54 protein-coding genes (2 of these 54 running past the window's edge) are annotated in these 57,416 nt (G+C 62.2%); 22 read left to right on the top strand and 32 right to left on the bottom strand.

Annotated features, from left to right (window positions below; all coding sequences use genetic code 11):
- The 4 genes in view from galE to P3T20_RS05915 are tightly spaced (at most 37 nt apart) and all read right to left on the bottom strand, a layout consistent with a single transcriptional unit that may run on beyond the window.
- On the bottom strand, positions 1-801 hold the 5' portion of the coding sequence (galE, locus tag P3T20_RS05930; RefSeq protein WP_429286345.1) for a UDP-glucose 4-epimerase GalE. It extends 228 nt beyond the left edge of the window; the window shows 801 of its 1,029 coding nt (coding positions 1-801); it begins with the start codon at positions 799-801; the stop codon falls past the left edge of the window.
- 11 nt (positions 802-812) lie between these two features.
- Complete coding sequence (locus tag P3T20_RS05925) at positions 813-2,012, bottom strand: glycosyltransferase family 4 protein (RefSeq protein WP_429286344.1); 1,200 nt, start codon at positions 2,010-2,012, stop codon at positions 813-815.
- A gap of 37 nt (positions 2,013-2,049) precedes the next feature.
- Positions 2,050-2,952, bottom strand: a complete 903-nt coding sequence (locus P3T20_RS05920; protein WP_429286343.1) for a glycosyltransferase — start codon at positions 2,950-2,952, stop codon at positions 2,050-2,052.
- The gene (locus P3T20_RS05915) at positions 2,949-4,223 is read right to left on the bottom strand and encodes an oligosaccharide flippase family protein (protein ID WP_429286342.1); all 1,275 of its coding nucleotides are present in this window, start codon (positions 4,221-4,223) and stop codon (positions 2,949-2,951) included. Before P3T20_RS05915 ends, P3T20_RS05920 begins: the two co-directional genes overlap by 4 nt.
- 282 nt (positions 4,224-4,505) lie before the next feature.
- Here P3T20_RS05915 and P3T20_RS05910 point away from each other — a divergent pair, with 282 nt between their 5' ends.
- The 8 genes from P3T20_RS05910 (at position 4,506) to P3T20_RS05875 (ending at position 14,350) form a co-directional block, all read left to right on the top strand.
- The gene (locus tag P3T20_RS05910; RefSeq protein ID WP_429286341.1) at positions 4,506-5,900 is read left to right on the top strand and encodes a phosphomannomutase/phosphoglucomutase; all 1,395 of its coding nucleotides are present in this window, start codon (positions 4,506-4,508) and stop codon (positions 5,898-5,900) included.
- Between the two features lie 340 nt (positions 5,901-6,240).
- The gene (locus P3T20_RS05905) at positions 6,241-8,469 is read left to right on the top strand and encodes a TonB-dependent receptor (protein ID WP_429286340.1); all 2,229 of its coding nucleotides are present in this window, start codon (positions 6,241-6,243) and stop codon (positions 8,467-8,469) included.
- An 83-nt stretch (positions 8,470-8,552) separates the two neighbouring features.
- Complete coding sequence (locus P3T20_RS05900; protein ID WP_429286339.1) at positions 8,553-9,236, top strand: Fe2+-dependent dioxygenase; 684 nt, start codon at positions 8,553-8,555, stop codon at positions 9,234-9,236.
- Positions 9,233-9,958, top strand: coding sequence for a PepSY-associated TM helix domain-containing protein (locus tag P3T20_RS05895; protein ID WP_429286338.1), 726 nt, complete (start codon positions 9,233-9,235; stop codon positions 9,956-9,958). The genes P3T20_RS05900 and P3T20_RS05895 overlap by 4 nt, the downstream gene beginning before the upstream one ends.
- Positions 9,959-10,083: 125 nt before the next feature.
- Positions 10,084-11,085 (top strand): lipopolysaccharide heptosyltransferase I, encoded by a 1,002-nt coding sequence (waaC, locus tag P3T20_RS05890; protein ID WP_074265553.1) that lies wholly within the window; start codon positions 10,084-10,086, stop codon positions 11,083-11,085.
- 124 nt (positions 11,086-11,209) lie between these two features.
- Positions 11,210-12,094 (top strand): Kdo hydroxylase family protein, encoded by an 885-nt coding sequence (locus tag P3T20_RS05885; RefSeq protein WP_074265552.1) that lies wholly within the window; start codon positions 11,210-11,212, stop codon positions 12,092-12,094.
- A gap of 76 nt (positions 12,095-12,170) precedes the next feature.
- Positions 12,171-13,481 (top strand): lipid IV(A) 3-deoxy-D-manno-octulosonic acid transferase, encoded by a 1,311-nt coding sequence (gene waaA, locus P3T20_RS05880; protein WP_429286337.1) that lies wholly within the window; start codon positions 12,171-12,173, stop codon positions 13,479-13,481.
- Positions 13,482-13,600: 119 nt separating this feature from the next.
- Positions 13,601-14,350 carry a Fic family protein gene (locus P3T20_RS05875; RefSeq protein WP_074266174.1) on the top strand — a complete coding sequence of 250 codons (750 nt, stop codon included), beginning with the start codon at positions 13,601-13,603 and terminating at the stop codon, positions 14,348-14,350.
- Between the two features lie 33 nt (positions 14,351-14,383).
- Here the strand turns inward: P3T20_RS05875 and ureG are convergent, their stop codons facing one another.
- The 17 genes from ureG to P3T20_RS05790 all read right to left on the bottom strand — a co-directional run bounded on the left by ureG (position 14,384) and on the right by P3T20_RS05790 (position 30,475).
- Complete coding sequence (ureG, locus tag P3T20_RS05870) at positions 14,384-15,031, bottom strand: urease accessory protein UreG (protein ID WP_429286336.1); 648 nt, start codon at positions 15,029-15,031, stop codon at positions 14,384-14,386.
- Between the two features lie 12 nt (positions 15,032-15,043).
- On the bottom strand, positions 15,044-15,724 hold the full coding sequence (locus P3T20_RS05865; RefSeq protein ID WP_429286335.1) for an urease accessory protein UreF: 681 nt from the start codon (positions 15,722-15,724) through the stop codon (positions 15,044-15,046).
- A complete protein-coding gene (gene ureE / locus P3T20_RS05860; protein WP_429286334.1) occupies positions 15,711-16,442 on the bottom strand; it encodes an urease accessory protein UreE in 732 nt (243 codons plus the stop codon). Before ureE ends, P3T20_RS05865 begins: the two co-directional genes overlap by 14 nt.
- Positions 16,443-16,444: 2 nt before the next feature.
- Positions 16,445-18,151, bottom strand: coding sequence for an urease subunit alpha (ureC, locus tag P3T20_RS05855; RefSeq protein WP_074265547.1), 1,707 nt, complete (start codon positions 18,149-18,151; stop codon positions 16,445-16,447).
- Positions 18,152-18,218: 67 nt separating this feature from the next.
- Positions 18,219-18,524, bottom strand: a complete 306-nt coding sequence (locus P3T20_RS05850) for an urease subunit beta (RefSeq protein ID WP_429286333.1) — start codon at positions 18,522-18,524, stop codon at positions 18,219-18,221.
- An 18-nt stretch (positions 18,525-18,542) separates the two neighbouring features.
- A complete protein-coding gene (gene ureA / locus P3T20_RS05845; RefSeq protein ID WP_074266173.1) occupies positions 18,543-18,845 on the bottom strand; it encodes an urease subunit gamma in 303 nt (100 codons plus the stop codon).
- A 158-nt stretch (positions 18,846-19,003) separates the two neighbouring features.
- Complete coding sequence (locus tag P3T20_RS05840) at positions 19,004-19,807, bottom strand: transporter substrate-binding domain-containing protein (RefSeq protein ID WP_429286332.1); 804 nt, start codon at positions 19,805-19,807, stop codon at positions 19,004-19,006.
- Between the two features lie 317 nt (positions 19,808-20,124).
- Entirely contained in the window at positions 20,125-21,006 is an 882-nt protein-coding gene (locus P3T20_RS05835) for an urease accessory protein UreD (RefSeq protein ID WP_429286331.1), read from the bottom strand.
- A gap of 253 nt (positions 21,007-21,259) precedes the next feature.
- Positions 21,260-21,952, bottom strand: a complete 693-nt coding sequence (gene urtE, locus P3T20_RS05830) for an urea ABC transporter ATP-binding subunit UrtE (RefSeq protein ID WP_429286330.1) — start codon at positions 21,950-21,952, stop codon at positions 21,260-21,262.
- Between the two features lie 58 nt (positions 21,953-22,010).
- Positions 22,011-22,874, bottom strand: coding sequence for an urea ABC transporter ATP-binding protein UrtD (urtD, locus tag P3T20_RS05825; protein ID WP_074265542.1), 864 nt, complete (start codon positions 22,872-22,874; stop codon positions 22,011-22,013).
- Positions 22,871-24,055 carry an urea ABC transporter permease subunit UrtC gene (urtC, locus tag P3T20_RS05820; protein WP_074265541.1) on the bottom strand — a complete coding sequence of 395 codons (1,185 nt, stop codon included), beginning with the start codon at positions 24,053-24,055 and terminating at the stop codon, positions 22,871-22,873. Before urtC ends, urtD begins: the two co-directional genes overlap by 4 nt.
- Before the next feature lies 1 nt (position 24,056).
- Positions 24,057-25,682 (bottom strand): urea ABC transporter permease subunit UrtB, encoded by a 1,626-nt coding sequence (urtB, locus tag P3T20_RS05815; protein WP_074265540.1) that lies wholly within the window; start codon positions 25,680-25,682, stop codon positions 24,057-24,059.
- Positions 25,683-25,743: 61 nt separating this feature from the next.
- Entirely contained in the window at positions 25,744-27,042 is a 1,299-nt protein-coding gene (gene urtA, locus P3T20_RS05810) for an urea ABC transporter substrate-binding protein (protein WP_429286329.1), read from the bottom strand.
- Positions 27,043-27,447: 405 nt separating this feature from the next.
- Positions 27,448-28,776, bottom strand: a complete 1,329-nt coding sequence (locus P3T20_RS05805) for a DUF3443 family protein (RefSeq protein ID WP_429286328.1) — start codon at positions 28,774-28,776, stop codon at positions 27,448-27,450.
- Between the two features lie 31 nt (positions 28,777-28,807).
- Positions 28,808-29,308: a DUF2844 domain-containing protein gene (locus P3T20_RS05800; RefSeq protein WP_429286327.1), complete on the bottom strand. Its 501-nt coding sequence runs from the start codon at positions 29,306-29,308 to the stop codon at positions 28,808-28,810.
- Positions 29,309-29,484: 176 nt separating this feature from the next.
- A complete protein-coding gene (locus P3T20_RS05795) occupies positions 29,485-29,808 on the bottom strand; it encodes a rhodanese-like domain-containing protein (RefSeq protein WP_074265535.1) in 324 nt (107 codons plus the stop codon).
- Positions 29,809-29,821: 13 nt separating this feature from the next.
- A complete protein-coding gene (locus tag P3T20_RS05790) occupies positions 29,822-30,475 on the bottom strand; it encodes a protein-L-isoaspartate O-methyltransferase family protein (protein WP_074265534.1) in 654 nt (217 codons plus the stop codon).
- Positions 30,476-30,711: 236 nt separating this feature from the next.
- On the opposite strand from P3T20_RS05790, the gene P3T20_RS05785 reads away from it, so the two are divergent.
- The 7 genes from P3T20_RS05785 to P3T20_RS05755 all read left to right on the top strand — a co-directional run bounded on the left by P3T20_RS05785 (position 30,712) and on the right by P3T20_RS05755 (position 38,454).
- Positions 30,712-31,752 (top strand): LacI family DNA-binding transcriptional regulator, encoded by a 1,041-nt coding sequence (locus P3T20_RS05785; protein WP_143787617.1) that lies wholly within the window; start codon positions 30,712-30,714, stop codon positions 31,750-31,752.
- A 3-nt stretch (positions 31,753-31,755) separates the two neighbouring features.
- Positions 31,756-33,243, top strand: a complete 1,488-nt coding sequence (locus tag P3T20_RS05780; RefSeq protein WP_429286326.1) for a sugar ABC transporter ATP-binding protein — start codon at positions 31,756-31,758, stop codon at positions 33,241-33,243.
- Entirely contained in the window at positions 33,224-34,237 is a 1,014-nt protein-coding gene (locus P3T20_RS05775) for an ABC transporter permease (RefSeq protein WP_122153914.1), read from the top strand. The genes P3T20_RS05780 and P3T20_RS05775 overlap by 20 nt, the downstream gene beginning before the upstream one ends.
- Positions 34,238-34,427: 190 nt before the next feature.
- The gene (locus P3T20_RS05770; RefSeq protein ID WP_074265530.1) at positions 34,428-35,390 is read left to right on the top strand and encodes an ABC transporter substrate-binding protein; all 963 of its coding nucleotides are present in this window, start codon (positions 34,428-34,430) and stop codon (positions 35,388-35,390) included.
- A 58-nt stretch (positions 35,391-35,448) separates the two neighbouring features.
- Complete coding sequence (locus P3T20_RS05765) at positions 35,449-36,507, top strand: sugar phosphate isomerase/epimerase family protein (RefSeq protein ID WP_429286325.1); 1,059 nt, start codon at positions 35,449-35,451, stop codon at positions 36,505-36,507.
- Positions 36,508-36,533: 26 nt separating this feature from the next.
- Positions 36,534-37,685 carry a Gfo/Idh/MocA family protein gene (locus tag P3T20_RS05760; protein ID WP_429286324.1) on the top strand — a complete coding sequence of 384 codons (1,152 nt, stop codon included), beginning with the start codon at positions 36,534-36,536 and terminating at the stop codon, positions 37,683-37,685.
- Between the two features lie 61 nt (positions 37,686-37,746).
- Positions 37,747-38,454, top strand: a complete 708-nt coding sequence (locus P3T20_RS05755) for an NAD(P)H-binding protein (protein WP_429286323.1) — start codon at positions 37,747-37,749, stop codon at positions 38,452-38,454.
- Positions 38,455-38,485: 31 nt separating this feature from the next.
- Here the strand turns inward: P3T20_RS05755 and P3T20_RS05750 are convergent, their stop codons facing one another.
- The 8 genes from P3T20_RS05750 to P3T20_RS05715 form a co-directional block, all read right to left on the bottom strand.
- Positions 38,486-38,743 carry a hypothetical protein gene (locus P3T20_RS05750; RefSeq protein WP_074265526.1) on the bottom strand — a complete coding sequence of 86 codons (258 nt, stop codon included), beginning with the start codon at positions 38,741-38,743 and terminating at the stop codon, positions 38,486-38,488.
- A gap of 176 nt (positions 38,744-38,919) precedes the next feature.
- A complete protein-coding gene (locus P3T20_RS05745) occupies positions 38,920-40,281 on the bottom strand; it encodes an ABC transporter substrate-binding protein (protein ID WP_429286322.1) in 1,362 nt (453 codons plus the stop codon).
- A gap of 83 nt (positions 40,282-40,364) precedes the next feature.
- A complete protein-coding gene (locus P3T20_RS05740) occupies positions 40,365-41,123 on the bottom strand; it encodes a GolD/DthD family dehydrogenase (protein ID WP_074265525.1) in 759 nt (252 codons plus the stop codon).
- A 62-nt stretch (positions 41,124-41,185) separates the two neighbouring features.
- The gene (locus P3T20_RS05735; RefSeq protein ID WP_429286321.1) at positions 41,186-42,469 is read right to left on the bottom strand and encodes a D-tagatose-bisphosphate aldolase, class II, non-catalytic subunit; all 1,284 of its coding nucleotides are present in this window, start codon (positions 42,467-42,469) and stop codon (positions 41,186-41,188) included.
- Positions 42,462-43,445: a tagatose kinase gene (locus tag P3T20_RS05730; RefSeq protein WP_074265523.1), complete on the bottom strand. Its 984-nt coding sequence runs from the start codon at positions 43,443-43,445 to the stop codon at positions 42,462-42,464. Before P3T20_RS05730 ends, P3T20_RS05735 begins: the two co-directional genes overlap by 8 nt.
- Positions 43,446-43,510: 65 nt before the next feature.
- The gene (locus tag P3T20_RS05725) at positions 43,511-44,326 is read right to left on the bottom strand and encodes a DeoR/GlpR family DNA-binding transcription regulator (RefSeq protein WP_074265522.1); all 816 of its coding nucleotides are present in this window, start codon (positions 44,324-44,326) and stop codon (positions 43,511-43,513) included.
- Positions 44,327-44,643: 317 nt separating this feature from the next.
- Complete coding sequence (locus tag P3T20_RS05720; RefSeq protein ID WP_429286320.1) at positions 44,644-45,804, bottom strand: ABC transporter substrate-binding protein; 1,161 nt, start codon at positions 45,802-45,804, stop codon at positions 44,644-44,646.
- Between the two features lie 67 nt (positions 45,805-45,871).
- Positions 45,872-46,813, bottom strand: coding sequence for a CysB family HTH-type transcriptional regulator (locus P3T20_RS05715; RefSeq protein ID WP_074265520.1), 942 nt, complete (start codon positions 46,811-46,813; stop codon positions 45,872-45,874).
- Between the two features lie 215 nt (positions 46,814-47,028).
- On the opposite strand from P3T20_RS05715, the gene P3T20_RS05710 reads away from it, so the two are divergent.
- From P3T20_RS05710 to cobA, 6 genes are all read left to right on the top strand, one after another.
- On the top strand, positions 47,029-48,708 hold the full coding sequence (locus tag P3T20_RS05710) for a nitrite/sulfite reductase (protein WP_429286319.1): 1,680 nt from the start codon (positions 47,029-47,031) through the stop codon (positions 48,706-48,708).
- 23 nt (positions 48,709-48,731) lie between these two features.
- Positions 48,732-49,274, top strand: a complete 543-nt coding sequence (locus P3T20_RS05705; protein WP_429286318.1) for a DUF934 domain-containing protein — start codon at positions 48,732-48,734, stop codon at positions 49,272-49,274.
- Positions 49,271-50,023 (top strand): phosphoadenylyl-sulfate reductase, encoded by a 753-nt coding sequence (locus P3T20_RS05700; RefSeq protein ID WP_429286317.1) that lies wholly within the window; start codon positions 49,271-49,273, stop codon positions 50,021-50,023. The genes P3T20_RS05705 and P3T20_RS05700 overlap by 4 nt, the downstream gene beginning before the upstream one ends.
- An 89-nt stretch (positions 50,024-50,112) precedes the next feature.
- Positions 50,113-51,075, top strand: coding sequence for a sulfate adenylyltransferase subunit CysD (gene cysD, locus P3T20_RS05695; RefSeq protein WP_074265516.1), 963 nt, complete (start codon positions 50,113-50,115; stop codon positions 51,073-51,075).
- Between the two features lie 58 nt (positions 51,076-51,133).
- A complete protein-coding gene (locus P3T20_RS05690; RefSeq protein ID WP_074265515.1) occupies positions 51,134-52,447 on the top strand; it encodes a sulfate adenylyltransferase subunit 1 in 1,314 nt (437 codons plus the stop codon).
- Positions 52,448-52,532: 85 nt separating this feature from the next.
- Positions 52,533-53,285 (top strand): uroporphyrinogen-III C-methyltransferase, encoded by a 753-nt coding sequence (gene cobA / locus P3T20_RS05685; protein WP_074266171.1) that lies wholly within the window; start codon positions 52,533-52,535, stop codon positions 53,283-53,285.
- Between the two features lie 803 nt (positions 53,286-54,088).
- Here the strand turns inward: cobA and P3T20_RS05680 are convergent.
- From P3T20_RS05680 to lptF, 3 genes are read right to left on the bottom strand one after another with little or no spacing between them, the layout of a single operon-like run.
- Complete coding sequence (locus P3T20_RS05680) at positions 54,089-54,466, bottom strand: sirohydrochlorin chelatase (protein ID WP_074265514.1); 378 nt, start codon at positions 54,464-54,466, stop codon at positions 54,089-54,091.
- A gap of 10 nt (positions 54,467-54,476) precedes the next feature.
- Positions 54,477-55,625, bottom strand: a complete 1,149-nt coding sequence (gene lptG, locus P3T20_RS05675; protein WP_074265513.1) for an LPS export ABC transporter permease LptG — start codon at positions 55,623-55,625, stop codon at positions 54,477-54,479.
- Positions 55,626-55,628: 3 nt separating this feature from the next.
- Positions 55,629-56,729 carry an LPS export ABC transporter permease LptF gene (gene lptF, locus P3T20_RS05670; RefSeq protein ID WP_074265512.1) on the bottom strand — a complete coding sequence of 367 codons (1,101 nt, stop codon included), beginning with the start codon at positions 56,727-56,729 and terminating at the stop codon, positions 55,629-55,631.
- Positions 56,730-56,862: 133 nt separating this feature from the next.
- Here lptF and P3T20_RS05665 point away from each other — a divergent pair, with 133 nt between their 5' ends.
- Positions 56,863-57,416, top strand: the 5' portion of a protein-coding gene (locus P3T20_RS05665) for a leucyl aminopeptidase (protein WP_074265511.1). The gene runs 973 nt beyond the window's last position; 554 of the gene's 1,527 nt are visible here — the first part of the coding sequence; the start codon lies at positions 56,863-56,865; its stop codon lies beyond the right edge, outside the window.

Raw genomic sequence — 57,416 nt, 5'->3', positions numbered from 1 at the left:
GCCCGTCCCCAGGTTCACCACAAAACTCGCGTCGTGCTTTACCAGCGCATCGAGTGCGGCCAGGTGCCCACGCGCCAGATCGACTACATGGATGTAGTCGCGCACGCCGGTGCCATCCGGCGTGTCATAGTCGCCACCGAACACGCGCAGTTTCTCGAGCTTGCCCACCGCCACCTGCGCGACGTACGGCATCAGATTGTTCGGCACCCCTGCCGGGTCTTCGCCGATCAGCCCGCTCTCATGCGCGCCCACGGGATTGAAGTAGCGCAGCGTGGCAATGCGCCAGCTCGGGTCCGATAGTTCGAGATCGCGCAGCACCTGCTCGGCGATCAGCTTCGATTGACCGTAAGGGTTGGTCGCCGACAGCGGAAACGACTCGTCGATCGGCGAGCTTTTCGGCACGCCATACACGGTAGCGGACGAGCTGAACACAAACTGCTTCACATTGCGATCGCGCATCACACCGAGCAGCGTGAGCAGACTGCCGACGTTATTGCTGTAGTACTCGATCGGCTTCGTTACCGATTCGCCCACGGCCTTCAACGCTGCAAAGTGGATTGCACCCGTTACCGGATGCGCATCGAAAATGCGGTTCAGCGCGGTTTCGTCGCGTGCATCGGCTTCGTAGAACGTCACGGCACGCCCGGCGATCTGTTCGACGCGCCTGAGCGACTCGCGATTGCTGTTCACGAGATTGTCGATCACGACAACGTCATAGCCGCCGTTCAACAGTTCGACGCATGTATGCGAGCCGATGAAACCCGCGCCGCCCGTTACCAGAATCGTGCCCTTCGTGGTCATGCTGTGCTCCGTTAGAGTGAAACGCCCGTCAGGTTGCGAACCAGGTCTTTATATTTTGCTACCACTACACGCTCGTCGAATTCGGCGGCGACTTTTTGCCGGCCGCGTTCGCCCATGGCGCGGCGTGCCGCGCCGCTCATGTCGAGCATCTGTGCGAGCCGTGCAGCGAGACTCTCCGCGTTGCGCACTTCGCACAGCAAACCATTGACGCCATCCGCGACCACTTCCCGGCAGCCTGGCACATCGGTCGCCACAATCGGGCGGCCCATTGCTGAGGCTTCCATCAGCGTGCGCGGCACTCCCTCACGATACGAGGGTAATACGACACAATCGGCTGCGGCGATAAATGGCCGCACGTCGTGGGCCTCGCCCAGATATTCGATCACGCCTTCCTGCTCCCAGGCGGCCACTTCTTCGCGCGTGATCGCACTGGGATTATCCACGCCCACCGGTCCCAACAGACGAAAACGCGCCTGAGGATAGCGTGCGCGCAAGCTTCGCGCGGCCTCCACGTATTCGCCTACGCCCTTGTCCCACAGCAACCGGCCAATCAGCACGAAGTCGAAATTCGCCTTGTCCGGCAAAGGCGTGAAGGCAAACTGCTCGAGATCCACCCCTTCGCCGTGCAGCAGGCGCGCGCGTTCGGGATGCACGAGCAGCTTCTGATCGACGAAAGCGGCCTGATCGTCGCGGTTCAGAAACCACACTTCGCGCGGAAAGCGAAACGCGAAGCGGTACAGCTTTTTGGCGACCTGCGCTGCGCGGCTGTGCTGGATGAACACATAGCCGAGCCCTGTGGTCACCGCGACCGAATCGACGCCCGCCAGCTTAGCCGCAATCGAGCCGTAAATGTTCGGCTTGATCGTATAGTGAAACACGATATGCGGGTGGATCGTCCGGTAGTGGCGGTAGAGCGCCCACAGCGTGCGCAGGTCGTCGCGCGGGTTGGTGCCTTTCGACGCCACCGGCAATTCGATGCAGCGGCAGCCCATGGCGCCCAGCAGATCGAAGGTGCGGTCGTGCGGTGCCAGCACCGTCACCTCGACGCCGCGTGCGACCAGCTCGCGGATCAGCCCTTGCCGGTACGTGTAGATTGCCCAGGCGGTGTTGCAGACGAGTGTAATGCGCAACGAAACAGCGGGGACAGCGGCAACGCCGGCGATGTCGGGAACATTGGCAACACCAGGCACGGTTGAAACGTTGGGCTTCATGGCGGTTTGACAGGGGCTTCGAGGGTGCATCAAGGTTTCAGTGTCCGGCGCCGGGTGCGTACAACCTGCGCTTCACAGCCTGCAGGGTGCGATACGGCGTGACAAGGTGCAGCAGATTCTTCGCGAGCCCTAACCAGTCATACAGGTTGAGCGCGTTGAAGTAGCGCAGTTGCAGGCGCAGGGTCGATGCGACCTGACCACGCCGTTTGGTGGCGCTAATGCCGCCTTCGTTCAGCTCGTAATACAGGCCCAGTTCCGGCAGGTTGGCGCAGTCATGGCGTTCCATCAGACGCAGGAACAGATCGAGGTCTTCTGCGGAACGGTAATCGGCGCGGTAGTTGCCGACCGCGCGCACGGCGTCGATCCGCAACATCATCGAAGGGTGCGCGAGGCAACTGCGGTAAAAGCGCAGGCGGCGGATCGCATCCGGTGTGGCGGGCGGCGTCAGCATGAAGAGCGGCTTGCCGTCGCGCGTCACCACCTGGGTCCACATGCCGAGACCGGCTACTTGCGGGTTTGCGTCCATGTACGCGCGCTGTTTCGCGAGCCGGCGCGGCACGGTCAGATCGCCCGCGTCGATTCGCGCGGCATAGCGGAAACCGCGTTCGGCAAGCGCGTCGATGCCGGTCTGCAGCGCCTTCTCGATGCCGCCGTTTTGCGGCATGCGCAAGACTTCGATCTTCAGGTTCGGCAGGGCCGGGGCGACGATCGGCGGCGTGCTGCCGTCGTCGACGATCAGCACGTGAACCAGCGCGTCGTCCTCGCTGAACGATGCCAGCGTACGGTCGACGTCGGCCTGGCCGTTATATGCCGGCAGCAGCACGGCGACGTCGCCAAGGGCTTTGTCCGACGCGCGCAACTGCTGGCTCACTGAGCCTTGCGGCCCGCGCGGCCATTGCGGTGTTTGCGGGCTTTGCGCCGAGGCGGATGAATTCGTCATGAGCGCAACTTGAAGCGGATGTAATAGAGGTTGACCGACGCGGCGACCAGATAACCGGCCGCCAGTCCGACCAGCGCGCCATAAGGCCCGAGGCGTGGGATCGCCAGCAGATTGACGACGAACGCCACGGCCAGCGCCAGCAGCCACTTCGCCAGCAACACGAACTTGGCCTGATATTTCAGCACAACCAGGTTACCGATCGCCTCGATCCCGGCCGGCACGGAGAGCCACACGGCCCAGCGGAAAATCTCGATGGCGCCTTCGTAGGCAGGCCCGAACACGCGCCGGATGATGAAGCCCGCCAGCAGATCGAGCACGATCGCGCCACCGATCATCAACGCCGCCGTCATCGCCGTCAGCCGCCACATATTGCGGCGCAGGTGAGCGGGCTCCTGCACGCGGTAAACGAAAGCGGGCGCAATGGTTTGCGCCAGCATCAGCGCGAGCGTGATCCAGTTCTCGTTGAGTTGCTGGGCAGCCGAGTAGCGGCCGAGATCGGCAAACGAAATGGCCCGTTCCAGCATCAGCCGGTCGAGCTTCAGGAACAGGTACATGCAGATCAGTCCGAGCCAGAACACCGTGCCCGCGCTCGCGAAATGCCGGAACAGCGAGCGGTCGACATGCCAGCCGAGCTTGCCGCTATGGCGGCGGATGTAATAGGTGAGCAGCACCGCGCCGATCGCCGCCGATTCCAGCGCCCATAGCCAGCCGAAGCGGGCGGGCGTCGTGGCAGCCCGCACCAGCAGGTAGACGAGCCCGGCCTTGACGATGGCGGTGCTCATACTGGTGAGCAATTGCGGCTTGCTGTAGGTCATGCTCTGCAGCCACGAATTGATCACGCCGACAAACGGCTCGCGGAACAACATCGTCACTGCCAGGCCGGCCAGCATGGCGCCGACGAGCGGATCGGTGAGCCCTGCGGCAATGCCGATCCAGGTGATGAGCAAGGCCCCGGCCGAAACCGAGATACGCAGTGCGAAGGCGCTCCCCAGCACGGTGCCCAGTTGCGCCGGCGGCCGGTTGACGATGGTCGGCACGAGGATCTCGGCGCCGCACACCCAGGTGATCGGCGAGAGCACCAGCAGCAGCGTATTGGCGTATTGCCATTTGCCGAAGGTATCCGGTCCGAAGTAGCGCGCCAGCATGCCGCTAATGAGAATGGCGACGGCGATCTGCGTCACCCGTTCAAGCCCGAGCCAGACGATATTCGCAAACGCTCGCGTCACATCGGGATTGGCAAAGCGCCCGGAGAAGCGTTTGGGCGTCAGCATCCAGCGCCTGCCCGTTCAGTTCGCCCAGTCCGCCCAGTCCGCATATCCAGATCCGGTGAGCCTGTCCGTGCGATTGCCCACCCGGCCGGCAGAAGCGGCAACTTTATGATCGGAGGGCGTCTAAGCATTAGAATAGTCGGCTGTAAGGCGTGACAGAAAAGCGCAATTATAAGTTGGAACCGGAGCGCCTCCGGCAAGGGCGCAGCGCGATGACCACCCACGACCGCCGATAACCACACAAGGTGCCGGTCAACTTTTCCAATGCACGCAAGTGAGCCAACCATGATTTCCAAATCCATTTTCAAGGCGTATGACATTCGTGGCGTGATCGGCAAGACACTCGACGCCGACACCGCCCGTCTGATCGGCCGCGCGTTCGGCAGTGAAGTGCGTGCACAAGGCGGCGACGCCGTCGTGGTGGCCCGTGACGGCCGCCTGTCGGGCCCCGAACTGATCGGGGCGCTGTCCGATGGCCTGCGCTCGGCGGGTGTCGATGTCGTCAACGTCGGCATGGTGCCCACGCCGGTCGGCTACTTCGGCGCGAGCGTGCCGCTGCAACTGCCAGGTGGCGAGCGCCGTGTCGACTCGTGCATCGTCGTGACGGGCAGCCACAATCCGCCGGACTACAACGGCTTCAAGATGGTGCTGCGCGGCGCGGCTATCTATGGCGAGCAGATCCTCGCGCTGCATCAGCGCATCGTCGACGACAACTTCGCGAGCGGCAGCGGCAGCTATACGGATTACGACATTTCCGATGCTTACCTCGATCGCATCGTCAGCGACATCAAGCTGGCACGTCCGCTGAAGATCGTCGTGGATACCGGCAACGGCGTCGCCGGCGGCCTCGCTCCGAAGCTGTTCAAGAAGCTCGGTTGCGAATTGGTCGAACTGTTCACGGAGATCGACGGCAATTTCCCGAATCACCACCCGGACCCGGCTCACCCGGAAAACCTCCAGGACGTGATCAAGGCGTTGAAGGAAACCGACGCTGAAATCGGTTTCGCGTTCGACGGCGACGGCGACCGTCTGGGTGTCGTCACCAAGGACGGTCAGATCATCTATCCGGACCGCCAGTTGATGCTGTTCGCCGAAGAAGTGCTGTCGCGCAACAAGGGCGCGCAGATCATCTACGACGTGAAGTGCACGCGCAATCTGGCGAAGTGGGTGAAGGAGAAGGGCGGCGAACCGCTGATGTGGAAGACCGGCCATTCGCTGGTGAAAGCCAAGCTGCGCGAAACCGGTGCGCCGCTGGCTGGTGAAATGAGCGGCCACGTGTTCTTCAAGGACCGCTGGTATGGCTTCGACGACGGCCTGTACACAGGCGCGCGTCTGCTGGAAATCCTGGCTCGCGTCGACGATCCGAGCGCGTTGCTGAACTCGCTGCCGAATTCGCATTCCACGCCGGAGCTGCAACTGAAGCTCGAAGAAGGCGAAAACTTCGAGCTGATTGCGGGACTCCAGAAGAATGCGCAGTTCACCGGCGCGGACGACATCGTGAAGATCGACGGCCTGCGCGTCGAGTACCCGGACGGCTTCGGTCTGGCGCGCTCGTCGAACACTACGCCGGTCGTCGTAATGCGCTTCGAGGCGGATAACGACGCCGCGTTGACGCGCATCCAGGAAGACTTCCGCCGTGTGATTCTGGCCGAGAAGCCGGACGCCAAACTGCCGTTTTAACCGCTTGCTTCTGCAAGAGGCGCATCAGGCGCGCCTCGTCAGACCAAAAAACGCTGGCTCGATGCCGGCGTTTTTTTATAGAGCTCGTGCGCGGGGGCGAGCAATTCTTTCAAATAACTTTCTGTAATAATTCGAAACGATTTATTCGGCCCGCATGAATTCCTTACGATTGAAATGTTTTGAAACATATGAAATGATAGTAATTCTCATTAACAACTAACGCCAGCCCACCGCTTCCGTCCCGTCGACTGGAGAGCGGCCAGCCAGCCGCCGATTCCTTCGTCACACAAACCGTCATCGCATGCGGTTTCTGACAAGGACTTCCACCGACGAGATTCCTATGTTCAATAAAACGCCGCTGGCAACAGCGCTGGCGCTAGCTTTGTCCGTTCCATTTGCGGCGCCTGCGTTGGCGCAGACCACAGCGACGACTCCCGCGCAGGCTGCGCCTTCGGGCGCGTCGTCCAATGCATCGCCTGGCGTGTCTCCGGACGCGTCTTCCAGCGCAGCATCGACTAGCGGCACGCTGCCGACCATCGCCGTGTCGGGCCAGGGTGTTCAGCAGGATTTCCAGGCCGAGCGCTCGACGGTAGGCGCCAAAACGCCCACGGCCCTACGCGACATCCCTCAGACGGTCACGGTCATTAACAAGGCCGTGCTGCAGTCGCAAGGCGCGACCTCGTTTCAGGACGCGTTGCGCAATGCGCCCGGCGTGACGATCGGCGCGGCCGAAGGCGGCCAGATCGGCAATAACGTCAACCTGCGCGGCTTCACGGCGCAGAACGACATCTATCTCGACGGCTTCCGCGACCGCAACCAGTACTACCGCGATACCTTCGACCTCGAAGAGATCGAGGTGCTGTACGGCCCGTCGTCGATGCTGTTTGGACGCGGCTCGACGGGCGGTGTGATCAACCAGGTCAGCAAGAAGGCCAACCTTCAGGAGTCGGGCGACGTATCGGCAACCGTCGGCACCAACGACCGTTACCGCACCACCGTCGACCTGAATCATCCGTTGACGGATACGTCCGCGATCCGGATCAATGCGTTCGGCCAGAGCCTCGGTTCGACGCGCGACGTCGAGAAGAACAAGGACTACGGTATCGCCCCCGAAGCGCGTTTCGGCATCGGCACGCCGACCGAGGTCACGCTCTCCGCGCTGATCCAGCACAACTACGACATGCCGGACTATGGTGTCCAGGCGCTGAACGGCCATCCGTCGCCGGTGCCGAAGAATACGTTCTACGGCCTCACGACCGACCGCACCATCCAGGATGTGCAGACATTCAACGCGGGCATCAAGCACAAGTTCTCCGACGACCTCACGCTGCGCAACCAGACGCAAATCTCGCATTCGATGACGGACGCGCGCGAAACCGCGCCGCAATCGGTGCTGACGGGGCCGCTCGCGACGAGCCCGGCGCTGACGAACGGCAACTACACGTCGCTGTCGCCGTCGGACCTGTTCATCAAGCTGCAGAGCCACGACCGCGTGATCCAGAATCACTCGATCTACAACGACACGACGCTCGAGTACAAATTCAACACCGGGTTCATCAAGCATGACCTGATTGCCGGTGTCGAAGTGGGACACGACAGCTACACGAACCAGGCCTACACGCGTAACAACCTGCCGATCGTGTCGATGGTCAACCCGGCCTATCTGTCCAACCCTGCAGGGGTGACGACCACGACAGGCAACTACGCCGACTCCGGGTCCAACGAAATTGCCGGCTACTTCAACGACACGGCCTCGCTTGGCGATCACTGGAAGCTGATTGGCGGTCTGCGTTGGGATCGCTTCCAGGCGCAGATCCACAATACGATCAGCGCGCCGTCGTACGCCAGCCAGACCAACTTTTTCACCAGCGTGCGCGCCGGCGTGATCTACCAGCCGACCGACTGGCAATCGTATTACGTCTCCTACGGCACCTCGTTCGATCCTTCGCTCGAAGCGCTGACGGTGACCAACCTGACGCAGAATCTGGCGCCGGAATCGACCCGTTCGTATGAAGTGGGCGGCAAGTGGGATCTGCTCGGCGGCAACCTGTCGGTGACGTCCGCGTTCTTCCGCGAGGAAATGACCAACGCGCGAACCCAGGTCTCGCCGACCGAGTACGAGCTTGATGGCGACATTCGCGTCGACGGTTTCCAGGCGGGCGTAACCGGCCACATCACCGACAAGTGGCAGGTTTACGGCGGCTACACGTACATGGACGCCACCATCGTGCAGGCGGCCGACGGCACCCAGGGGAACGTCCCGGCCAACACGCCGCGCAACACGCTCACGTTCTGGACGACGTACTCGCTGACCCCGCACTGGGAAATCGGCGGCGGTCCGAGCTACATGTCGGCGCGCTACGCCTCGAACACGAACTTCGTCGAGGTCGGCGGCTATACCCGTTGGGACATGACGGCGGCCTATCACGCGAAGAAATACGATGTGCGCCTGAACCTGCTGAACCTGACCAACAAGTCGTACTACGATGCGCTGATTCCGTCCGACGGTGGCCGTTCGGTGCCAGGCATTGGCCGCACGCTGCTGGCTACGGTCGATTACCGGTTCTGATCAAGACTTGCGTGAACTTCCGGGGTCACCGTGTTGACGCAACCTGTTCGTACAATGCGGCGACTCCGCGAAAGGATTGACTGATGCTGTTGCAGATTCCGAATGTGCTCAACGAGGAGCAACTGCGCTTCGTGCGCGAACGGCTCGATGCGGCGGGCGATGCCTGGGTCGATGGCCGGGCTACCGCCGGCTATCAGGGCGCGCCGGTCAAACGCAACCAGCAGATCGAGCAGTTCTCGCCGCTCGCGCGCGAGCTGGGCGATGTGATTCTCGCCGAGCTCGAGCGGCACCCGCTCTTTATCAGCGCAGTGTTGCCCAACCAGGTCTATCCGCCGCTGTTCAACCGTTACGAAGGCGGCATGCAGTTCGGCAGCCACGTGGACGGTGCGGTGCGTCTGTTGCCGAACGGCAGCAAGGTGCGCACGGATGTGTCGATGACGCTCTTTCTCTCCGCCCCGGATGAATACGATGGCGGCGAGCTGGTCATCGAGGATACCTACGGCGTGCAGCAGGTGAAGCTGGCGGCCGGCGACATGATTGTCTATCCGGCCACCAGCCTGCATCAGGTCGCGCCCGTCACGCGCGGCGTGCGGCTCGCGAGCTTCTTCTGGGCGCAGAGCCTCGTGCGCAGCGATACGCAACGCGCGCTGCTGTTCGATATGGACACGGCGATCCAACGCCTCAACTCAACCCAGGCCGACGACGCGGCACGCCGCAGTCTCGTTGGTTGCTATCACAACCTGTTGCGTCTTTGGAGTGAAACATGAGTACACCGGTTATCGACGATGCCGGCGTTGGCTCGAGTCCCGTGCCCGACAAGGCCGTGCGGGCGACCGGCCCGCAGGGTGCCGAAACCTCCCGGCAACCGAAAAGCGCACGGCGTATCACCTTCATCAAGTGGCTGCGCAAGGTGCACGGCTGGATTGGCCTGTGGGGCGCGGCGCTCGGTTTGCTGTTCGGCACCACCGGGTTCCTGCTGAATCATCGTGGCGGCCCCTTGCGCGTCTCTACGGGGGAGCCCGTGGTTTCCACGGTGCAGGTGCCGCTGCCGCAACCCGCGCCCGAAACGCCGCGCGAGCTGGCGAAGTGGCTCAAGCAGGAACTGAAGCTGGCAGGCAAGCCAGGACGCATGCAGAACGAGCCGGCGCATCGGGTGGCATGGGGCGAGCGCAGCATGATGCAGCCGGAACACTGGGAAATCAGTTTCGCCTCGCCGCACGAGAACGCCGCGGCGGACTACTGGGTCGGCAACGACTTCGTGACCGTCAAGCGCACGGAAAACGCCTTTCTCGCCACGCTGACCAACCTGCACAAGGGCGTGGGCATGAGCGTCGGGTGGGTGCTGGTGGTCGATACGCTGGCGGGCAGCCTCATCCTGCTGTCGTTGACCGGCGTGCTTCTGTGGACCGAATTGAACCGTCGCAAGACGGTGGGCGCGGTGCTCGTGGTCGGGTGCATCGTGACCATGCTTTGCGCCGGGCTTCTCTGAGCCGTACCCTCGCGCGGCGTGGTATTCACTTACCCCGCCGCGTTTTTTCATGGTTTTTGCACGCGACGCGCTAAAATTGCCGTCCTTTCAACGCATCTTATCGCCGGATTGCCGGCGATCCCCACTTGAGCGTGCAAAAGATACTGATCGTGCGAGTGTCGTCGCTGGGCGACGTCGTTCACAACATGCCGGTGATCGCGGATATCCATCGCCGCCATCCCGAGGCGCAGATCGACTGGCTCGTCGAAGAGAGCTTCGTGGGGCTGGTGCAGCTCGTGAGCGGCGTGCGCCGGGCGATTCCTGTGTCCCTGCGGCGCTGGCGCAAGCGGCTCTTTTCGCTTGAGAACTGGCGCGAGATCGGCGCGTTCCGGCGCGCGCTCGCCGCCGAGAACTACGACCTGGTGATCGACTGCCAGGGGCTCATCAAGACCGCGTGGGTGGCCAGCATGGCGCGCGGCCCGGTGGTGGGCCTCGGCAACCGCACGGACGGCGCCGGCTACGAATGGCCAGTGCGCTTCTTCTACGACAAGCGTGTGCCGATCGAAGCTCGTACCCACGTGGTGGAGCGCACGCGTCAACTGGTCGCCGCCGCGCTGGACGACCCCAAGCCCGAACCCACCGACGAGATCGACTTCGGCCTCGATACCGGCCGCGCCGCGCTGGCCCTGTCCGAGGCGAATCTGAACCTGCCCGTGCCGTACGTGGTGTTCGTGCACGCCACCTCGCGGGCCGACAAGCAATGGCCGGACGCCGCGTGGATCGAACTGGGGCAGGCGCTGGTGCTGCGCGGCGCCTCGATCGTGCTGCCGTGGGGCAGTGACGCGGAGCGCGTGACCAGCGAGCGGCTCGCCAGGGAGTTCGGCGCGGCGGCCATCGTGCCGCCGCGTCTGTCGTTGCCTGCGGTGGTGGGACTGATCGACGGTGCTGCTGCGACCGTCGGAGTTGATACAGGTCTAGTCCACATCGCGGCGGCGCTGAAGCGGCCCACGGTCGAGTTGTACAATTTCGCCACCGCGTGGCGCACCGGCGGCTACTGGTCGCCGAATGTCATCAATCTCGGCACCGCTGGCCAACCGCCGACGCTGCAGCAAGTGAAGTCGGCGCTGACCGGTTTCGGGTTGTTATAGCCTTCATCGACCAGCCTGCCGGGCCACGCGCGCAGCAATGCTTGACCAGAGGGCAGGATGCTGCAGGACAGCAACCACGCTGCAAGCCACCAGAATTACGCTCCATCCGCTTTCAAGGGCGACCATGAACGAAACCCAGATCATCGAAGTTGCAAGCGCTGACTGGCACGGACACAACCTGTCTGTGCCGCGCGAGACGCTGCTGGCCGGCGTCGAACGCGGCAAGGTGCTGTATTTCCCCAATCTGCGCTTTGCGATCGAAGGGGGCGAGCAGGCGCTGCTCGATCCCGCCCTGGCCGATCCGAATCGCAAGAACATCAGTCTCGAGCCGAACGGCGGCGCGCTGCATGGCGTGGTGGGTGATGCGGTGACGCAATCGGCCGTGCGCGCTTTGATCGCACGTTATCAGACCAATGCACGCACGCTGGTGGACGGCCTCTTTCCCGAGTACGACGGCAAGCTGCGCGTCGCGCCGACGAGCCTGCGTCTGCATCAGGTGGAAACGCGTCAGACCTCGTGGCGCAAGGACGATAGCCGCCTGCACGTGGATGCGTTCCCGTCGCGCCCGAACTACGGCGAGCGCATCCTGCGCGTTTTCACCAACATCAATCCGGCCGGCGCGCCGCGCGTGTGGCGCGTGGGTGAACCGTTCGAGGACATGGCCAGGCGCTTTCTGCCGAGCATCAAGCCGCAGATGCCCGGTTCCGCGTGGCTGATGAACCTGCTGCACGTGACCAAATCGCTGCGCAGCGAATACGACCATCTGATGCTGAATCTGCACGACAGCATGAAGGCCGATCTCGAATATCAGAAGTCGAGTCCGCAGGAGACCATGCCGTTTCCACCGGGCTGCGTGTGGGTGTGCTTCTCCGATCAGACTTCGCACGCCGTGATGTCCGGTCAGTTCATGATGGAGCAGACCTTCTTCCTGCCGGTCAAAGCGATGGCGCAACCCGAGTGCGCGCCGCTCGGCATTCTCGAACGCCTCAAGGGCAGGGCGCTGGTTTGAGCGCCGCCGGCTTTGCGCAGGGCTGCGCCTATTTAGACTTCATCGACTTCCCTCTGGACGCGAGTGCGGAGTGCGGATGCTGAGGGCAATCTATAACGCCCTCTGGTGGTTCGTCGCGCCGCTCGCGGTGCTGCGCCTGTTGATCCGCTCACGCAAGGAGCGCGGTTATCGCGAGCATATCGGCGAGCGCTTCGGCTACACGCGTGGCCGCGTGCCCGAGGACGATGCGCCGCTGATCTGGGTGCATGCGGTATCGGTGGGCGAGACGCGCGCGGCGCAGCCGTTGATCGAGGCGCTGATGAAAGCCCGCCCCGATGCGCGCATTCTGCTTACGCATATGACGCCGAGCGGCCGTGCCACCAGCGAGCAACTCTTCGGTGATCGCGTGATGCGCAGCTACGTGCCATACGACATGCCGCATGTAGTGCGACGTTTCTTGCGCGCGTGGCGTCCGACGCTCGGACTCGTGATGGAGACCGAAGTGTGGCCGACGCTGATCGACCAATGCCGGCGGGCCGATGTGCCCCTGGTGCTGACCAATGCGCGGATGTCGGCGCGCTCGTTCAAGCGGGCCGCGCGGTTTGGTAAGGGGACGCGTGAGGTGTTCGGTGGCTTTGCGCGGGTGTTGGCGCAGAGCCCGTCGGATGCTGAGCGTTTGACCGCACTCGGCGCGCGTAACGTGACGGTGCTCGGCAATCTGAAGTTCGATATGAGCACGCCGCCGGAACTCGCGGCACGTGGGCATGCCTGGCGCACGGCGATCGGTTCGCGGCCGGTGTGGGTGGCGGCGAGCACGCGTGAGAATGAAGAGGAGCTTGTGCTGCAGGCGTTCGCGGCGTTAGGTGTCGAGGATGCGTTGCTGATTCTGGTGCCGCGTCATCCGCAGCGCTTTAACGAAGTGGCGGCGCTGGTCGAGAAGGCCGGGCTGCGCTATGAGCGTCGTTCGACCTGGGCGCCGGGTGCAGCAGGGGCGTCGGTGCAGGGCGTGGGCCGGGCGTTGCCGGCGAGCGTGACCGTGTTGCTCGGCGATTCGATGGGTGAGTTGGGTGCTTACTATGCGGCGTCCGATCTGGCGTTTATCGGCGGCAGTCTGTTGCCGCTGGGTGGGCAGAATCTGATTGAGGCGTGTGCGGTGGGCGTGCCGGTGCTGATCGGGCCGCACGTGTTCAACTTCACGCAAGCCACGGCCGATGCAGTGGCGGCGGGCGCAGCGGTGCAGGTGCAGGATCCGGCGGATCTGGCGAGAGCGTTGCGTGAACTCTTCAACGACAAGGCGCGGCGCACGGCAATGAGCGGCGCGGCGTCGGCGTTTGCCGCGCGCCATCGCGGCGCGACGGCGCGCACGGTGGATGTGTTGATGGCGTTGTTGCCGGAGGTGGCGGAGTGAAAGTGGCGGTACCTGGCCGGCGGTATCCTTTTGTTCGGCGATAAATCGTATATTCTGCGAAGAGCAGGAAGTGCCGCTTGTTTTCTCGCGAGACCCAACGTTTTTCCGATAATCCGCCTATGACGCTTTTCACTGACCTCGGCTTTCACTGGGACCGCACCGCGGTTCCACGAGATCTGCCGATCCATTCGATCAAACGCGTTTCCTTCCGCTTTCATCGGATGCTGCCCGAATTCGTCTGGGATGCGAGCGTGCTCGAAGGTAATCCCTTTACGTTTCCCGAGGTCAAGACGTTGCTTGATGGCGTGACTGTGGGTGGCCGGAAGATCTCGGATCAGGAGCAAATCCTGAACCTCGCGGACAGTTCGAAGTACCTGCTTGCGCTCGTTCAGCGTGAGCGGTTCACACTCGACAAGGCGACGTTCTGCGACTTGCATCGCATCGTTGCGCGGAACGAAGCGCTCGAGTGGGGCGTGTTTCGGGGCGAGGGAGAGGAAACCCATTACACGCCGGATGTAGCGTTGGGCGAGAAGGGACGCTATACGCCGTTGGCTACCATTGCTGGTGCTCCTGAACTGAATCGCGTCTTTGCTGCTGGCACAACCGCACTCGTCGATCAGGTCGACAACGTCTTCGAGCGAGGTTGCGCCTTTTTTCTCTTCGGAGCGTTGCAACAGTTCTTCTTTGACGGCAACAAGCGCACGTCGCGCTTCATGATGAACGGCGTGCTGATGTCGAACGGCATTGATGCTATCAGCGTACCGGCTCAGCGCGCCGGCGAATTCAACGAAAAGATGGTGGGTTTTTATACGTCGAAGAACGCGACGGAGATGATGGCATTCCTGGCGGAATGCCATCCGGAAACTTGATGAGGCGGGCCGCGTTGCGATGCGCGCGGCAGATCAAACCGTCAGCAACCCCTTCTTCTCGATAAACGCGATCACTTCATCGAGGCCATCGAGCTTCTTCAGATTGCACATCACGAACGGCCGCTCGCCGCGCATTTTCTTCGCATCGGACGCCATTACGTCGAGGTTTGCGCCGACCATCGGTGCAAGGTCCGTCTTGTTGATCACCAGAATGTCCGACTTTGTAATTCCTGGGCCGCCCTTGCGCGGAATCTTCTCGCCACCGGCGACGTCGATCACGTAGATCGTCAGGTCCGACAACTCGGGGCTAAACGTTGCTGCCAGATTGTCGCCGCCCGATTCGATGAACACGATGTCCGCATCGGGAAAGCGCGTCAGCATGCGATCGACCGCTTCCAGGTTGATCGAGGCGTCTTCGCGGATCGCGGTGTGCGGGCAGCCGCCCGTTTCCACGCCCATGATCCGTTCGGCCGGCAACGCGCCCGCTACCGTCAGCAGACGCTGGTCTTCCTTCGTATAGATATCGTTGGTAATGGCGACGAGGTCGTAGCGGTCGCGCATCGCCTTGCAGAGCATTTCGAGCAGCGTGGTCTTGCCGGAGCCGACCGGGCCGCCGACGCCCACGCGCAGCGGCGGCAGTTTCTTGGTGCGATGAGCGGTGTGGTGCTGAGGTGCGTTCATGATCGATTTTTTCTATGAGCGGAAGAGCCGCGAGTATTGCGACTCGTGACGCGCTGACAAAATGCCCAGTTGCGGCGCGAAGGTGTTGATGTCGTCGGGTGTTGTGGTGAGTGCGCGCTGGACGGCAGTGTCTATCGGCGCACGCAGCGCCACGATGATGCGTTGTCCTGCGAGTTGCCCAAGTGGGACGGCCTTCAGTGCGGCTGCGGCCTGGTTCTCGACCCAGCTGAACGCGTACGCGGCGAGCGCGGCGTCTGCGGAGACGTCATGGGCGAAGGCGGCGAACGCGAAGGCTGTCGGTTGTGCTAACGGTGTCATTGCCGCGAGCGTGGCGCGGCGTTCTGCGTCGCCCCATTCGAGCGACACGCACAGCTGCCGCAGCGACCAGCCCATCTGCTCGGTTTCGCGGCGCAGCTCGGCGGATTCGCGGCTTGCGAGGAATTCGCTGTTGGCGAGGGCGAGGCCCGCCGCGTCATGGGCATGCCAGCGTTCAATCTGATGCGCGAGAAACGGTAGCTCGCCGAGCCCCAGGACTTCAGTGAGGCCACTGGCGATCCAGTCGCGGGCGCTGTCGGCTTCGGTGATCAACTGTGCTTCGATGGCCGCTTCGAGGCCCTGCGAATAGCTGAACGCACCGATCGGCAACGCCGGCGATGCGAGATGCAGCAAGGCTGTGAGTTCAGCGATGCGCATGTTTGGGGTGGTCGTGGTCGTGGTCGCAGGACGCGTCGCAGTCGGTGTGGTCGTGGCTGTGACCGTGCTCGTGATCATGTTCGCGGCTGTGATTCTCGCCATGTGCGTGCGCGTGCCCGGTGCCGTGATCGTGCGCGTGACCATGGTCATGTCCACGGCTGTGATCGTGCCCGTGATCATGCTCGCCACCATGATCGTGCCCATGATGCTCACCATAAACCTGCTGCGCTAGCGCATAGTCCTCGGCAAACGTCTCATCATGTCCATGCTTATGTCCACCGCCATAAGCGCCGGACTCCGGCTGAAACGGCAACGTCACCTGCTCGACCATCGCGCCGATCCGCTTGAGCATATCCGCGAGCACCGGATCGTATTCGAGCTTCAGATAATCGGCCCCAACTTCAACCGGCGTATGCCTGTTGCCAAGGTGATAAGCCGCCCGCGTAAGCGTCAGCGCATCCCGCGCGGTGACCATCAATACAGCCTCAGGCGCCGCGACCACCCGCACCAGCGCACCATCCTGCGCGACCAGCACGTCACCATCGCGCAGCACGGTACCGCGCGGCAACACCAGCGCCACCTCTTCACCGTTGTCGAGCGTCGCCGCCAGACGGCTCTTGCGACGTGCGTCGAAATCGAGCGTCAGCGTCGGCGCACGTTTGACCAGCACTGCAGCGAGCTTGATCTTCGGATCGATCAGTTTGTCGATAGTGCGCATGATTAGAACAGGAAGTAACGTTGCGCCATCGGCAGCACGGTGGCCGGTTCGCAGGTCAGCAACTGGCCGTCCGCGATCACCTGATACGTTTCCGGATCGACGCTGATCGCCGGACGCCACGCGTTGTGAATCATGTCGGCCTTGCTGATGTTGCGGCAGTTCTTCACCGGCACGATACGCTTGGTCAAACCGTAGCGCTCGGCGATGCCCGCATCCGCACCCATCTGCGACACGAAGGTCAGCGAGGTACGCGCGAGCGCACCGCCACGTGTGGCAAACATATCGCGGTAGTGCACCGGCTGCGGCGTCGGGATCGACGCGTTCGGATCGCCCATCTGCGCCATCGCGATCATGCCGCCCTTGAGAATCAGCGACGGCTTGATGCCGAAAAACGCCGGTTCCCAGAACACCAGATCAGCCCACTTGCCCGGTTCTATCGAGCCGACTTCGTGCGCAATACCATGCGTGATAGCCGGATTGATCGTGTATTTCGCCACATAGCGTTTGGCGCGGAAGTTGTCGGCGCGAGCGTTGTCTTCCGGCAGCGCACCGCGTTGCACCTTCATCTTGTGCGCGGTCTGCCACGTGCGGATGATCACTTCGCCCACGCGGCCCATCGCTTGCGAATCGGAAGACAGCATCGACAGCGCGCCGAGGTCATGCAAGATGTCTTCGGCAGCAATCGTCTCGCGACGAATCCGCGATTCGGCAAACGCGATGTCCTCTGCAATCGACGGGTCCAGGTGGTGGCACACCATCAGCATGTCGAGGTGCTCGTCGAGCGTATTGACTGTGTACGGGCGGGTCGGATTGGTCGACGACGGCAGCACGTTCGCCTCGCCGCAGACCTTGATGATGTCCGGTGCGTGGCCGCCGCCCGCGCCTTCGGTGTGATACGTGTGGATCGTGCGGCCCTTGAAGGCGGCCACGGTCGCTTCGACGAAGCCTGCTTCGTTCAGTGTGTCGGTGTGGATCGCGACCTGGGTGTCGGTGTCGTCGGCAACGGACAGGCAGTTGTCGATGGCCGCGGGCGTCGAGCCCCAGTCCTCGTGCAGCTTAAGACCGATCGCGCCCGCGGCGATCTGCTCGGTGGCCGGCTCCGGCAGGCTCACGTTGCCCTTGCCGAGAAAGCCGAGATTCATCGGATAACCATCGGCGGCCTGCAGCATGCGTTCGAGGTGCCACGGTCCAGGCGTACAGGTAGTGGCATTGGTGCCGGTAGCCGGACCCGTGCCGCCGCCGATCATCGTCGTCACACCGCTCGCCAGCGCTTCATCGATCTGCTGCGGGCTGATGAAGTGGATGTGTGTATCGATGCCGCCCGCCGTCACGATCAATCCTTCGCCGGCGATCACTTCGGTGGCCGCACCAATCGGAATCGTCACGCCCGGCTGGATGTCGGGATTGCCCGCTTTGCCGATCGCTGCAATGCGGCCGTTCTTGATGCCGATATCGGCCTTCACGATGCCCCAGTGATCGAGGATCACCGCGTTGGTGACGACCGTATCGACGACATCGGCGGCGACGCGCTGCGATTGGCCCATACCGTCGCGGATCACCTTGCCGCCGCCGAATTTCACTTCTTCGCCGTAGGTGGTGTAGTCGCGTTCGATTTCGATCAGCAATTCGGTGTCGGCAAGTCGCACGCGATCGCCGGTTGTGGGGCCGAACATTTCCGCGTACGCGCGGCGGCCAATACGTAATGTCATGGTGTGAAGTCCGGAAAAGGGCAGGGCGGGTATTCGTGACGTTCGACGACGGGGCTTATGCCACGCGTCAGAGCGGTCCCATCACCTTGCCGTTGAAGCCGTAGACGACGCGGTTGCCCGCCAGTTCGACCAGCTCGACCGTGCGCTCCTGGCCGGGCTCGAAACGCACGGCGGTACCCGCCGCAATGTTCAGACGGAAGCCGCGTGCCGCCTCGCGGTCGAACGACAGCGCTGGATTCACTTCATAAAAATGGTAGTGCGAACCAATTTGCACGGGACGGTCACCGGTGTTCGACACCGTGACCGAGACCGTTGCGCGGCCCGCATTGAGTTCGTGCTCACCGTCGTCGGTGAGAAGTTCGCCGGGAATCATCAGGGGCTCCGGGGCGGGTCAGGGAATCGGATGGTGGACGGTCACGAGCTTCGTGCCGTCGGGGAAGGTGGCTTCGACCTGAATGTCCGGAATCATTTCCGGCACGCCTTCCATCACGTCGTCGCGCGTGAGCAGCGTAGTGCCGTAGTGCATGACTTCGGCGACGGTCTTGCCGTCGCGGGCCGCTTCCATCAGCGCTGCCGAGATGAATGCGATCGCCTCCGGGTAATTCAGTTTGAGGCCGCGTGCGCGGCGACGTTCGGCCAGTAGCGCGGCCGTGAAGATCAGCAGCTTGTCCTTCTCGCGGGGTGTCAGCTTCATCGGATGTCTGGTTGGGTTGCGCCCGTCCCAGCCGGGACAGGCGTCGGATGCCATCGGGGTCGCGCGTTGTCGCGAACGCTTGAGGGGTACGCTACAAACCGCGACAAGCTTAACGCCAGATCAGCTTACAAAGATATCAAGACCAACTAACAGATTTATTACAGTGTCTTCGGCAAGGGTGCGCCGAACCACTTCTTCGACATGGCGTTGAACGTGCCGTCGGCCTTGGCTTGGGCGATAGCGGCGTTGACCTTCTCCTGCAGCCGGCTTTCATTTTTATTCATGCCGACGAAGCATGGTGAATCCTTTATAACGAACTTAGGTTCTGGACGGCGCGGCGGATTCTTCGCATTGATGGCGGCGGCCACGATATTGCCCGCAGCGATCAGTTGCACCTGGCCGGACAGGAAGGCGGCGATGGTGGCGTTGTTGTCTTCGAAGCGTTTGATGGTGGCGTTCGGCGCCATCTGCGTGAGGGCGATTTCTTCGAGCGCGCCGCGCGTCGCGCCGACCGTGATACCGGTGAGATCGGCGGGGCTGCTGACCTTGATGTCGGCGGGGCCGAACACGCCCTGGTAGTAAGGGGCGTATGCGGTGGAGAAGTCGATTACCTTCTCGCGATCGGGCGTCTTGCCGAGCGATGAGATCACCAGGTCGACCTTGCCGGTCTGAAGGTACGGGATACGGTTTGCGCTGTTAACCGGCACGAGTTGCAGTTTGACGTTCATCGACTTGGCGAGCACGGCTGCGGTGTCGATGTCATAGCCTTGCGGCTGCATGTCGGGGCCGACTGAGCCGAACGGCGGATAGTCCTCGGGGACCGCGACCTTTAGGACACCGGATTTGGTGATGTTGTCGAGGGCGTCAGCGTGGGCTGCTGGCGTTGTCAACGCGAGGATCGGCGAGAGCAGCAGGGCGGCGAGCCACGTGCGGCGTGACTGGCGGGAAGACAGTTCGGTCATGTTGGTCAGCGGTGGTGGGCAAAGCGGGTGGCCTCCGTCGGGTGCGGGGACATCGTGAGGGGTATGGCGAGCAAGGTGTGTGCCAATGCGGTGCAGCGGGGACGGGCGGGGAGATTCTACAGATGATGCACCTTGGTGGGGCTTTCAGATGCGCTGCGATGGTGCTCAATGCTGCGTGTTTTGGTCTGCTTGCGTCGCCCCTGAACGGGTCCGCTCAGGTTGTGCAGGCTCGTACTGTTCCTTTATCTACGCCGCGTTTGATTCGGCGCAGATCCGGCCAGCATTGCACCAGCGCGCGTTTGGTTTGTTTCGCTCTCTCAGGTCGTCCAGATCCGCAGCGGCACCGCTTCGACGCCGTGAACGATCGGCCGTAGCTGTAGCCAGCATTGCGTTAGCACGCGTTGCAGCGATTCCATTGACCGCGCCACGACCCTTACCAATACCACGCCTGGAGTCACGCACGAGGCGGCAGCGCGTAGCGTGTCGGTGAACGGGAGTTGCCCGGTTAGCTGTTCGGCGAGCGTGTCGTCGCAGGCGGCCCCTACGGCCCACAACGTGCCGTAGGCGGGGAATCCCGCGAGGCCTTGAGGGGCATCGCGCAGCGGATCGGTGGCGGCGAGATTGGCGCGCTCAAGCCACAGCAATTGGCCGTCGGGGCCGACGATGCGCGAGACCGCGCGTAGCGTGCCCGCCGACCAGCGTTCGCCGGCGGCCTGGCGGCCGAGTTGCGTGGCGTCCCAGCCGAGCGCGGTGGCGCCTTCGGCCATCGACAGCGTGAAGTCGAGGGTCGCGTTGGCGTGGTCGAAGACGATGTTGTTCTGTGGCAGCCAGTCGAGCCTGGCGTTCGCACCCACGCGCACATCAATCTGCTGCTGTGCCGCGCGGTCGTTGGACTTGTACCATTTGGTGGCGCCGGGAGTCGTGAGCACAGCATGCGTGCCCGCCCCAAGCGCTACGTCGATGTGAAGCTGATCGCCACCGGCGACACCGCCCGGAGGATGCACGATCACCGCGTGGCAGATCGCGTGGCCTTCGGGATAGAGGGGGCGTTGGACGCGTAACGGACCATCGTGCAGGCGATGGACGAGCGTCGTGCGTTCAGCGTGTCTGGCGAAGCCGAGTTCGAGGCGAGCTTGCCACTGGGTGTGCGCGGCGGAATCCGCCGAGGCGAGCGTGGCATGGTTTTCGTGAAGCGACATGCGGGTCGATGTAGTTGGACTTTGCGTGGCGACTGCCCGGCGGCCGCTCGTCGACCCCAGGCAACGCATGATCTGAGCGATCTACGTGACCCGGTTCGCAGCGACGTGAGCGCGCCGGATGGATGCGGCGAGGATAGCATGGGCCGTTCGCCGCACGGGACGCCTGTGCTTCTGCATGTCTTTGGCCGTCACTCGGAGATAGCTCGCGTACGCGGGCAGGTGAGGCGTTCCAGTCCCGATAGCCCGTCAACATTCAGACTGCGATGAGCTCGCGCACACCGTTGGCGTCCATGTCGGCGCCTTCACCGCCGGCGACGATTTCACCGCGGCTCATGACCCAGTATCGATCGGCGATGGCTTTGGCGAAGTCGTAGTACTGCTCGACGAGCAGCACGGTAAGGCCCATTTCCTCGACGAGTTGACGCAGGGTGCGGCCGATGTCCTGGATGATCGACGGTTGGATGCCTTCGGTGGGTTCATCGAGGATGAGCAGTTGCGGCTCGCTCATGAGGGCGCGGCCGATAGCGAGTTGTTGCTGCTGACCACCGGACAGGTCGCCACCGCGGCGGCTACGCATATCTTTGAGGACGGGAAACAGTTCGTAGATGCGATCGGGGATTTTCGACGGTGCCTGTTTGCTGGCGGCGCCTACCATCAGGTTTTCTTCGACGGTCAGGCGCGGGAAGATATCGCGTCCCTGAGGGACGTAGGCGAGGCCATTCGCGACACGGGCGTAGGTCGGAAGCTTGGTGAGTGGCGTGCCGCGCCAGGCGATCGCGCCACTGCGGGTTGGGACGACGCCCATCAGGCAACGCAGGAGCGTTGTTTTGCCCACGCCGTTGCGGCCCAGTAGTACCGTGAGTTTGCCGTCTGGCACCGTTAGCTTTACATCTCGGAGGATGTGGCTGCCGCCGTAGTACTGGTTCAGGTTATCTACTTCTAGCATTTTGCTCCGTTCCTCTTTCTGTGCTTTCTTGGCTTCGGGGGCTTGCGGCGGACAAACCTCACCTCCCCAGATAAGACTCGATCACTGTCTCATCCTTCTTGACCTCATCAAGCGTGCCATGGGCGAGAACGCGCCCCTCGGCCATAACAGTCACTTTCCCCGCCTCACCAGAAAGAGCAGCCACGAATTCCATATCATGCTCAACCACCATCATGGAACAAGTCCCACGAAGACGATTAAGAAGCTCAGCCAACTGCATGGTCTCGTCATCAGTCATCCCAGCCGCTGGCTCATCAAGCAGAAGTAACGCCGGTTGCTGCATAAGCAACATCCCAATCTCGAGCCGCTGCTTCTGCCCATGCGAAAGCTCCCCAGCGAGCCTGCGAGCTTCACTCTCCAGATGAATGAGTTCCAGCGTTTCCTCGATTCGCGCCTGCGCATTCCGGTCAAGCCGTGCTCGCAACGAAGCCCACCACCCCTTGTCAGCCTTCATCGCCAGTTCAAGGTTCTCCCACACCGGATGCTGCTCAAACACCGTCGGCTTCTGAAACTTGCGTCCAATTCCCGCGCGCGCAATCGAAGGCTCATTCATTCGCGTCAGGTCGATCGTTTGCCCCAAAAACACCTTGCCGGAATCGGGCTCAGTCTTTCCAGTAATCACGTCCATCATCGTCGTCTTGCCGGCGCCGTTCGGTCCGATGATGCAGCGCAATTCGCCGACATCAATCGATAGCGTCAACGCATTCAGCGCCCTGAAGCCGTCGAAGCTGACCGTCACGTCCTCAAGATAGAGAATCGTCCCGTGCGATACATCAATCTCGCCCGGTGTCACCACCCGCCCGAAATCCGCCACGCCGCTCAGCGAGTGCTCGGCCGGCTCCTCCGGCAATGCCAGGTCCGGCACCATCGGGTTTTCGTTCATGAGCGCTTCCTCCGGTGCATCGCCATGTCGATCAGTCCCATGATCCCGTGCGGCAGCAGCAGCGGCACCAGCACGAAAATCAGGCCCAGAAAGAACAGCCAGTATTCAGGGAAGTTCGCCGTAAAAAAGCTTTTCGCTCCATTCACCGCAAACGCGCCGATGATCGGTCCGATCAACGTGCCGCGTCCACCCACCGCCACCCAGATCGCCATCTCGATCGAGTTGCCCGGCGACATTTCACCCGGATTGATAATCCCCACCTGCGGTACGTACAACGCCCCTGCAATCCCGCACAGGATCGCGGAGACGGTCCAGATAAACAGCTTGTAGCCAAGTGGGCTGTAGCCAAGGAACATCAGTCGTGTCTCGCCATCGCGCACGCCGGTCACGACGCGTCCGAGTTTCGAGGTCACAATCGCTCGCGCACCCAGAAACGCCAGCACCAGCACGGCAAATGTGATCAGGAAGAGCGCTGTGCGCGTGCCCGGGTGGGTGATAGGAAAGTTGCCGATCCGCTTGAAATCCGTGAAGCCGTTGTTGCCGCCAAAGCCGGTCTCGTTGCGGTAAAACAGCAGCATCGCGGCAAATGTCATGGCCTGCGTGATGATCGAGAGATACACGCCCTTCACCCGCGAGCGGAACGTGAAGAAGCCAAACACCCACGCAATCACGGCTGGCACCAGTACTACCAGCAGCAGCGCGTACCAGAGATGCTGCGTGCCCTCCCAGTACCACGGCAGCGCGTGCCAGTTAAGGAACACCATGAAGTCGGGCAGATCGCTCTGATAGACACCCTGATGACCGATCGAGCGCATCAGGTACATGCCGATCGCGTAGCCGCCCAGCGCAAAGAACAGGGCGTGGCCCAAGCTTAGGATGCCGCAGTATCCCCACACGAGATCCAGCGCCAGTGCGCCGATCGCGTAGCACATGAACTTGCCCATCAGCGTCATCATGTACGCGGACAGGTGGAAAGCGCTCGTTTCGGGCAGTACCAGCGCCGAGAGCGGCACGCCAAGACCGATCGCGATGATCAGCGCAATCAGCGCGATCCACGCGGGCCGCGTGAGCAGCGCCGGACGCGGCGGCAGGCCGAGCGCAAAGCCGCTTTGCGTGGAGCGTCCGGTGCCCGGCGCTGTGCCGGGGGGCGTGACCGAAGCAGGGGAGGTTGCAGATGTCATCTCATGCCTCCGCGCTGCGGCCCTTAAGGGCGAACATGCCCTGCGGCCGCTTCTGGATGAACAGCACGATCAGGACGAGCACCGCAATTTTGGCGAGCACGGCGCCCCAGAACGGTTCGATCGCCTTGCTGATGAGGCCGAGCCCAAAGCCGCCGATCACCGTACCGGCGAGCTGCCCGACGCCGCCCAGCACCACCGCCATGAATGAATCGATGATGTAGCTCTGGCCCAGATCCGGTCCGACATTGCCGATCTGCGACAGCGCGCAGCCGCCCAGTCCTGCAATGCCCGCACCGAAGGCAAATGCGTATGAGTCGACCCGTGCGGTCTTCACGCCCACGCACGCCGCCATGCGGCGATTCTGTGTGACGGCCCGTACGAAGAGGCCAAGACGCGTCTTCGTCAGCACCGCCCAGGCGATGCCGACCACGATCAGCGAGAACGCCAGGATGGCGAGCCGGTTGTACGGCAGGATCAGGCTCGGCAGCACCGTGACGCCGCCGCTCATCCATGCCGGGTTGCTCACCTGCACGTTCTGCGCGCCGAAGATCATCCGGGTGGCCTGGATCAGGATCAGGCTGACGCCAAACGTGGTCAGCAGTGTTTCAAGCGGGCGGCCATACAGGTGCTTCAGAACAAGCCGCTCGAGCACCATGCCTACCACCGCTGCGGCGACGAACGAGGCGGGCACGGCGAGCAGCGGATACCAGTCGAAGGCACCCGGCGCGTAGCGCTGGAACAGGTTCTGCACGACGTAGGTTGCATACGCGCCGATCATCAGGAACTCACCGTGCGCCATGTTGATGACGCCGATCAGCCCGTATGTGATAGCAAGCCCGAGCGCCGCAAGCAGCAGCACGCTGCCGAGCGACAGGCCCGCGAACAACGTGCCGGCGATTGCGCTGCGGCGCTGGATCGCATCGAGCTCGTCGATGCCGGCCTGCGCGGCGGCGCGCACGCGGTCGTCGCTCTCTGCAAATGTACCGTCCGGCTTCTTCGCGACGAGCGGCCGCAACAGTTCGTTCATGTCCAGATCGTGACGCGCTGCCACGAGTTGCACCGCTTCGAGGCGCGTGGCCGGATCGCTGTTGTGCAGCGCCGTCATGGCCCACAGTGTGTCGAGTTTCTTCTTCAGATCCGGATCGGTTTCCTTCGCGCGCTGCGCGTCGATCAGCGGCTTCATCGAAGGATCGGGGTTTTGCAGCAGCGCGTTGATGGCCGTGCGGCGCGTCTCCAGATCGGGTGAGTCGAGTTGCGAGCCGGACAGCGCGCCTGAGACTTTCGAGCGCAGGAGGTTATTCAGCGTTACCGGTTGTGCGTCGGTTGCCGTGACCGTCTTGCCGGTGATCGCGTCTTTGGTCGCGTCGCCGTCCTGGATCAGCACTTCACCGGAGTCGGTCGTGAGCGCGTTGTCTTCGGACAGGGCTTTCAGCAGTGCCTGGGAAGGCGCGTCGTGAGCGGCGATCAGTTTGTCGATGGCCGCGGACTTGGCGTCGAAGTCGTCGCCGGCGAGCGGGGCGATATCGGCTGGGGCCAGCGCGAAAGCTGTGAGCGGAGCAATGATGATGAGCGCGATGCCGAGCTTGCCGATACCGCGCCGTGTGAGCCTCAGAATGGAAAACGCCATGATGCCCTTTGATAGTGCAATTGGATCAGGCGGGCGCGAGTTGCACGCGCCCTCCGTTACATCACGCAACCCGCGAGCGGCGCAGGAATGCCGGGATCGAACTGACGACATCCGGCTTGCCCGCGTTGCCGGCGATATACGGACTCCACGGCTGCGCACGAATCGCCGTTTTGGTGCGCCACACCACGTTGAACTGACCGTCGGCACGTACTTCGCCGATCATCACCGGCTTGTGCAGGTGGTGGTTGCCGTCCATCGTGAGCACGAAGCCGGACGGTGCATTGAAGGTCTGTCCGATCATCGCCACGCGCACCTTGTCGACATCGGTGCTCTTGGCCTTTTCGACCGCCTGCTTCCACATATGGATACCGACGAAGGTCGCTTCCATCGGGTCGTTGGTGACGCGCTTGTCGCCGCCCGGCAGGTTGTTGTCCTTGACCCATTTGGCGAACATCGCCTTGAACTTGGTGTTCGCGGGATCGCGCAGCGACATGAAGTAGTTCCATGCAGCGAGGTTGCCCACCAGCGGCTTCGTGTCGATACCGCGCAGTTCTTCTTCGCCCACCGAGAACGCCACCACCGGCACGTCCGTCGCTTTCAGGCCCTGGTTGCCCAGTTCCTTGTAGAACGGCACATTCGAGTCGCCGTTGACGGTCGAGATCACCGCGGTCTTGCCGCCCTGCGAGAAAGTCTTGATGTTGGCGACGATGGTCTGATAGTCGCTATGGCCGAACGGTGTGTAGACCTCCTGAATATCGGCTTCCTGGACTCCTTTCGATTGCAGGAACGCGCGCAGGATCTTGTTGGTCGTGCGTGGATATACATAGTCGGTACCGAGCAGGAAGAAACGTTTGGCCCCGCCGCCTTCGGCGCTCATCAGGTATTCGGTAGCAGGTATCGCCTGCTGGTTCGGTGCGGCACCCGTGTAGAACACGTTGCGCGACATTTCTTCGCCTTCGTACTGCACGGGGTAGAAGAGCAGGCCGTTGAGTTCCTCGAACACCGGCAGCACCGACTTGCGCGACACCGAAGTCCAGCAGCCGAACACCACAGCACACTTGTCCTGCGTGATCAGCTGGCGTGCCTTCTCGGCGAACAGCGGCCAGTTCGACGCCGGGTCCACGACTACCGGCTCGATCTGTCGGCCCATTACGCCACCATTTTTGTTGATGTCCGAAATGGTCATCAACGCGGTGTCTTTCAGAGAGGTTTCCGAGATCGCCATCGTGCCCGACAAGGAGTGCAAGATGCCGACCTTGATCGGCCCGCTGTCGGACTGCGCGTTAGCAAACGGACTCTGGCCTGCGAGTGCCAATGCGCCAGACATTGACCCGAGCTTTAACAGATTGCGACGTTTCATTTGCTACCCCTTGCCTTTGGTTGAATGAATGTTTTATGGGCGTCGATTCCAGCCATCGAGGCTGTCCGGCATGGCTTGCCAGACAACTACTGCAAGGCACGTGCCAAGCGGTAAGAGTGACCTGTCCGTCGCGCACGGGGCGCTGCGGTGCGGTAGGCACTGTCCCGGTCGATCGGCGGCCGGTATGCCGGATGGGCGCAAATGTGGTGCATGCGCTGATGCCTCGCCTCGTTGCGGTGCGCGTCGCGCTGCAACGAAGCGTGCCTGGCCGCCAGCGGGCGGCCAAGGTGCATCGCCGCCGCGCCTTTGTGCATGATGGCGGCGCACCGCTCGCAAATGAAAAAGGCTGGCCACCTTGCGGTGCCAGCCTCCTGCCATGAGCGAATGACGCGGCGCGTCTGAAACCTAGAACGCTACGAACGGCCCTGCTTGCGTCCCTACCCTGGCGTTTTCGAGCACGGTATAGACGCTTCGGCCGTAGAAGAATGGCAGGCCCCAGAGGAAGCCCTCTTCTGACAACATGTTGTTAGTGGAGACGTCGTAGACCGGCAGGCTGGCCAGGTACATGCCGAGATTGTCATAGGCAGCGTAGCCGCTTCCCATCATGTTGGTCGCGTTGCCGATCGAGAACTGCACCATGACAGGGTTGCCGGTCCCGTTAGTGGACGCCATGGTTGCCGACAGCGTCTGGTCGCTCGGTGGCGTGTACCACTCGCCCGTGGTCGGGATCGTGGTGTCCGAGAAAGCGTAGCCGTTGGTGCCGCTGTCAATCGCGCTGTTGATGATCGCGCGGCCTTGATACTGGGTCGTAAAAAGGCCGTTGCCATCCACCTGCAAGATGTTCGCGTTGGCCGGCAGCGCGTTGTTCGCCTGCGTGCCGACACCGAATATCAACTGTCCCGTCACCCGGACCTGTCCTCCCGCGGGCAACGCGGGCAGGCGAATGACGGTGCCGTTGTTATTGGTAGCCAAACCTGCAACCGGGTTCATGACCTGCCTGGTGAGCGGTACGCGCGTGCCGGTGCATGAGTCCGTGGTCGGGCAATAGTAGTAGCCCGCCGGAATCACCGACTTTGCCGCGAGCGAACTGTCACGCACGAAATGGCCGATGCCCACGATTCCATTGAAGGCACGGTTGCCGTTGGCGCCGAGGAGCGGGCCGAGGTCTGGGCCGCCACGGGAGGTGCAGTCATCGGGCGCGGTGTATCCGCCGTCGCCGATCACCTGGATGGGGATGTTGCTCGCCTTCTTGTTGCCCAGGATGACATCGGCGCGCTTGATGGGCCCCCATGTGAAGCCGGACGCGAACAGCGCGCATTGAACGATTGGCGCCGAGCCGACCTTGTCGTCGGTGGCGCCGACCTGCGTCAGCAACTGGGCGTTCAGCGCAGGGCTCAGCGCGCTGCTTGCAACCCGCACGCCGACCGAGCCGGTATCGACGAGCATATTCGTCACCGTCACGCACTGACTGTTGTTGGGGGCACCGGCCGGGCACAGCGTGACCGTGACGGAGGGCTGGTTGACGGCGTCCATCGAGGTATCCACGACGATCGGCACCGAGTTGCTGGTGTCGACGGGCGGAGACGGCGGCGTGGGCGTCTCCGGCCAGCTTGCCGAGGCCGGCCAGTTGATGCCGCTGTTCGTGCTGCTCTCTCCGGAGCCTCCGCCGCATGCGGAGAGGACGACGCTGGCGCTCAGTAGCGCGACGCCGAGGGTGTGGCTGAAGGTCTTCATTTTGATGGTGTTCCGGAAAGGCGGCGGCGCGTCACTGCAGGTTATTTGCGCGGAGATCGGCGGGCATGAGGCGGGGGAGGTGGGCGGTGCCGAAGAAATGTCCGGGGCGTCCTGCCGACTCGATCTGAAGCTCGCCGTTGTGCTGGATCAGCGTGCCTGTGCCGCGCAAGCGTTCTTCGCCCGCGGAGACGAAGTTGGGGAAGTAGTTGCCGAGCAGCGCTTTCATGTCGGGTCGCACCGGGCCTTGCCACGTGAGCGCGAAGACGACGTGGCTCGGCAGGACATACTCGCGCACGGTGATGCCGTCGGAATCGCGCGACTCGTACACCGAATAGGCTGCGGTGGAGTAAGCGGGCGTCGCTACGGAAGCAGATGAAGCGGACGCAGTGGATGCAGTGGACGATGCAGCCTGCCTGGTGGCACGCAGCGACACGGGAGCGGATGACCCCGCTGCGGGGGCGCCCCCGAGCACGGCGTGGGCGGTGAGCGGCAACAGCGTTGCTGCGGCCAGCGCGATCTTCACGAATCTCATCAGACTGCTCCGGAAATTGAGTCGGAGCATGTTGCCTTCAACGAGCAGGTCGAGCCGCTGGAAACTTCCTAATCTGTGACGTGAAGTATCGCTACGGGATAGCGACGCGCGAAATGGACGAAAAAAAGCCACCGCATGGGTGGCTCATAGATACGCTGGCTTCGTACTCTTCAATTTCAATAAGTGGGCACGGCCGGATCAACCTGTCTCGACCACGCGTCAATCCCGCCTTGCAGATTGAACACGTTTTTATGCCCGCGCGATTCGAGAAACATCGCGACCTGTGCGCTGCGTGCGCCGTGGTGGCACACGCAGACAATCTGCGCGTCGTCATCGAGTTCTTCGCTGCGCGCGGGAATCTCACGCATCGGGATCGACACGGCGCCGGCGATCGACGCTGTCTGGATTTCCCACGGCTCGCGCACGTCGAGCAGCACGGGCGCGGGACGCGATTGATCGGCAAGCCATTCGGCCAGAGCGGGAGCGGTCAGATTTTGCATCAGCGGTACACCCTTAGAACTTGAAACGCGGCGGCTGCACGGCGTTGATCAGCGGCTCGACATACGTTTCGAACACGTCGGCAATCCGATATTGCTTTTCGTCGATGCGCGTGATGATCTGCGCCTTCATGACCGGCGCGGTGCCGACGAACGCAGCCAGACGGCCGCCAATCTTCAGATGCTCGAGGATCTCCTGCGGCAGGACCGGCAGGCCGCCCGACACGCAGATCACGTCATACGGTGCCGCTGCGGGCCAGCCGCGCGCGGCGTCGCCGGTCGCGACTTCGGCATTCAGGACACCATTGGCGGCCAGGTTGGCCTTGGCCAGTTCAGCGATTTCCGGTTCGATATCCACGGTCAGCACGTGCTGTGCGCGGTGGGCGAGCAGCGCCGCCATATAACCCGAGCCAGCACCGATTTCCAGCACGCTTTCGTGCTTCTTCACGGCCAGTTCCTGCAGCACGCGCGCTTCGACGCGCGGTGCCAGCATGTGCTGGCCAGCCGGCAGCGGCACTTCGAAGTCGACGAAGGCCAGTTCGCGATAGACCGTGGGGACGAAATTCTCACGCTTGACGATCGAGAGCAGATTCAGCACGTCCTGGTCGAGCACTTCCCAGGGGCGGATCTGCTGTTCGATCATGTTGAAACGCGCTTGTTCGATATTCATGGTGGGTTCGGCGGTTCGGTTTAGGTGCGACCTGTGGGGGTTCGGGACAACTGCGGAATTGTACCAAACCAGGGGCGAAACCCGTTTCCCGGACAGCAGGCCGCACGGCGATCCGATAGCAACCTGGTGCCAACCCGGCCCGTGTTAATCCCTACGAGACAGACCTTGCGATTCCTTGCTCCATCGCCCAAAAATGTAATCGATTACATTTTTGCGACAAAAAAACTGTGTCCCGACTGCCGCAATCAGAGACCAACGCGCCCCGAACCGCACCTCCATCGTCCGAGGGCATCTCCATTGCGGGCGTTGCCGAGCAGGCCGGGGTGTCGGTGGCGACGGTTTCGCGGGTATTGAACGGCCACGCTAACGTACGTCCCGCCACGCGCGACAAGGTGCTGGCAGCAGTGGACGCGAGCGGCTACCGCGTCAACGAGCTCGCCCGCAACCTGCGCACCGCCGAGAGCCGGCTGCTGCTGACCATGGTGCCGGACGTCGGCAATCCGTTTTATGCGGAGATCGTGCGCGGCATCGACAGCGTCGCGCGTCAGCATGGCTATTTCATGCTGCTATGCGACACGGGCGCCGACCCGGGCCGCGAGCGCAGCTACTTCGACCTGTTGCGGCGGCGTCGTGCCGACGGCGCGATCTGCCTGGATCCGGCCACGGTGCAGCAGGCGCTCGCCGAAGAGTCCGGCGCGTTGCCGTGGGTCGCGTGCTGCGAGTTCGATCCGGCGGTCGGCGTGCCGTATGTCGGCATCGACAACTACCGCGCTGCCGGCGACGCCGTGCGGCATCTGCTGGCGCAGGGGCATCGGAGGATCGGCCTGATCAACTCCGACGTCGCTTACCTTTACGCGCGGCAGCGCCAGCAAGGCTACCTCGACGCATTGCGCGACGCTGGCATCACGCCGGACGAACGTTGGCGCATGAATCTGAACAGCCTCGACTACGAAGCGGGTGCGTCCGCCGCAGCGATGCTGATGGCGCAACGCGACGCGCCGAGCGCGATCTTCGCGGTGTCGGACACGCTCGCGATCGGCGTAATTCACGGTCTGCGCAGCGTGGGCAAGCGTGTGCCGGACGACGTCGCCGTGATCGGTTTCGACGATATCTCGCTCGCCGCGCAGATCGACCCGCCGCTGACCACGATCGCCCAGCCGATGCGCGAGCTCGGCGAAACCGCTGCACGCCTGTTGCTGCAGCGTCTGGCGAATCCCCTCGCAAACGTGCCCGGTGTGCTGTTGCCGCACCGGCTCGTGATTCGCGGGAGTGCCTGAGCCATGAGTCTCGCCGTACGCTTCGACGACATCCGCAAAGACTTCGGCCCGGTGCGCGTGCTGCATGGGGTGAGTTTCGAGCTGACGCCTGGCCGCATCTACGGGCTGCTTGGCGAGAACGGTGCGGGCAAATCGACGCTGATGAAAATCCTCGCCGGGTATGAGGCGGCCACCACGGGCACCTTGCTGATCGACGGCGCGGCGCAGCAGTTTGCCAGCTCGCGCGAGGCGGAAGCCGCCGGCATCGTGCTGATTCACCAGGAGTTCAACCTGGCGGAGCATCTGACGATCGCGCAGAACATGTATCTGGGCCACGAAAAGCGCCGCGGCTGGCTGCTTGACGACGCTGCGATGCGCGCAGAGGCAGTGCGACATCTCGCGCAAGTCGGCTTGAAAAAGTCGCCGGACACCAAGGTGCGCGATCTGATCGTCGCCGAAAAGCAGATGGTGGAGATCGCCAAGGCGCTGTCGCGCAAGGCGCGCCTGTTGATCATGGATGAGCCGACCGCCACGCTGACGCCATCCGAAACCGAGCGCCTGTTTGCGCTGATGACGAAGCTGAAGGCCGATGGCGTCACCATCATCTACATCTCGCACAAGCTCGACGAAGTCGAGCACATCACCGACGAGGTGATCGTGATGCGCGACGGTCGTTTCGTTGCGCGCGGGGAAACCGCAGGACTCGCACGGCAACAGATGGCCAACCTGATGGTTGGGCGCGATCTCTCCGATATGTTTCCGGACAAAGTGCCGGTATCTGCAGACGCTGCAATCGCCCTGAAAGTCCAAGGCCTCGTTGTGCCCGATTGGGTCGAAGACCTGAGCTTCGAGGTTCGCGCGGGCGAGGTGCTCGGTTTTGCGGGCCTAGTCGGCGCGGGTCGTACGGAGGCCTTCGAGGCGATCCTCGGCCTGCGCCGCCGCCTTGCTGGGCGCATCGAGATTGGCGGCCACGCCGTGCAGATCAAAAAGCCGCTCGATGCGATGCGTAACGGGCTCACCTACCTGAGCGAAGACCGCAAAGGCAAGGCGCTGCACGTCAATCTGAACCTGCAGGACAACCTCACCCTGATGACGCTCGAGCAATACACGCATCCGCTGCTCGATCTGAAAGCGGGGCGGGCAGCCCTCAAGCAGGCGGTGAGCGACTTCGGTATTCGCACTGGCGATCTGTCGAGCCGCGCCCGCATGCTATCGGGCGGCAACCAGCAGAAGCTCGCACTTGCCAAGTACCTGCAGCCGAACCCGAACGTAGTGGTGCTCGACGAGCCGACCCGCGGCGTCGATGTCGGCTCGAAGCGCGACATCTATTTCCTGATTCACCGGCTTGCGTCTCAAGGGCGCGCGGTGATCGTCATTTCATCCGAACTGATCGAGCTGATCGGCCTGTGCCATCGCGTCGCCGTGATGCGCACGGGCCGGCTACAGGCCACGCTCGATCGCGACCACCTGACCGAAGAGGAGTTGATCGCTCATGCGACCGGCACCCACTGAAGCCGCACAATCCGGCCGAGCCATGCGCCTCGCGCATCATCTTTACGGGCTGGGACCGCTCGTCGGTCTCATCGTGCTGTGCGTCACCGGCACCTTGCTCAATCACGACTTCGCCACCGTCGACAACCTGATGAACGTGCTCACGCGCACCTCGTTCATCGGCATCATCGCGGTCGGCGAGACCTTCGTGATCATCTCCGGCGGTATCGACCTCTCGGTCGGCTCGATGGCTGCGTTGATCGCCGGCAGCATGATCTGGCTGATGAATGGCTTGTCGGCGGGCGTCGGTGGACATACGTTCGCGCCGCTCATGATCATCGCGATCGGCATTGTGCTGGCGTTCGTGTTGGGTGGATTGTTCGGCTGGGCGCATGGTCTGTTGATTACCAAAGGGCGTATCGAGCCATTCATCGTCACGCTCGGGACGCTCGGCATCTTTCGTGCAGTGCTCACCTGGCTTGCGGACGGCGGTGCGCTCACGCTCAACAATTCGCTGACCGATCTCTACAGTCCCGTGTATTACGCGAGTCTGCTCGGCGTGCCCGTTCCCATCTGGGTGTTTCTCGTGGTGGCGGCGGGCGGCACGCTGATCCTGAACCGCACGGCATTCGGCCGGCATGTGCAGGCGATTGGCTCGAACGAACAGGTCGCGCGCTATGCCGCGATTCGCGTCGATACCGTCAAGATCATTACCTACGTACTGCTTGGCATCTGCGTGGGCGTTGCGACGGTGCTCTACGTGCCACGCCTTGGTTCGGCTACGCCGACGACCGGGATCTTGTGGGAACTGGAGGCGATCGCGGCAGTGGTGGTCGGCGGTACCGCGCTTAAAGGCGGCGAGGGACGTGTGATCGGCACGGTGATCGGGGCGATCCTGCTGTCGGTGATCGCAAACATTCTGAATCTCACCAGCATCATCAGCGTGTACCTGAACGCGGCGGTGCAGGGGGCGGTGATTATCGTCGTGGCATTTTTGCAGCGCGGGCGGCGATAAGCGGCGGTGTGGCAGGCAGTGAGGGTGGTTCGGCACGATAGCAGCAGGGGCAGCACGGGCATACGAAGGGCAGCACAGCCGAAGCAGTGCAGGAAACCGAGGCGCACGAAAGTGCCTCATAGATCAACAACCGTGATGAGACCAGAGCAGGCGTTCAGGCACCGACTCCGGTCGACATAGGAGACACAACATGAAGCAGGTCATTCGAGCGATCAGCGCCGGCGTGCTGGCGTTGGGAATATTGGGGGCCGCGGGTGCAGCGCGTGCCGACGACAAGGTCATTCTGGGCGTGGCGATACCGACGGCCGATCACGGCTTCACCGGCGGCATCGACTGGTGGGCAAACAAGGCGAAGGAGGACATGGAGAAGGCACACCCCGACCTCAAGGTGATCCTCAAAACCTCGGCAAGCGCGCCGGAGCAGGCCAACCAGTTGCAGGACATGGTCACCGTCAACAAGATCAATGCACTGGTGATCTTCCCGCATGAATCGGCTTCGTTGACGCAGCCGGTAGCGCAGGTGAAGAAAAAAGGCATCTACGTGACGGTGGTGGATCGCGGCCTGACCGACACCAGCGCACAGGACGCGTACGTAGCAGGCGACAACACCGCCTTCGGCAGGCTTGCCGGCGAGTACTTCTGCAAATCGCTGAACGGCAAGGGCGACATCGTCGCGTTGCGCGGCATTCCGACCACGCTCGATAACGAACGCTATAGCGCGTTCACCGAAGCGCTGAAGGCGTGCCCTGGCGTGAAGGTGCTCGACGCGAAATACGCCAACTGGAATCGCGACGATGCGTTCAAGGTCATGCAGGATTATCTGACGCGCTTCAAGCATATCGACGCGGTCTGGTCTGCGGATGACGACATGTCGGTGGGCGTGCTTAAGGCTATCGATCAGGCGAAGCGCACGGACATCAAGGAAGTGCTGGGCGGCGCCGGATCGAAGGAGATGATCAAGCGCGTGATGGATGGCGACAAGATCATCAACGCGGACGTCACGTACTCGCCGAAGTTCATCTACGACGCGATCAAGTTGACCGCCGAGGCCCGTCTGAAGGGCCAGACGCTGCCGCCGAAGACGATCATCCCGTCGGTGCTGGTCACGAAGGACAACGCGAAGGACTACTACTTCCCGGATTCACCGTTCTAACAGGTTGGGCCGCGCGTCCGGTGGCGCGCGGCCCAACCTTTGACCGAGGAGCAACACGATGAAGACCATCAAGGGGCCGGCGATCTACCTGGCTCAGTTCCTGGGCGACAAGGCGCCCTTCGACAGCCTGGAAAACCTCGCAAGCTGGGCTGCCAGCCTTGGCTACAAGGGGATCCAGGTGCCGGTCGACCCACGCCTGATCGACCTCGAACAGGCCGCAGCGAGCCAGACGTATTGCGACGAGCTATTGGGTGTGGTCGCCGACGCCGGTGTCGAGATCACCGAACTGGCGACACATCTCCAAGGGCAACTGGTGGCGGTGCATCCGGCCTATGACCTGCTGTTCGACGGCTTTGCGGCTCCGCACGTGCGCGGCAATCCGCAGGCGCGCACCGAATGGGCGATCCAGCAGGTGAAGCTGGCGGCGCAGGCGTCGCGACGGCTCGGGCTCGACACGCATGTGTCGTTTTCCGGAGCGCTCGCATGGCCCTATGTGTACCCGTGGCCGCAACGCCCCGCAGGTCTCGTCGAGGCGGCATTTGATGAACTGGCGCGCCGCTGGACGCCGATTCTCAATGCGTTCGATGAAGTCGGCGTGGATGTCGCGTACGAACTTCATCCGGGTGAAGATCTGCACGACGGTGTGACGTTCGAGCGTTTTCTTGAGCGCCTGAACGGTGCGGGCGCACAGCGCCGCGCGAACATTCTGTTCGATCCAAGTCACTACGTGTTGCAGCAACTCGATTACCTCTCGTTCATCGATATCTATCACGAGCGCATCAAGGTCTTTCACGTGAAGGACGCGGAGTTTCGTCCGACCGGCAAGGCGGGCGTCTACGGCAGCTACAGCGACTGGGTCGAACGTCCGGGCCGGTTCCGCTCGCTCGGCGATGGCCAGATCGATTTCGGCGCGATCTTCTCGAAGATGGCGCAACACGATTACGCCGGCTGGGCAGTGCTCGAATGGGAATGCGCGTTGAAGCATCCGGAAGACGGCGCGCGCGAGGGCGCAGAGTTCATTCGGCGTCACATCATTCGGGTTGCCGAGCATTCGTTCGACGACTTCGCGGGCAGCGGCGTCGACACGGCGCAATTGAAGCGTGTGCTAGGTATCTGAGCGTATCGATCAAAGGAGCATCTTCCATGACACGAAAGTTACGGCTGGGCATGGTCGGCGGCGGGCAGGGCGCGTTCATCGGCGCGGTGCACCGGATCGCCGCACGCCTCGACGACCGTTTCGAACTGGTGGCGGGCGCATTGTCGTCCGATCCGCAACGCGCCAAGGCGAGTGCGGAAGAAGCCGGCATTGCCCGCAGTTACGCAGACTGGGGTGAGATGGCGCGGGCCGAAGCTGCGCGCAAAGACGACGGAATCGACGCAGTAGCGATCGTCACGCCGAACCATCTGCATGCGCCGGTGGCGACCGCGTTTCTCGAAGCCGGAATTCACGTGATCTGCGACAAGCCGCTCGCCGTGTCGCTCGCAGAAGGACAGGCGCTGGCTAAACTCGCGCGCGAGAAGAAGCGGCTGTTCGCGCTGACGCACACGTATTCGGGCTATCCGATGGTCCGTCACGCGCGCGAGCTGGTCGAAGCGGGCGAGCTTGGAGAGGTGCGCGTGGTGCAGGTCGAATACGCGCAGGACTGGCTTGCGGAGCCGATCGAGCAATCCGGTACGAACAAACAGGCCGGCTGGCGCACCGATCCGGCGCTGTCCGGCCCGGCAGGCTGCCTCGGCGATATCGGCACGCATGCGTATCACCTCGCTGCATTCGTCACCGGCATGCAGCCCAAATGGCTCTCCGCCGAACTGCACACTTTCGTGCCGGGGCGCCGCGTCGACGATCACGTGCAAGCCATGCTGCGCTACGAAAACGGCGCGCGCGGCATGCTGTGGGCAAGCCAGGTGGCGAGCGGCGCGGAGAATGCGCTGCGGCTGCGCGTGTACGGCACCAAAGCCGGTCTCACCTTCGATCAGGAGAATCCCAACGAGCTGTGGTTCACACCGCTTGGCGGCGCGGCGCAGCGGCTCACCCGCGGCCGGGTGAAGAGCGCTATCGCCGCGCATGCGACACGTGTGCCGCCGGGGCATCCGGAGGGCTATCTGGAGGCTTTCGCGCAACTCTATAAAGACGCTGCATTGCAAATCGAGGCATTGGATGCGGGCAAAGCGCCGCCGCAGGAAAGTACGCTTCTGACGACCGTCGACGACGGGGTCGCGGGCCTGCACTTTATCGAGGCGGTACTCGCCAGCAGCGCGGCTGATGGGCAGATAGAGGAAGTGCAACGCGGGTAAGGGTCAGGAGACGTCTTGACGCGGTAAGATGCGGCGGTGCCCCTCTTTGACGGACTCACGCATGTCGACCTCCTTCGCGTCCATCCAGTCCACTGCTCCCCGCAAACAGACGATTCTCCTGCTCGGCGGCACGGGCCTCGTCGGTAGCGCGTGTTTGCGTCTGCTGGCCCGGGACGATCGGGTCAGGGAAATCCGGATGCTGGTGCGGCGGGCGTCGGGATCGGCCGTGACGGGGGCGACGGGAGGCAACCGGGTTGTCGAGCATGTGATCGACTACGACTGGCCTGACGCGGATTCGGACATCTTCGACGTCGACTCCGTCATCTGCGCACTGGGCACGACCATCCGCACGGCGGGTTCACAGGCGGCGTTTCGCAAGGTGGACTACGAATACCCGCTGCGGATTGCCGGTATTGCCCGCCGCCATGGCGCTTCGCACTTTGCGATAGTCAGTGCGATTGGCGCCGATCCGCAAGCGCGCACTTTCTACAGCCGAGTGAAAGGGAATGTGGAGCAGAGTTTGAAGAAGCTCGACTATCCGGTGCTGACCATCGTACGGCCCTCATTCCTGATGGGCGAACGTAACGAGAGCAGGCCTCTGGAAAGCATTGCGCGGCGTCTCGGGGTGTATCTGCCGCCGAAGTGGCGCTCGATTTCCGTCGAGCGGGTGGCGCGGGCGCTGGTGACCGAGGTCCTGAGCGGCGATACGCGTGGCGTCAATATCATCGAGAACGACGCGCTGCATGACGCGCCGCCTTTGTGCCGCTGAGCTTTCTTCCAGCTCTCGTGCCCCGGGCGCTTTAGCTCTTGCTTTTCCTGATCTGCTCTTCGAACGCGAGGTCTAGCTTGCTCGCCTTGCGCGGTTTCGGCGGCCCGAAGCCGTCGACGAATTTGACGAAATCGTCGAGCGGCAGCGGATCGGAAACCTTCTTGTCCGTGCCGCCCGATTTGTCGACCAGATAGAACAGGCCGCCGGACAGGCTAATCGCCGCGAACTGCGGATTGCCGCTGCGGGTTTTTAGCCGCTCGACGGCGTTGATGGCTCGGGTGGTGCGCATGGTAGTGCGATTGCGGGAGGAGGGGGCATTTACTGTATCAGCAATGGTGCGCCATCGTCTGCCCAATCGCCATATGCGGTCCCGCTTCCAGGCTGATCTGCCACGCTGACTCACGAGCCACGCGCTTCGTATCGCACGAAAGCGCGTGGCTTACGCGGCTACGGCCGATGCGTTCGCTACTTCTGGTAGCCCGCCGAGCGTACGGCGCGGTTAGCAGCAGCCTGACCCGCCTGCAGCGCCTGGTCAACGCTGATCTGTCCTGCGAGCGCCCCGGCTATCTGCTGCCCGATCAGGGTTCCGAACGACTGGAATTCCGGAATCCCCACATATTGCACGCCGCTGTACGGGACTTTCTTCAAGGTTGAGTCGTTCGGGTTGGCGGTCTCGATCGCGTTCAGCACGAATTCGCTGAACGGCGCGGCCTGCTTGTACTCAGGACGTGCGTAGGTGGATTGACGCGTACCCGGCGGCAGCGATGCCCAACCGATGTCGTTGCCCACGAGTGTGATGTATTCCTTCGACGTCGCCCATTCGATGAACCGCTTGGCCGCATCTTGCGACTTCGACGACTTCGGAATGGCGAACGACCACGACCAGAGCCAGTGCGAACCCTTCGGCGTCACCTGGGTTGGCGCCGCAGCGAAGCCCACCTTGTCTGCGACGGACGATTCGGACTTGTTGTAGAGGATCCCGGCGGCCGATGTCGCATCGACCCAGATCGCGCACTTGCCGCCCGTCATCAGCGACAGATTTTCGTTGAAGCCATTTGAACTGGCTCCCGGCGCTCCATCTTTCTTCAACAGGTCGACGTAGAAATTGATCGCGCTCTTCCATTCCGGAGAATCGACCTGTGCGTTCCACTTCTCGTCGAAGTAACGTCCGCCGTACGTGTTCACCAGTGTCGAGACAAAAGCCATGTTCTCACCCCAGCCGGCCTTGCCACGCAGACAGATACCGTAAACGCCGTTGGCCCGGTCGTTCAGCTTGTCCGCAAGCTCGCTGATCTGGCTGTAGGTGGGATGATCGGGCATCGTCAAACCCTTGGCGGCGAACAGGTCCTTCCGGTAGAACGTCATCGAGCTTTCGGCGTTGAACGGCAAGGCGTATAGCGTTCCGTTGTACGACAAGCCGTCGCGCACCGATTTGAGCACGTCGTCGAGATCGTAGCTGGCAGGCAGGCCGGTGATCGGAACCAGCCATCCGCGTTTGCCCCAGAGCGGTGCTTCATAGGTCCCGATAGCCGATACGTCGAACTGGCCGCCGTTAGTCGTGATATCCGTTGTCAGGCGCTGCCGGAGCACATTTTCTTCGAGCACGATCCACTTCAACTGGATATCGGGGTTGGCCTTTTCGAACACTGGAGAAAGCTTTTTCATCTCGATCAGATCGTTGTTGTTCGGCACAGCGATCGTGACAGTGGTGGCATAGGCCACGCTACCCAGGCTCAGCCCCAGACCAATTCCCGCAACTGCTGATGCAATAAGACGGCTCCGCAAGGCGCCGCAGCGCAGCGAAGCCATATGAGAAAGGCTAATCATTTCAGTCTCCTAAACATCGTCGTGGGTTATGTAAAGCCCTCTACTGCCTCCATTTGCTCTCAGGTTTTCGTTCGTGTTGGGATCTAGATAATCGTGTAGCCACCGTCGATCAGCAGGTTCGCGCCGTTGACCATGGCGGCCTCGCGGCTTGCCACGTACATGATTGCGCAGGCGATCTCAGCGGGCCTGGCAAATCGGCGGGTGGGGATCGCGGCTCTGGCGCGTTCGCCTTTTTCTCCGGCCCATCCGGTGAGGCCCAGTTCCGTTTCGACCACGGTCGGAGAGATGGCATTGACCGTTACGCCTCTCGGCCCCCATTCGAGCGCCATGCAATTGGTCATGCCGATGACGCCGGCTTTGCTGGCGCAATAAGCGACATGCCCTTCGATGCCAATCACAGCAGCCTGGGACGCCAGGTTGACGATCCTTCCCTGCCCACGAGCAAGCATGTCCGGTGCGAAGGCCCGCGCAACGAGAAACGCGCCGCGCAGGTTGACGGCCATCGTTTTGTCCCATGTTTCAAGGGGAAAATCATCGGCTGGTGCAAGCGGACCAATGCCTGCGTTGTTGACCACGATGTCGACGCGACCGAACTGCGAAAGAATTTTGTTGGCCGTTGCGGCGACCGATTCCGGGTCGCTGATGTCGGCGATCCAGCCCCTGTGGACTTCACCGAGGTTCGAAGCGATATCCACGATGGACTCGGAACGGTCGATCAGGGCGAGCGTCGCGCCGGCTGCGGCGAATTGCTCCGCAACCTGCCGGCCTATTCCGGCTGCCGCGCCTGTTATTACTACGACCGCGTCGCTAAAATCATAAGACGCGTTGGGCTTAAAGGACATGACATCCTCCTTGTTAAGGTTTGACTCGTTTGTAGCGAGCGCTGTCGCGGTGACGTGCCACGTTACTCACGACAAGCGGATGCGTATTGCCCCACGACTTCGCGGACCTTGCTTTGCACGATGCTCATCGGGGAACCGTCGATGGCGCCGCGCCGCAGCGCCCAGTACTGCGCCGGCAAATAGCGGCTCAGGAGATTTTCCGGAATCGTTGTGCCGGTGAGGTTGTGCAGTAGCTGTTGCGCAGCTGCATCGACTTGCGGGTCGGCCCAGTAATACCGCACCCGGTCGCTATAGCTGTAGGTGCGAAGCAGACGTCGTTGGGTTTCGTCGCCGTGGTAATACCTGTCCCAGTTGTCAGGTTTGCGAAGCATCGCGGCTTCCACGGCTACCGGCAGGTCGGCGCGCTGCGCTGCGGGTAGCAGTTCAGCTTCGATGTCCGACAGCGCGTAGAGTGCCTCGCGCAACGCGAACGTGACGCCCGGGCCCACCTTAAGAATCGCAAAGCCGTCCCGCACGAGCGCCCGCAGCGATTCGGGCGTTTGATAGTCTGTCGAGTGCGCTTCGAAGACCATGCCGGGCAGTTGCGTCAGAACCTGGGAAAGACCGGTGGCAAGGGCGGGCTGATAGTCGATCACTTTCGTGTGGTCGAATTCGACGCCGGGTTGCACGACCAGCGCAATCACACGGTCCCACGCTGGGTCGAGGTTCCGCGCGCGCCACGCATCACGATGTACGGCGACCGTTTCCAGTGCGGCTTCTTTCCGGGTGACTTCGACGGTATCGAGCGTTTCGCTTGCGCCGCCTGGCACCGGCACTTCCGTGCCGATCACGTAAACCGGCTGGTTGTCGAACCCGGCGTGATCCGCCGCGGCCTCGGCAACAGCACACAATTGCGCCGCGCGTTGCGCCACCACGCTGTCCGACAGTCGCTCCGGATCGCCGCCGCAAGCCATGCTGGTGTCGAGGTGGATCTTCGTGAATCCTGCCCGCACATAGGCGTCGATGAGTGCTTCCGCGCGCTGCATGGCTTCTTCCGCCGGAAGGCTGCGCCACGCGTTCGGTCCGAGATGATCGCCGCCGAGAATCAGATGCTCGCGCGGCAAACCGACCTGCTCCGCGATACCGTGCGCGAAGCGAATGAAGTCCGCCGGCTTCATGCCGGTGTAGCCGCCGTATTGATCCACCTGATTCGAGGTGGATTCGACGAGCAACGGCGTGCCATCGTCGACGGCCTGTTGCATCGCTGCGGCCAGCACCCAGGGATGCGCCGAGCAGATCGAATAGATTCCGTTCAGGGACTTCGCTGCACTATGCCCGTTGGAAAGGCGCGCGACCACGTTATCCATGATGAGACTCCGGGTTCGCGATGAATGCGTTGAGTTCGGCCAGCGACGCCGTGCCTTCCATCGGGCCGCGAAAGCTGACGGCGCGAGCGCCGCTCGCGCAGCCGTAGCGCAACGCTTCGGCGACGCTCATGCCCTGCGACCGGCAGGCGATGTAGGTCGCACCAAAACAGTCGCCAGCGCCGGTGGGATCCACTTCCCGCACCTGGACCGCCGGCACATGGAGTTCGTCGGTGCCGTCGTAGAAGCTGCAACCGTCTTTGCCGCGCTTGACCACGACCTCGCGAATGCCGCGCTGCAGGAGTTCGTCGATTGCGGCGCGCTCGGAACCGGCGGTGGCCAGCAGCGTCACCTCATGACCGCTCGGCAGGAACACATCGGTGTAGTCGAGAATGAAATCGAGTGCCTCGCGCATTTCGGGAATCCTCAACATTTCCTTGCGGATGTTCGGATCGAAGCTGACGGTGCCACCGTGCCCCTTGACGGTCTCGATGACCTTTTTCATCGCCTCGATGATGCGAAACGAAAACAGCGACGACCCCATCACGTGAAAGTGCCGGCAATCCTTCAACAGGTCTTCGCGGATGTTGGCTACGGAAAGATGTGCCGACGCGCTATTCGTAATGTTGAAGATGAAGTCGCGCTCGCCGTCTTCGCGGTAGGTGACGAAGGCACTCCCGGTTGTCTGCCCCTTGATGACGGCGATACCCGAGACGTCCACGCCATCGGAGCGCAGGCGCTCGACGTTGAGCGTGCCGAAGTCGTCGTCGCCGACGCAGCCGATCATCGCGCAGCGGCTGCCGAGGCGCGCCACCTGATCGATAAAGATCGCCGGCGCGCCGCTCGCATATGGGCCGATCAGCGTGCCTGGTTTGCGGAACGACTGGCCGCGCTCGGTCGCCATGATCTCGACGAGGATCTCGCCCATCGTCAGGATGTAGCCGGTCTTTCCGGTGCTGTGAGATTTCGGATCAGGCATGGCGTGTCTTCGTTTGGAATCGGTGGTTCATGGCGTCGCTTCCTTGAATTTCCTTGAATGGACCGTCAGCGCGTGGTCCGCCGGAATTCGATAATTCCGTTTTCGCGCCGGTGTAGTTCAAGCTGCTTGCGTGGAAACAGGTCCATCGTGGGCGGATCGATGCCATCGTCGATCACCAGTCCGCCGATCTCGCTGAGGTTGCAAAACACATGGCCGTCGCGCTCGGACAACTGCGGCTGATACGCGACGACGATGGTGCGGGCGGCGCTCTGGGTGGCTGCATGAAACACCCGCGCGAGGCTCGGGTCGACGCACAGCAGATTGCCGTCGCGGTCCAGACCTGACGCTTCGAGAATGCAGAGATCGAGCGAGCGCGTGGTAACGGAGCGTTCCGCTTCGGGTCCGGTCAAGGTGGTGCCCTCCTCGATGAGATGGCCACCGGTGAGCTGCAACTCGCCGTGCACGAAGCGCTGGGCCGTCTGAGCCATGGCGATGTCGTTCAGCAGCAGCGACAGGTTCGAGCAATCGGAAAGCAGCGGCAGCACCTTATGGACGATTTCGCCGGCGCCGAGCATCAGCGATTCGTGGTCGTCCACGGACTCGGCCGCGAAACGCGCAATTGCCATTTCCGCGGCCTTGCGCGTGGCACCGTCCGACAACGGCATCAGCACACGTTCGCCGGGACGCTGCGCAAGATAGCGAGCCTTGCCGAACGAGCGCACCAGATAGCGCTGCTGTTCGAGGTAAGTCAGGTCGGTACGGATGGTCACGCTCGACACATCGAAAGCCTGGCTGAGCTCCTCGACCGATACCTCGCCGCGCTTGCGGACCATCTCGACGATCTGCAGGCGCCGCTTCAGGGAACTCTTGTTAGCCAGCATGTCTCCGCTCTTCGAAAGAAAACGCTTTTGTTTCGAAAGATAGTAGTTTCGAATCGAAAGAGAGTCAAAGGAAAGCGTGGCGGGTGGGGCTGTGGTTTTCCCTGGATGGGGCGTCGATGGAGGACGAGCGCGTGCGTGCGCTTTCCGGAAAGGGAAACAAGGGGACGGCGGGGAGGTGTTGCGGGCTGATGCGCCGCGAGGCGAGATGACGCGCTAACGCTGGGTGATGCGCGTGACGGAAGGCCCAAGGGTGGGTGCGGGTGAATTCCGGGCAGCCCAACCTTGGCAATACGGGCCGGATTCCCGGCCCGCCAGGCTCACTGGCTCAGATATACGAATTTCCCATCCTTGATAATCCCCATCACGCTGGCCCGCTGATCGAGGCCGACGTGATCTTTCGCGCTGCTGTTGACCACACCGTTCGGCACGACCAGCTCATGCGCATGTTCCAGTTCATCGCGCAGCGCGACGCGGAATGCCGGCGTGCCCGGTTGCGCCGTCTTCAGCGCTCGTGCTACGGCATCCTGCAGCCGCGGATAAACCCCCGCCGCGTCGCCCGCGAACTGCGTGACCGAGCCCGGACCGTACTTCGCTTCATACGCATTCACGAACGCCAGCGCGGCTTTCTTCGCCGGATGATCCGCAGGCAGCGTGCGCGCCACCACGACCGGTTGCGTCGGGAACAGCGTGCCTTCGACATCCTTGCCACCGAGCTTGATGAACTCCGGCGTCGCAATCCCGTGCGTCTGATAAATCGCGCCCTTGTAGCCGCGTTCGATCAGCGTGCGCTGCGGCAATACCGTCGGTGTGCCGGCGCCCGCGATCAGGATCGCATCGGGCCGTGCCGCCATCACTTTCAGCACTTGTCCGGTGACGCTCGCATCGGTGCGGTTAAAGCGTTCGGTCGCAACCAGCTGGATATGCCGAAGCGCCGCGAACTTCGAAAATTCGTTGAGCCAGCTTTCGCCATAGCCATCCGCGAAGCCAATGAACCCAACCGTCTTGACGTTGTGATTCGACATGTAGCGCGTCATCACATCGGCCATCGCGCTATCGGTCTGCGCCATCTTGAAGGCCCACACGCGCTTGCCTTCCTGCGGCTCGACCACGCTGGCCGAGCCAACCAGCGTGATCATCGGCGTCTGGCTTTCCGCGACCGGGTCCAACGCGGCGATCGCTGCCGGCGTGATATTCGGCCCGACGATCACGTCGACGTGGTCTTCGTTGATCAGTTTGTGGATGTTGCGTACCGCGGCGCCCGGATCGGAACCGTCGTCCAGAATGATGTAGTCCGCTTTCTGGCCGGCAATCGTGTCCGGCCACATCAGCATCGCGTTCTTGCTGGTTATGCCGATCACGGCCGCGGGGCCGGTGCTTGACAGATCGATACCGACTTTCAGGTCGGCATGCGCGGCCGTTGCCGCAACGAGTGCCCCGAGCACGGCAATGCCGCGCAGGGTCTTTTTATACGACGTCATCGGAAGTCTCCGAAACGGTAAACGGGAAGGAAAGCAGGAAGAGGGCGGTGCAAAACGTTGAATTGAATCACAGCTCGTACGATTCGTGTTCGCCCTTGAGCGCCTGTTCGATAAGCTTGCGGTTCATGCTCGGCGACAGCAGTTCGACGAGCGTATACACATAGCTGCGCAGATACGCGCCGTTTTTGAGCGCGAGCCGCGTCACGTTGCTGCCGAACAGATGGCCGACCGGCATCGCCCGCAGATGGCGGTCGCGCTCGGCGTTAAAGGCGATATCGGCCATGATGCCCACGCCCAACCCCAGTTCGACATAGGTCTTGATCACGTCGGCGTCGATCGCCTCGAGCACGATATCCGGCGACAACCCGCGCAACCGGAACGCCTCGTTGATCTTGGTGCGGCCGGCGAACGCGTTGTCATAGGTAATCAGCGGGAATTGGCTCAGATCGTCGAGCGACAGCAGCTTGCGGTCGAGCAGCGGATGGTCCGGTTGCATCACGGCGATGTGGTGCCACTGGAAGCACGGCAGCGACACCAGCTCCTTATAGTTAGCGATCGCTTCGGTGGCGATCGCCAGATCCGCCTGGTCGTGGATCACCATCTCGGCCACTTGCGTCGGGCTGCCTTGCAGAATCGAAAGGTGAACTTTCGGGAAGCGCTTCTTGAATTCTGCGATCGCGGCCGGAAGTGAGTAGCGTGCCTGCGTGTGCGTGGCCGCGATGACGAGGTTGCCCTGATCCTGCGCCGCGTAATCTTTACCGACGCGTTTCAGGCTCTCGACCTCTTGTAGGATCTTTTCGACGGAAGCGAGGATAATGCGCCCCGGCTCTGTCAGCGAGCGGACGCGTTTGCCGTGCCGGGTGAAGATTTCGACGCCCAGCTCGTCTTCCAGCTCGATGATCGCCTTCGAGACGCCAGGCTGGCTTGTATACAGCGCCTTGGCCGCTTCGGTGAGGTTGAAGTTCTGCCGCACGGCCTCACGCACGAAGCGGAACTGGTGCAGGTTCATATATAACCTCTGTGCATATCAAAAGAATTTTTTAGTCGTTTGAAGTATATGGGGAGTTTATTACTATTTCCCCATCTTTTTCAATATGGATATCTGTTTTTGTCATTAGCAAATGAGCGGGGGTCTGAAAGGTCCGCTCAACCGCACTGGCAAAGGCTGAGATCTTTGCGCGGCGCAACCGGAGCGCGGCGTGTAACGCAAACTGGGGTCCCCGAATGTACCAATACGATCAGTACGACCAGACCATCGTCGATGAACGGGTCGCGCAGTACGCCGACCAGGTTCGCCGCCGCTTGTCGGGCGAATTGAGCGAAGAGGAGTTCCGTCCGCTGCGTCTGCAGAACGGCCTGTACATGCAGCGCCACGCGTATATGCATCGCATCGCGATTCCGTACGGCAACCTGCGCAGCGACCAGATGCGCGTGCTGGCCACCATTGCGCGTGAACACGACCGCGGTTACGGCCACTTTTCGACGCGCTCGAACATCCAGTACAACTGGATCCAGCTCGAAGAAACGCCGGAAATCCTCCGCAAGCTTGCCGCTGTACAGATGCACGGCATTCAGACTTCGGGCAACTGTATCCGCAACATCACCGCCGACCAGTTCGCTGGTGTCGCGCCCGACGAAGTGGTCGATCCGCGTCCGTGGGCCGAAATCCTGCGTCAATGGTCGACGTTCCACCCCGAATTCGCTTGGCTGCCGCGTAAGTTCAAGATCGCGGTCTCCGGCTCGAAGGAAGACCGCGCCGCCGTGCAGATCCACGATCTGGGCGTGTATCTGAAGAAGAACGAGCAGGGCGAACTGGTGGTCGATATCCTGGCCGGCGGCGGCATGGGCCGCACGCCGATCGTCGGCGCGATCATCCGCCGCGACCTGCCGTGGCAGCATCTGTTGACCTATGCCGAAGCCGTCCTGCGCGTGTACAACCGCTACGGCCGCCGGGACAATATCTACAAGGCGCGCATCAAGATTCTGGTCAAGGCGTTGAGCCCGGAGAAGTTCTCGGCGCAGGTCGAAGAAGAATGGCAGCATCTGAAGGACGGCCCGTCGACGCTCACGCAAGCCGAAGTCGACCGCGTTTCGCAATATTTCGCGCCGCCGCAATACGAAAAACTGCCGGATACGGACGCTTCGTTCGAAAAGCATCTGCTGGAAAACCGCGGCTTCGCCCGTTGGGTCGAGCGCAATGTGCGCCCCCACAAAGTGGCGGGTTATGCTTCGGTGACGTTGTCGTTGAAGCCGACCACGATCGCCCCTGGCGACGCCACCGACGCGCAGATGGAAGCGGTGGCCGACTGGGCCGATCAGTATTCGCTCGGCGAAATCCGCGTGTCGCACGAACAGAATCTGATTCTGGCTAACGTGCAGAAGCGCGACCTGTTCGACCTCTGGGAAAAGGCCAAGGCACAAGGGTTTGCAACGCCGAATATCGGCCTGCTGACCGACATCATCGCTTGCCCGGGCGGCGATTTCTGCTCGCTGGCGAATGCGAAGTCGATTCCGATTGCTTTGGCAATCCAGGAACGCTTCAACGATCTGGATTACGTGTATGACCTCGGCGACGTGTCGCTAAACATCTCGGGCTGTATCAATGCCTGCGGCCACCACCACATCGGCAACATCGGCATTCTGGGCGTCGATAAGGATGGCTCTGAGTGGTATCAGGTGACGCTCGGCGGCGAGCAGGGAACGGGCGCAAACGGTGCACAGGTCGGCCGCGTGATTGGGCCGTCGTTCGCTGCGGAAGAGATGCCGGACGTGATGTCGAAGGTGATCGACACGTTCGTGGAGCATCGCATTGAAGGCGAGCGCTTTATCGAAACGTACAACCGGATCGGCATCACGCCGTTCAAGGAACGCGTGTACGCCTCGCGTCAACCGGCTCACGCGTAACCGCGACAAAGGATATTGAACAGATGGCTTCTATCATCAAGAATCGCGCGATCGTCAACGATGACTGGACAGTTGTGCGTGCAGCGGAAGACGGTGCATTGCCCGCAGTGGACGCGTTGCCGGCCGGCAAGATCATTGTGCCGTTGGCGCTGTGGCAGGCTGAACGCGACGCGCTGACGGCTGCGCGCAGCGCCGCTGAAATTGCAGTGTGGCTCGCGGCGGACAGCGAACCGGCGGATATCGTCGCCGACTTCGACAAGGTCGCGCTGATTGCCGTGGACTTCCCGGTGTTCCGCGACGGCCGCGGTTACAGCATTGGACGTCTGTTGCGCGAACGTTATGGCTACAAGGGCGAGATTCGCGCGATCGGCGACGTGCTGCGCGATCAACTCACCTTCATGTTCCGCTGCGGCTTCGATGCATACGCCGTGCGTGCCGACAAAGACCTGCACGACGCACTGAAAGCGTTCGACGAATTTACCGTGCAGTACCAGGGTGCGGTGGATAACCCGTCGCCGCTGTTCCGCCGCCGCGAAGCCGCTGCTGCGGAGAAGGCCGCGGTATGAGTACCGTCGCCACCGCAGGTGCCGCCATCGGGCCGGAACTGGCTGCGAAGATCGAGCGCCTCGACACGCTCCTCGATTCGATCGCGGCCCGTCACGACAAGGTGAAGTTCGCGAGCAGCCTCGCGGCGGAAGACATGCTGCTTACGCACGCCATCCTGTCGCGCAAGGTCAGGATCGGTATCTTCTCGCTGAACACGGGCCGTTTGCACGCGGAAACGGTCGGCATGCTCGACCGTGTGCGCGAGCGCTACGGCTACGAGATCGAACAGTTTCATCCGCAAACGGCAGCGGTCGACGAATACGTCGCCTCGCACGGCCTGAACGCGTTTTACGAAAGCGTCGATCTGCGCAAGCGCTGCTGCGAGATCCGCAAGGTCGAGCCGCTGAACCGCGCGCTGTCGAACGTTAGCGCCTGGGTGACGGGTCAGCGCCGCGAGCAATCGGTCACTCGTGCCGAGCTGCACGAGGAAGAGCACGACGCGGCACGCAATATCGCCAAGTTCAATCCGCTCACGGACTGGACCGAGGCCGATGTGTGGGCATACCTGACTGCGTTCGACGTGCCTGTGAACCCGCTGCATGCGCGCGGGTATCCGAGCATCGGCTGCGAGCCGTGTACGCGGGCGATCCGTCCCGGCGAGGATAGCCGGGCAGGGCGCTGGTGGTGGGAGTCGCGTGACACGAAGGAATGCGGCCTGCATATCACCACGATCCCAATCGCGGTCGTCGACGAAAGCGCCTCCGCCTGATCGCCGAAGCCGGTTTTAATTCTCGATAGAATGAATATTTGCGTGACGCGGGCAGCCGCCGGCGACACGAACTCACGAAGGACCCGAACATGAGCACCACGCTCGATTCCACTGTCAACGCACCGAATACGGACACTGCAACCCGGATGGATCACCTGGACTGGCTCGAAGCTGAATCGATTCACATCCTGCGCGAACTGGTCGCCGAATGCAGCAAGCCCGCGCTGCTGTTTTCGGGCGGCAAGGACTCGGTCGTCGTGCTGCACCTGGCACTGAAGGCATTCGGCCTCGGCGCGAACCGCAAGACCGTGCTGCCGTTCCCGCTCGTGCATATCGACACGGGCCATAACTATCAGGAAGTGATCGACTTCCGCGACCGCCGTGCCGAGCAGATTGGCGCGGAACTGGTGATCGGCCATGTCGAAGATTCGATCAAGCGCGGCACCGTGCGTCTGCGCCGCGAAACGGATTCGCGCAACGCCGCGCAGGCCGTGACGTTGCTCGAAACGATCGCAGAACATGAGTTCACCGCACTGATTGGCGGCGCGCGTCGCGATGAAGAAAAGGCCCGCGCGAAAGAGCGGATCTTCTCGTTCCGCGACGAATTCGGCCAATGGGATCCGAAGGCGCAGCGCCCGGAACTGTGGAGCCTGTACAACGCGCGTCTGCACAACGGTGAGCACCTGCGCGTGTTCCCGATCTCGAACTGGACCGAACTGGACGTGTGGCAATACATCGCCCGCGAACAGCTCGAGCTGCCGTCGATCTACTACGCGCATCAACGCGAAATCGTGCGCCGCAATGGACTGCTGGTGCCGGTCACGCCGCTCACGCCGATGCGTGAAGGCGAAACCAGCGAAGTGGCGCAGGTGCGTTTCCGCACCGTGGGCGACATTAGCTGCACGTGCCCGGTGGAAAGCGACGCGGACGATCTCGAGAAGATCATCGCTGAGACGGCCGTGACCGAAATCACGGAACGCGGCGCGACGCGGATGGACGATCAGGTGTCCGAAGCCGCGATGGAACAGCGCAAAAAGCAAGGTTATTTCTAGGCACGGGACCGGAGCAAGCGCTTTAGCGCCCACTCCGGTCGACAGAGGTAGGGAAATCATGAGTATTCATCAACCGCAAGACCTTGGCGTGCTGCGCTTTATTACGGCGGGCAGCGTCGACGACGGCAAGAGCACGCTGATCGGGCGTCTGCTTTACGACAGCAAGGCGGTGCTTTCGGACCAGTTGTCCGCACTATCGCGCGCTAAAAACAAGCGCACCGTAGGCGACGAAATCGATCTGTCGCTGCTGACGGACGGCCTTGAAGCCGAACGCGAGCAGGGCATCACGATCGACGTCGCGTATCGCTACTTCGCGACGGCCAAGCGCAAGTTCATCATTGCCGACACCCCGGGCCACGAGCAGTACACGCGCAACATGGTGACGGGCGCATCGACGGCGCATGCGGCGATCATCCTGGTGGATGCCACGCGCGTCACGTTCGTGGACGGTGTGGCGCAACTGCTGCCGCAAACGAAGCGCCATAGCGCGATCGTCAAACTGCTTGGTTTGCAGCACGTGATTGTGGCGATCAACAAGATGGATCTGGTCGACTACAGCGAGACGCGCTTCAACGAAATCCGCGATGCGTATGTGGAACTGGCGCGTCAACTGGGCTTGGCCGATGTGCGCTTCGTGCCGGTATCGGCGCTCAAAGGCGACAACATCGTGACGCTGAGCGAACGCATGCCGTGGTACGGCGGCGAGCCGCTGCTGGACCTGCTCGAAGCGTTGCCGGTAGAGATTCCGACCGGTCAGGCGCTGCGTTTCCCGGTGCAATGGGTGGCACGCCAGGACGGCAGCCAGGCGGACGATTTCCGCGGCTACATGGGCCGTATCGAAGCGGGCGAAGTGAAGGTGGGCGACACGATCGTGGTACTGCCGGCTAACCGCGAAGCGACGGTGGCGGAAATCATCGCCCCGGTGCCAGGCGGCACGGCACAGGTAGAACGCGCATTCGCGGGGCAGACGGTGACGATTCGCCTCGCGGAAGACGTGGACGTATCGCGCGGCGACACGTTCGTGCTGCGCGAAGCGGCACCGGAACCGGCGAAGAAGCTGGAAGCCGACTTGTGCTGGTTCGACGACACGCCTTTGTCGACGCAACGCAAGTATCTGTTGAAGCAGACGACGAACACCGTGTTTGCGCGGATCGGTGCGATCAGACAGGTGCTGGACGTGCATACGCTGTCGCACGCGACGGACCGTCACGATCTGACGATGAACGACATTGGCCGGGTGGCGTTGACGCTGCAGAAGCCTGTGGTGTGCGACGTGTACGACTCGCATCAGGGCACGGGGGCATTCGTGCTGATTGACGAGGCGACGCATCACACGGTGGCGGCCGGAATGATCCGGGCGTTTTCGGCTTAAGGCGTAAGGGTTTGAAGGAGCGCCAGATGGGCGCTCGCCCGCGGCTTGGGGTTTTGCACGGACCGTACGAATGGGGTTGAGGCAAATGGGTAAGGTGTATCTGATCGGTGCAGGGCCAGGGGCCGCGGATCTCATCACGGTTCGGGGCGCGCGACTGTTGGGTCTGGCGGATGTGGTGTTGCACGACGCGCTGGTTGAACCGGCGATGCTCGAGTACGCGCCGCATGCGCGCAAGATTGCGGTGGGCAAGCGGTGCGGGCAACTGTCGACGGCGCAGCAGTTCATCAACAAGCAGATCGTGGATGCCGCGCAGGAACACGCGGTTGTGGTTCGTCTGAAGGGCGGGGATCCGATGTTGTTTGGGCGCGCCGATGAAGAGATGCGGGCGCTGGAGGCGGCGGGGATCGAATATGAGGTTGTGCCGGGGATTACTGCTGCGCTGGCTAGTGCGGCGGCCTTGAAGCGGTCTTTGACGTTGCGAGGGGTTTCTCGTAGCGTTGCGCTGGCTACTCATAGCCGGGCGGCTGATACTGAGGCGATTCGTGAGCAGGTGAATGCGGATTCGCTGGTGTTTTATATGGGCAGGGATAGTGGGCCGGAGATTGCGCAGGAGCTTATCGACGCGGGGCGCGATGGGGGTACTCCTGTGGCGATTGTTGAGGCTTGCAGCACGGCTCGTGAGCGGATGCTCACACTTACGCTTTCTGATCTTGCTGCGGGTGCCGCGCAGCAGTGGCTTGATGCTTCGCAGCCTAGTCTTCTGATGATCGGGCAGGGGTTTGCCGCGCGGGCCGGGCAAGAGGTTTCTTCTTTGGAAGCGTTGCTTAGTGCGGCATGAAAGTGTTTTTTTGCCTGCGCGGCGCTTGTCCGTGTTCTTGCGGTGTTGGCCTTTCCTTGCATTCTTAGTGGTCTATTAGCTTCGCCCCTGTGCGGGGCGGCACTTACTTTCTTTGCCGCCGCAAAGAAAGTAAGCAAAGAAAGCGGGCTTTAAACCGCTAGCCTGTAGGTGTCCACCACTGGCGCGAACACGAAGTGGTCCGCGCACGCAACCCGCCCTCGCACCATCCCCCCTAGTGACAAGGCACTCATCCGTTCCAGCGTCGCGCTACGCGCTCCGCCGTCGGGCATAACTCTTCGCACGGCATATGTGCTCGTACGGCATGAGTCCTCGCACGGCATAAGTTCTTCCACTAGATCCGTAGGCTTACTAACTATATGGCGCATATTCTGAGGCTTGCATTCGGCTGGCTAAGGCAGCCTCTTCGTCTTGCGCTTCGGTGGGGCCGTAATGTGCGGAGCGTACGTGTTCCGGCACCCCCCGCCTTCCCTTGCAGACCCATCCGCGACGCGCGCAGTGCGGAGTGGGGTGGATGAGCCCTTTGTCACTAACGGGTGTGGTGCGAGGGCAGGTTGCGTGCGCGGACCACTCCGCGTTCACACAAGTGGTGGACACCTACCGGCTAGCGGTTTGAAGCCCGCTTTCTTTGCTTACTTTCTTTGCGGCGGCAAAGAAAGTAAGTGCCGCCCCGCACAGGGGCATCGCTAATAGACCACTAAGAACGCAAGGAAAGGCCAACATCGCAAGAGCAACCGCCAAACCAAGGCGCCGCAGGCAAACCCCTCGGAGAGAGGGAAAAAAAGTCACCCGATCACTTGCCGAAGGCAATACTGAGCCACAGCCTCAAGCACAGAATCATCTTCGCCAACGGCATCAGAGCAATGAATAGTGACTCCCGGGTGCGCAGCACGGCAATTATCCAGCACCGCAGGTAAATCCCTCCTCACATGCCCACCTTGCCCAAAGAACACAGGAACAACAGTAACAGAGGAACACCCAAGAGAAACCTGCGCAGCAACAGCAGAAGAAAGATCCGGCTCCATCAACTCAAGAAACGCCAGCGAGACAGGCCCGGCGGAGCCATAAGCACTCTGCAATTTAGCCGCCAGCCGCCCAAAAGGCTCCCCCCAGCGAGGATCCCGAGCCCCATGTCCAAATAGCACAATCCCATGCAACGCCATGGCCCCACCCCTAATGCCGGTCCACCCACTTCAACCCAACCAGCCCAAGCACCAGATAAACCAACCCAGGCGTCGCCGCAGTCAAAGGCGCAGGCCAGGTATTCAACATCCCCATATGTGAGAACAAGGTGTTGAACAGCTGGAAACTCATCCCCAGCATGATCCCGCCAAACACCTTCATCCCCACCACGCCCGCGCGCGTGTGCAGATACGCAAACGGCAACGACAGCACCAGCATCACCAGTACCGCAAACGGATACAGCAGCTTGCGCCACAACGCAATCTCATACCGTTGCGTGTCCTGATGATTCTGCTGCAAATGCTGGATGTAGCGGAACAGGTTGAACATCGACATATTGTCCGGCGACACCAGCAGCACCGACAGAATCTGTGGCGTCAACTCCGAGCGCAACGAGTATTCCGGTACCGTCACCTGACTCGCGCGGTACACCGGATTAAGCGCATCCTGAGGCGTGCCCGCAACCGGCGGCACGTCGATCAGTTGCGTATCCGTCACGTCCTTCAGCAACCAGTGGCCCGGTGGCTGAAACTTCCCGCTCTGCGCAATCCGCACGTTCGACAGGCGGAATTTCGAATCGAATTCGTAGATGCGCACGTCGGTGATCGTGGCGTCGGGCTGCAGCTTGCCGACGTTCACGAAACGCGTTACCTGCTCGCCGTCCGCGCGCGCGGTCAACGTGTCCTTCACCCATACGCCAGACTCGAAGTTGGTCGACACCGCCGAACCCAACGCCTCCAGCCGCACCCGCTCCGATAACTGGTCCGTGTAAGGTCCGACAACTTCGCCGATGATGTAAGTCAGGATCACCAACGGAATACCGATCTTCAGCAGCGAACGCAGCGCCTGATTCGTCGCGAGGCCCGACACCCGGAAAATCGTGTACTCGGAGTTCGCCGCCATCTGCGCGAACACGTAGATCGCGCTGATCAGCGCCGCCACAGGAATGATTTCGTAGAAGCGTGACGGCGTCTGCAGCGCCACCCGCAGCACCGCATACTGGAACTTGTAGTTGCCGTGACCGACCGAATTCAGTTCGTTGATCAGGTCGAAGAAGAAGAACAGACCCGAGAACGCAAACAGCACGAAGATAAACGACAGGTAGACCTGACTGGCGAAGTACTTTTCATAGATCCGCATCGGTCAGGCTCCCTGCGACGAGCGTCGGAACGTCGCTCGCGTAAACAAGGGCCGATTGCGCACCCGCAGCCAGAAAATGAACGCCACAATCGCTGCCACGATCACGTGCAGGCCTAGCAGCCCCACGGGGAACGACATCTTGCCTTGCTCGATCCATGACTGCACAACGTTCAACAGGTTTGAATAGGTCAGATAAATCAGCACTGCCATCACCAGGTTGATCGTGCGGCTGCGTCGCGGATTCTGGTGAGCCAAAGGGATCGCCAGCAGCATCAGGTTGATCGCGATCAGCGGCAACCCGGCTCGCCAGGCAAACTCGGCGAGGTTGTCCTTGTTCGGGTTGCGTAACAGTTCGAGCGTCGGCGTACCGGTGGTGGTCGGGACGTTGATCACCGGCTGGCTCTGGATCTTCACGCCGTAGCGCTCGAATTCCATGATGCGGAAATCCGGCTTGCCCGGCTCGCCGTCGTAGCGCCGGCCGTTCTCAAGCACGACGAAGCGGTCGCCGTTCTTGTGGGTCTCGGTATGGCCGGTCTTCGATACGACCACGTTGACCTTGCCGTTTTCGGTGCTGGTCACGAACACGTTCTCGACGCGCGACTGGTCCGGCGACATCTTTTCGATGAAGAACACCCGGTGGCTCACCGTCGATTCGCGGAACTGGCCAGGCGCCAGCAGTGAGACCTCGTCGCGCTGCTGGAAGCGCGCGCGGATCAGCTTGCTCTGCTGGTTCGACCACGGCCAGCCGACGAACACGAAGAACATGATGAGGATGATGATGGGCGTCGCAAACACGGCGATGGGCCGGATGAAGCGTGTGAGACTCACGCCCGAGGCCAGCCAGACCACCATTTCCGAATCTTTGTACCAGCGTGTCAGGACGAACAGGATCGAGACGAACAGGGTCGCGACCAGCATGATGGCCAGATAGCCGATCACGGTCAGGCCGATCAGGACCAGCACGTCGCGTGGATCGATCTCCCCGGAAGCGGCGAAGCCGACAATCCGGATCATCATCGTCGTCAGCACGAGCGTGAGGAGAACCATGAACACGGCACCAGCCGTGTACGCGAGTTCGCGCTGGAGGGAGCGTTCAAAGATCATTGTTGAGGAAGAGAGTGCGTGCCTTGGGGGTGGTCCGGGAGCATCCCGTCAGCCCCGTGCAGCCGCCGCGGGAAAAATAGCGGATAATTGCGGCTTTCATCCTAAGCCCAGATTTTATCCGAGGACAAGCGCGATGGACTTTAGCATAAAAGCCTGTGATTGGAGCAAAGGCTCCTCGAATGGGTTCCTGACTGGAAAGTCCGATTGCATCGTGATCGGCATTTTCGAGTCGCAAACGCTGTCGGGCGCCGCACTGGAGATCGATGCGGCCACCAAGGGTCTCCTGACCCGTATCGTCAAAGCCGGTGACATGGACGGCAAGAGCGGTACCACGCTGTTCCTTCATGAAGTGTCCGGTATCGGTGCTTCGCGTGTCCTGCTGGTTGGCCTCGGCAAGCAGGACGCTTTCACCCAGAAAGCCTACGGCGACGCCGTGCGGGCCGCCTGGCGCGCCATCCTGGCAACCAAGATCGTCCAGGTCACGTTTACGCTGGCCCAGTTGCCTATCCTCGAACGCTCGGCCGACTGGGCCGTGCGCTCGGCCATCCTCGCGCTGCGCGAACTGTCGTACAAGTTCACGCAGATGAAGAGCAAGCCGGATACCACGCCGAAGGCGCTCAAGCGCGTCGTATTCAGCGTCGACACCGGTGACGAGAAAGGCGCCAAGGTCGCTGCCAAGCAAGGCGC

The sequence above is a fragment of the Paraburkholderia sp. GAS206C genome (genome assembly GCF_050435645.1).
Classification (GTDB): domain Bacteria; phylum Pseudomonadota; class Gammaproteobacteria; order Burkholderiales; family Burkholderiaceae; genus Paraburkholderia; species Paraburkholderia phenazinium_B.
This window is presented reverse-complemented; position numbering and strand designations above follow the sequence as displayed.

Coding starts and splice junctions, on each gene's coding strand:
- P3T20_RS05925 (WP_429286344.1), bottom strand. CDS start 2,012: ATGAAGCCCAACGTTTCAACCGTGCCTGGTGTTGCCAATGTTCCCGAC.
- P3T20_RS05920 (WP_429286343.1), bottom strand. CDS start 2,952: ATGACGAATTCATCCGCCTCGGCGCAAAGCCCGCAAACACCGCAATGG.
- P3T20_RS05915 (WP_429286342.1), bottom strand. CDS start 4,223: ATGCTGACGCCCAAACGCTTCTCCGGGCGCTTTGCCAATCCCGATGTG.
- P3T20_RS05910 (WP_429286341.1), top strand. CDS start 4,506: ATGATTTCCAAATCCATTTTCAAGGCGTATGACATTCGTGGCGTGATC.
- P3T20_RS05905 (WP_429286340.1), top strand. CDS start 6,241: ATGTTCAATAAAACGCCGCTGGCAACAGCGCTGGCGCTAGCTTTGTCC.
- P3T20_RS05900 (WP_429286339.1), top strand. CDS start 8,553: ATGCTGTTGCAGATTCCGAATGTGCTCAACGAGGAGCAACTGCGCTTC.
- P3T20_RS05895 (WP_429286338.1), top strand. CDS start 9,233: ATGAGTACACCGGTTATCGACGATGCCGGCGTTGGCTCGAGTCCCGTG.
- P3T20_RS05885 (WP_074265552.1), top strand. CDS start 11,210: ATGAACGAAACCCAGATCATCGAAGTTGCAAGCGCTGACTGGCACGGA.
- waaA (WP_429286337.1), top strand. CDS start 12,171: ATGCTGAGGGCAATCTATAACGCCCTCTGGTGGTTCGTCGCGCCGCTC.
- P3T20_RS05875 (WP_074266174.1), top strand. CDS start 13,601: ATGACGCTTTTCACTGACCTCGGCTTTCACTGGGACCGCACCGCGGTT.
- ureG (WP_429286336.1), bottom strand. CDS start 15,031: ATGAACGCACCTCAGCACCACACCGCTCATCGCACCAAGAAACTGCCG.
- P3T20_RS05865 (WP_429286335.1), bottom strand. CDS start 15,724: ATGCGCATCGCTGAACTCACAGCCTTGCTGCATCTCGCATCGCCGGCG.
- ureE (WP_429286334.1), bottom strand. CDS start 16,442: ATGCGCACTATCGACAAACTGATCGATCCGAAGATCAAGCTCGCTGCA.
- ureC (WP_074265547.1), bottom strand. CDS start 18,151: ATGACATTACGTATTGGCCGCCGCGCGTACGCGGAAATGTTCGGCCCC.
- P3T20_RS05850 (WP_429286333.1), bottom strand. CDS start 18,524: ATGATTCCCGGCGAACTTCTCACCGACGACGGTGAGCACGAACTCAAT.
- ureA (WP_074266173.1), bottom strand. CDS start 18,845: ATGAAGCTGACACCCCGCGAGAAGGACAAGCTGCTGATCTTCACGGCC.
- P3T20_RS05840 (WP_429286332.1), bottom strand. CDS start 19,807: ATGACCGAACTGTCTTCCCGCCAGTCACGCCGCACGTGGCTCGCCGCC.
- P3T20_RS05835 (WP_429286331.1), bottom strand. CDS start 21,006: ATGTCGCTTCACGAAAACCATGCCACGCTCGCCTCGGCGGATTCCGCC.
- urtE (WP_429286330.1), bottom strand. CDS start 21,952: ATGCTAGAAGTAGATAACCTGAACCAGTACTACGGCGGCAGCCACATC.
- urtD (WP_074265542.1), bottom strand. CDS start 22,874: ATGAACGAAAACCCGATGGTGCCGGACCTGGCATTGCCGGAGGAGCCG.
- urtC (WP_074265541.1), bottom strand. CDS start 24,055: ATGACATCTGCAACCTCCCCTGCTTCGGTCACGCCCCCCGGCACAGCG.
- urtB (WP_074265540.1), bottom strand. CDS start 25,682: ATGGCGTTTTCCATTCTGAGGCTCACACGGCGCGGTATCGGCAAGCTC.
- urtA (WP_429286329.1), bottom strand. CDS start 27,042: ATGAAACGTCGCAATCTGTTAAAGCTCGGGTCAATGTCTGGCGCATTG.
- P3T20_RS05805 (WP_429286328.1), bottom strand. CDS start 28,776: ATGAAGACCTTCAGCCACACCCTCGGCGTCGCGCTACTGAGCGCCAGC.
- P3T20_RS05800 (WP_429286327.1), bottom strand. CDS start 29,308: ATGAGATTCGTGAAGATCGCGCTGGCCGCAGCAACGCTGTTGCCGCTC.
- P3T20_RS05795 (WP_074265535.1), bottom strand. CDS start 29,808: ATGCAAAATCTGACCGCTCCCGCTCTGGCCGAATGGCTTGCCGATCAA.
- P3T20_RS05790 (WP_074265534.1), bottom strand. CDS start 30,475: ATGAATATCGAACAAGCGCGTTTCAACATGATCGAACAGCAGATCCGC.
- P3T20_RS05780 (WP_429286326.1), top strand. CDS start 31,756: ATGAGTCTCGCCGTACGCTTCGACGACATCCGCAAAGACTTCGGCCCG.
- P3T20_RS05775 (WP_122153914.1), top strand. CDS start 33,224: ATGCGACCGGCACCCACTGAAGCCGCACAATCCGGCCGAGCCATGCGC.
- P3T20_RS05770 (WP_074265530.1), top strand. CDS start 34,428: ATGAAGCAGGTCATTCGAGCGATCAGCGCCGGCGTGCTGGCGTTGGGA.
- P3T20_RS05765 (WP_429286325.1), top strand. CDS start 35,449: ATGAAGACCATCAAGGGGCCGGCGATCTACCTGGCTCAGTTCCTGGGC.
- P3T20_RS05760 (WP_429286324.1), top strand. CDS start 36,534: ATGACACGAAAGTTACGGCTGGGCATGGTCGGCGGCGGGCAGGGCGCG.
- P3T20_RS05755 (WP_429286323.1), top strand. CDS start 37,747: ATGTCGACCTCCTTCGCGTCCATCCAGTCCACTGCTCCCCGCAAACAG.
- P3T20_RS05750 (WP_074265526.1), bottom strand. CDS start 38,743: ATGCGCACCACCCGAGCCATCAACGCCGTCGAGCGGCTAAAAACCCGC.
- P3T20_RS05745 (WP_429286322.1), bottom strand. CDS start 40,281: ATGATTAGCCTTTCTCATATGGCTTCGCTGCGCTGCGGCGCCTTGCGG.
- P3T20_RS05740 (WP_074265525.1), bottom strand. CDS start 41,123: ATGTCCTTTAAGCCCAACGCGTCTTATGATTTTAGCGACGCGGTCGTA.
- P3T20_RS05735 (WP_429286321.1), bottom strand. CDS start 42,469: ATGGATAACGTGGTCGCGCGCCTTTCCAACGGGCATAGTGCAGCGAAG.
- P3T20_RS05730 (WP_074265523.1), bottom strand. CDS start 43,445: ATGCCTGATCCGAAATCTCACAGCACCGGAAAGACCGGCTACATCCTG.
- P3T20_RS05725 (WP_074265522.1), bottom strand. CDS start 44,326: ATGCTGGCTAACAAGAGTTCCCTGAAGCGGCGCCTGCAGATCGTCGAG.
- P3T20_RS05720 (WP_429286320.1), bottom strand. CDS start 45,804: ATGACGTCGTATAAAAAGACCCTGCGCGGCATTGCCGTGCTCGGGGCA.
- P3T20_RS05715 (WP_074265520.1), bottom strand. CDS start 46,813: ATGAACCTGCACCAGTTCCGCTTCGTGCGTGAGGCCGTGCGGCAGAAC.
- P3T20_RS05710 (WP_429286319.1), top strand. CDS start 47,029: ATGTACCAATACGATCAGTACGACCAGACCATCGTCGATGAACGGGTC.
- P3T20_RS05705 (WP_429286318.1), top strand. CDS start 48,732: ATGGCTTCTATCATCAAGAATCGCGCGATCGTCAACGATGACTGGACA.
- P3T20_RS05700 (WP_429286317.1), top strand. CDS start 49,271: ATGAGTACCGTCGCCACCGCAGGTGCCGCCATCGGGCCGGAACTGGCT.
- cysD (WP_074265516.1), top strand. CDS start 50,113: ATGAGCACCACGCTCGATTCCACTGTCAACGCACCGAATACGGACACT.
- P3T20_RS05690 (WP_074265515.1), top strand. CDS start 51,134: ATGAGTATTCATCAACCGCAAGACCTTGGCGTGCTGCGCTTTATTACG.
- cobA (WP_074266171.1), top strand. CDS start 52,533: ATGGGTAAGGTGTATCTGATCGGTGCAGGGCCAGGGGCCGCGGATCTC.
- P3T20_RS05680 (WP_074265514.1), bottom strand. CDS start 54,466: ATGGCGTTGCATGGGATTGTGCTATTTGGACATGGGGCTCGGGATCCT.
- lptG (WP_074265513.1), bottom strand. CDS start 55,625: ATGCGGATCTATGAAAAGTACTTCGCCAGTCAGGTCTACCTGTCGTTT.
- lptF (WP_074265512.1), bottom strand. CDS start 56,729: ATGATCTTTGAACGCTCCCTCCAGCGCGAACTCGCGTACACGGCTGGT.